Annotated in this window: 57 protein-coding genes (2 of these 57 running past the window's edge); 41 read left to right on the forward strand and 16 right to left on the reverse strand. The window is 62.2% G+C overall.

Translation table 11 applies throughout. The annotated features are described in order from the left end of the window. Positions 1–156, reverse strand: the 5' portion of a protein-coding gene (locus tag CLU93_RS18620) for a tetratricopeptide repeat protein (protein WP_099762831.1). Its footprint begins 2,307 nt before the window's first position; 156 of the gene's 2,463 nt are visible here — the first part of the coding sequence; its start codon is at positions 154–156; the stop codon falls past the left edge of the window. 81 nt (positions 157–237) lie between these two features. Next, positions 238–1,017, reverse strand: coding sequence for an AraC family transcriptional regulator (locus CLU93_RS18625; protein WP_099762832.1), 780 nt, complete (start codon positions 1,015–1,017; stop codon positions 238–240). A gap of 96 nt (positions 1,018–1,113) precedes the next feature. Between CLU93_RS18625 and CLU93_RS18630 the strand changes: the two genes are divergently transcribed. Together CLU93_RS18630 and CLU93_RS18635 are read left to right on the forward strand one after the other, a co-directional pair. Beyond that, on the forward strand, positions 1,114–2,004 hold the full coding sequence (locus CLU93_RS18630; protein WP_071076076.1) for a DMT family transporter: 891 nt from the start codon (positions 1,114–1,116) through the stop codon (positions 2,002–2,004). Between the two features lie 37 nt (positions 2,005–2,041). Next, the gene (locus CLU93_RS18635; RefSeq protein ID WP_099762833.1) at positions 2,042–2,638 is read left to right on the forward strand and encodes an O-methyltransferase; all 597 of its coding nucleotides are present in this window, start codon (positions 2,042–2,044) and stop codon (positions 2,636–2,638) included. A gap of 4 nt (positions 2,639–2,642) precedes the next feature. Here CLU93_RS18635 and CLU93_RS18640 read toward each other — a convergent pair whose 3' ends face one another. Further along, entirely contained in the window at positions 2,643–3,152 is a 510-nt protein-coding gene (locus tag CLU93_RS18640) for a GAF domain-containing protein (RefSeq protein WP_099764466.1), read from the reverse strand. A 67-nt stretch (positions 3,153–3,219) separates the two neighbouring features. Continuing rightward, on the reverse strand, positions 3,220–4,110 hold the full coding sequence (locus CLU93_RS18645) for a LysR family transcriptional regulator (RefSeq protein ID WP_257225011.1): 891 nt from the start codon (positions 4,108–4,110) through the stop codon (positions 3,220–3,222). A gap of 89 nt (positions 4,111–4,199) precedes the next feature. Here CLU93_RS18645 and CLU93_RS18650 point away from each other — a divergent pair, with 89 nt between their 5' ends. The 8 genes from CLU93_RS18650 to CLU93_RS18685 all read left to right on the forward strand — a co-directional run bounded on the left by CLU93_RS18650 (position 4,200) and on the right by CLU93_RS18685 (position 13,033). Next, positions 4,200–5,186: an aldo/keto reductase gene (locus CLU93_RS18650; RefSeq protein ID WP_099764468.1), complete on the forward strand. Its 987-nt coding sequence runs from the start codon at positions 4,200–4,202 to the stop codon at positions 5,184–5,186. A gap of 129 nt (positions 5,187–5,315) precedes the next feature. Further along, on the forward strand, positions 5,316–6,161 hold the full coding sequence (locus CLU93_RS18655) for a CheR family methyltransferase (RefSeq protein ID WP_180287881.1): 846 nt from the start codon (positions 5,316–5,318) through the stop codon (positions 6,159–6,161). 1 nt (position 6,162) lies between these two features. Continuing rightward, positions 6,163–6,771 (forward strand): chemotaxis protein CheB, encoded by a 609-nt coding sequence (locus tag CLU93_RS18660; protein WP_099762834.1) that lies wholly within the window; start codon positions 6,163–6,165, stop codon positions 6,769–6,771. 106 nt (positions 6,772–6,877) lie between these two features. Continuing rightward, complete coding sequence (locus CLU93_RS18665) at positions 6,878–8,002, forward strand: hybrid sensor histidine kinase/response regulator (protein WP_099764470.1); 1,125 nt, start codon at positions 6,878–6,880, stop codon at positions 8,000–8,002. Continuing rightward, on the forward strand, positions 7,999–11,415 hold the full coding sequence (locus CLU93_RS18670; RefSeq protein ID WP_257225013.1) for a hybrid sensor histidine kinase/response regulator: 3,417 nt from the start codon (positions 7,999–8,001) through the stop codon (positions 11,413–11,415). Before CLU93_RS18665 ends, CLU93_RS18670 begins: the two co-directional genes overlap by 4 nt. A gap of 47 nt (positions 11,416–11,462) precedes the next feature. Beyond that, on the forward strand, positions 11,463–11,861 hold the full coding sequence (locus CLU93_RS18675) for an MAPEG family protein (RefSeq protein ID WP_099762835.1): 399 nt from the start codon (positions 11,463–11,465) through the stop codon (positions 11,859–11,861). Between the two features lie 326 nt (positions 11,862–12,187). Next, positions 12,188–12,586 carry a KGG domain-containing protein gene (locus tag CLU93_RS18680; protein WP_099764472.1) on the forward strand — a complete coding sequence of 133 codons (399 nt, stop codon included), beginning with the start codon at positions 12,188–12,190 and terminating at the stop codon, positions 12,584–12,586. A 171-nt stretch (positions 12,587–12,757) separates the two neighbouring features. Next, a complete protein-coding gene (locus tag CLU93_RS18685; protein WP_099762836.1) occupies positions 12,758–13,033 on the forward strand; it encodes a hypothetical protein in 276 nt (91 codons plus the stop codon). A gap of 109 nt (positions 13,034–13,142) precedes the next feature. Here CLU93_RS18685 and CLU93_RS18690 read toward each other — a convergent pair whose 3' ends face one another. Continuing rightward, entirely contained in the window at positions 13,143–13,640 is a 498-nt protein-coding gene (locus CLU93_RS18690; protein ID WP_099762837.1) for a pyridoxamine 5'-phosphate oxidase family protein, read from the reverse strand. Positions 13,641–13,903: 263 nt separating this feature from the next. Here CLU93_RS18690 and CLU93_RS18695 point away from each other — a divergent pair, with 263 nt between their 5' ends. From CLU93_RS18695 to CLU93_RS18715, 5 genes are read left to right on the forward strand one after another with little or no spacing between them, the layout of a single operon-like run. Further along, positions 13,904–14,557, forward strand: coding sequence for a PepSY-associated TM helix domain-containing protein (locus CLU93_RS18695; protein WP_099762838.1), 654 nt, complete (start codon positions 13,904–13,906; stop codon positions 14,555–14,557). Positions 14,558–14,589: 32 nt separating this feature from the next. Continuing rightward, entirely contained in the window at positions 14,590–15,105 is a 516-nt protein-coding gene (locus tag CLU93_RS18700; protein ID WP_034783417.1) for a DUF2271 domain-containing protein, read from the forward strand. A gap of 10 nt (positions 15,106–15,115) precedes the next feature. Then, positions 15,116–15,940, forward strand: a complete 825-nt coding sequence (locus CLU93_RS18705) for a DUF4198 domain-containing protein (RefSeq protein ID WP_099762839.1) — start codon at positions 15,116–15,118, stop codon at positions 15,938–15,940. 26 nt (positions 15,941–15,966) lie between these two features. Then, complete coding sequence (locus CLU93_RS18710; protein WP_099762840.1) at positions 15,967–17,007, forward strand: FAD:protein FMN transferase; 1,041 nt, start codon at positions 15,967–15,969, stop codon at positions 17,005–17,007. A 13-nt stretch (positions 17,008–17,020) separates the two neighbouring features. Next, positions 17,021–18,385, forward strand: coding sequence for a sulfite reductase subunit alpha (locus CLU93_RS18715; RefSeq protein ID WP_099762841.1), 1,365 nt, complete (start codon positions 17,021–17,023; stop codon positions 18,383–18,385). Between the two features lie 14 nt (positions 18,386–18,399). Here the strand turns inward: CLU93_RS18715 and CLU93_RS18720 are convergent, their stop codons facing one another. From CLU93_RS18720 to CLU93_RS18745, 6 genes are all read right to left on the reverse strand, one after another. Beyond that, the gene (locus CLU93_RS18720; RefSeq protein ID WP_099762842.1) at positions 18,400–19,629 is read right to left on the reverse strand and encodes a DUF2325 domain-containing protein; all 1,230 of its coding nucleotides are present in this window, start codon (positions 19,627–19,629) and stop codon (positions 18,400–18,402) included. A gap of 40 nt (positions 19,630–19,669) precedes the next feature. Next, positions 19,670–19,996: a hypothetical protein gene (locus tag CLU93_RS18725; RefSeq protein ID WP_099762843.1), complete on the reverse strand. Its 327-nt coding sequence runs from the start codon at positions 19,994–19,996 to the stop codon at positions 19,670–19,672. 86 nt (positions 19,997–20,082) lie between these two features. Then, positions 20,083–20,280, reverse strand: a complete 198-nt coding sequence (hemP, locus tag CLU93_RS18730) for a hemin uptake protein HemP (protein ID WP_071076091.1) — start codon at positions 20,278–20,280, stop codon at positions 20,083–20,085. Positions 20,281–20,555: 275 nt separating this feature from the next. Continuing rightward, on the reverse strand, positions 20,556–21,362 hold the full coding sequence (locus CLU93_RS18735) for a Crp/Fnr family transcriptional regulator (RefSeq protein ID WP_034750901.1): 807 nt from the start codon (positions 21,360–21,362) through the stop codon (positions 20,556–20,558). 327 nt (positions 21,363–21,689) lie between these two features. Continuing rightward, positions 21,690–22,334, reverse strand: a complete 645-nt coding sequence (locus tag CLU93_RS18740) for a response regulator (protein ID WP_034750556.1) — start codon at positions 22,332–22,334, stop codon at positions 21,690–21,692. 159 nt (positions 22,335–22,493) lie between these two features. Further along, positions 22,494–22,961 (reverse strand): universal stress protein, encoded by a 468-nt coding sequence (locus CLU93_RS18745; RefSeq protein WP_071076092.1) that lies wholly within the window; start codon positions 22,959–22,961, stop codon positions 22,494–22,496. 466 nt (positions 22,962–23,427) lie between these two features. Between CLU93_RS18745 and CLU93_RS18750 the strand changes: the two genes are divergently transcribed. Further along, complete coding sequence (locus tag CLU93_RS18750; RefSeq protein ID WP_099762844.1) at positions 23,428–24,285, forward strand: protein phosphatase CheZ; 858 nt, start codon at positions 23,428–23,430, stop codon at positions 24,283–24,285. Further along, entirely contained in the window at positions 24,285–26,174 is a 1,890-nt protein-coding gene (locus tag CLU93_RS18755) for a chemotaxis protein CheA (protein ID WP_099762845.1), read from the forward strand. Before CLU93_RS18750 ends, CLU93_RS18755 begins: the two co-directional genes overlap by 1 nt. Positions 26,175–26,357: 183 nt before the next feature. Here the strand turns inward: CLU93_RS18755 and CLU93_RS18760 are convergent, their stop codons facing one another. Then, the gene (locus tag CLU93_RS18760; RefSeq protein ID WP_180287882.1) at positions 26,358–27,503 is read right to left on the reverse strand and encodes a S41 family peptidase; all 1,146 of its coding nucleotides are present in this window, start codon (positions 27,501–27,503) and stop codon (positions 26,358–26,360) included. A gap of 328 nt (positions 27,504–27,831) precedes the next feature. On the opposite strand from CLU93_RS18760, the gene leuC reads away from it, so the two are divergent. From leuC to CLU93_RS18840, 16 genes are all read left to right on the forward strand, one after another. Continuing rightward, complete coding sequence (gene leuC, locus CLU93_RS18765) at positions 27,832–29,235, forward strand: 3-isopropylmalate dehydratase large subunit (RefSeq protein WP_099762847.1); 1,404 nt, start codon at positions 27,832–27,834, stop codon at positions 29,233–29,235. Positions 29,236–29,357: 122 nt separating this feature from the next. Continuing rightward, on the forward strand, positions 29,358–29,480 hold the full coding sequence (locus CLU93_RS18770) for a lipoprotein (RefSeq protein WP_010400408.1): 123 nt from the start codon (positions 29,358–29,360) through the stop codon (positions 29,478–29,480). Between the two features lie 51 nt (positions 29,481–29,531). Continuing rightward, positions 29,532–30,179 (forward strand): 3-isopropylmalate dehydratase small subunit, encoded by a 648-nt coding sequence (leuD, locus tag CLU93_RS18775; RefSeq protein ID WP_071076096.1) that lies wholly within the window; start codon positions 29,532–29,534, stop codon positions 30,177–30,179. Between the two features lie 10 nt (positions 30,180–30,189). Then, positions 30,190–31,260, forward strand: coding sequence for a 3-isopropylmalate dehydrogenase (leuB, locus tag CLU93_RS18780; protein WP_099762848.1), 1,071 nt, complete (start codon positions 30,190–30,192; stop codon positions 31,258–31,260). A 45-nt stretch (positions 31,261–31,305) separates the two neighbouring features. After that, on the forward strand, positions 31,306–32,433 hold the full coding sequence (gene asd / locus CLU93_RS18785) for an aspartate-semialdehyde dehydrogenase (protein ID WP_096237210.1): 1,128 nt from the start codon (positions 31,306–31,308) through the stop codon (positions 32,431–32,433). 250 nt (positions 32,434–32,683) lie between these two features. After that, a complete protein-coding gene (locus tag CLU93_RS18790; RefSeq protein ID WP_441326503.1) occupies positions 32,684–35,137 on the forward strand; it encodes a FimV/HubP family polar landmark protein in 2,454 nt (817 codons plus the stop codon). A gap of 259 nt (positions 35,138–35,396) precedes the next feature. Further along, entirely contained in the window at positions 35,397–36,227 is an 831-nt protein-coding gene (truA, locus tag CLU93_RS18795; RefSeq protein WP_099762849.1) for a tRNA pseudouridine(38-40) synthase TruA, read from the forward strand. 22 nt (positions 36,228–36,249) lie between these two features. Continuing rightward, complete coding sequence (locus CLU93_RS18800; RefSeq protein ID WP_099762850.1) at positions 36,250–36,933, forward strand: phosphoribosylanthranilate isomerase; 684 nt, start codon at positions 36,250–36,252, stop codon at positions 36,931–36,933. Beyond that, positions 36,926–38,176 carry a tryptophan synthase subunit beta gene (trpB, locus tag CLU93_RS18805; protein ID WP_099762851.1) on the forward strand — a complete coding sequence of 417 codons (1,251 nt, stop codon included), beginning with the start codon at positions 36,926–36,928 and terminating at the stop codon, positions 38,174–38,176. Before CLU93_RS18800 ends, trpB begins: the two co-directional genes overlap by 8 nt. Positions 38,177–38,275: 99 nt before the next feature. Then, positions 38,276–39,073, forward strand: a complete 798-nt coding sequence (gene trpA / locus CLU93_RS18810) for a tryptophan synthase subunit alpha (protein ID WP_099762852.1) — start codon at positions 38,276–38,278, stop codon at positions 39,071–39,073. A gap of 197 nt (positions 39,074–39,270) precedes the next feature. Continuing rightward, on the forward strand, positions 39,271–40,143 hold the full coding sequence (accD, locus tag CLU93_RS18815) for an acetyl-CoA carboxylase, carboxyltransferase subunit beta (RefSeq protein WP_010400390.1): 873 nt from the start codon (positions 39,271–39,273) through the stop codon (positions 40,141–40,143). A 135-nt stretch (positions 40,144–40,278) separates the two neighbouring features. Beyond that, positions 40,279–41,577: a bifunctional tetrahydrofolate synthase/dihydrofolate synthase gene (gene folC, locus CLU93_RS18820; protein ID WP_099762853.1), complete on the forward strand. Its 1,299-nt coding sequence runs from the start codon at positions 40,279–40,281 to the stop codon at positions 41,575–41,577. A 24-nt stretch (positions 41,578–41,601) separates the two neighbouring features. Beyond that, positions 41,602–42,597 carry an SPOR domain-containing protein gene (locus CLU93_RS18825; RefSeq protein WP_099762854.1) on the forward strand — a complete coding sequence of 332 codons (996 nt, stop codon included), beginning with the start codon at positions 41,602–41,604 and terminating at the stop codon, positions 42,595–42,597. Between the two features lie 20 nt (positions 42,598–42,617). Then, a complete protein-coding gene (locus tag CLU93_RS18830; protein WP_099762855.1) occupies positions 42,618–43,106 on the forward strand; it encodes a CvpA family protein in 489 nt (162 codons plus the stop codon). A gap of 38 nt (positions 43,107–43,144) precedes the next feature. Further along, the gene (gene purF / locus CLU93_RS18835; RefSeq protein WP_099762856.1) at positions 43,145–44,668 is read left to right on the forward strand and encodes an amidophosphoribosyltransferase; all 1,524 of its coding nucleotides are present in this window, start codon (positions 43,145–43,147) and stop codon (positions 44,666–44,668) included. Between the two features lie 108 nt (positions 44,669–44,776). Further along, positions 44,777–46,018, forward strand: coding sequence for a cystathionine gamma-synthase family protein (locus tag CLU93_RS18840; protein WP_099762857.1), 1,242 nt, complete (start codon positions 44,777–44,779; stop codon positions 46,016–46,018). Positions 46,019–46,084: 66 nt separating this feature from the next. On the opposite strand, the gene lexA is transcribed toward CLU93_RS18840, so the two are convergent. Beyond that, positions 46,085–46,720 carry a transcriptional repressor LexA gene (lexA, locus tag CLU93_RS18845; RefSeq protein ID WP_035821024.1) on the reverse strand — a complete coding sequence of 212 codons (636 nt, stop codon included), beginning with the start codon at positions 46,718–46,720 and terminating at the stop codon, positions 46,085–46,087. 276 nt (positions 46,721–46,996) lie between these two features. Here lexA and rpsF point away from each other — a divergent pair, with 276 nt between their 5' ends. The 7 genes from rpsF to CLU93_RS18880 all read left to right on the forward strand — a co-directional run bounded on the left by rpsF (position 46,997) and on the right by CLU93_RS18880 (position 51,798). Then, complete coding sequence (gene rpsF / locus CLU93_RS18850; RefSeq protein WP_034750499.1) at positions 46,997–47,386, forward strand: 30S ribosomal protein S6; 390 nt, start codon at positions 46,997–46,999, stop codon at positions 47,384–47,386. A 20-nt stretch (positions 47,387–47,406) separates the two neighbouring features. Beyond that, a complete protein-coding gene (gene priB / locus CLU93_RS18855) occupies positions 47,407–47,706 on the forward strand; it encodes a primosomal replication protein N (RefSeq protein ID WP_034783455.1) in 300 nt (99 codons plus the stop codon). Positions 47,707–47,731: 25 nt separating this feature from the next. Next, positions 47,732–48,022, forward strand: coding sequence for a 30S ribosomal protein S18 (gene rpsR, locus CLU93_RS18860; RefSeq protein WP_010400024.1), 291 nt, complete (start codon positions 47,732–47,734; stop codon positions 48,020–48,022). 27 nt (positions 48,023–48,049) lie between these two features. Beyond that, the gene (gene rplI, locus CLU93_RS18865) at positions 48,050–48,505 is read left to right on the forward strand and encodes a 50S ribosomal protein L9 (RefSeq protein ID WP_034783456.1); all 456 of its coding nucleotides are present in this window, start codon (positions 48,050–48,052) and stop codon (positions 48,503–48,505) included. A gap of 135 nt (positions 48,506–48,640) precedes the next feature. After that, the gene (locus CLU93_RS18870; protein WP_071076107.1) at positions 48,641–50,026 is read left to right on the forward strand and encodes a replicative DNA helicase; all 1,386 of its coding nucleotides are present in this window, start codon (positions 48,641–48,643) and stop codon (positions 50,024–50,026) included. Between the two features lie 93 nt (positions 50,027–50,119). Further along, positions 50,120–50,746 (forward strand): DUF47 domain-containing protein, encoded by a 627-nt coding sequence (locus CLU93_RS18875; RefSeq protein WP_010400015.1) that lies wholly within the window; start codon positions 50,120–50,122, stop codon positions 50,744–50,746. Positions 50,747–50,787: 41 nt separating this feature from the next. Then, positions 50,788–51,798 (forward strand): inorganic phosphate transporter, encoded by a 1,011-nt coding sequence (locus CLU93_RS18880; protein WP_099762858.1) that lies wholly within the window; start codon positions 50,788–50,790, stop codon positions 51,796–51,798. A gap of 68 nt (positions 51,799–51,866) precedes the next feature. On the opposite strand, the gene CLU93_RS28245 is transcribed toward CLU93_RS18880, so the two are convergent. The 3 genes from CLU93_RS28245 to CLU93_RS18890 all read right to left on the reverse strand — a co-directional run bounded on the left by CLU93_RS28245 (position 51,867) and on the right by CLU93_RS18890 (position 54,496). Then, a complete protein-coding gene (locus CLU93_RS28245; RefSeq protein WP_165829518.1) occupies positions 51,867–52,037 on the reverse strand; it encodes a hypothetical protein in 171 nt (56 codons plus the stop codon). A gap of 95 nt (positions 52,038–52,132) precedes the next feature. Beyond that, positions 52,133–53,464, reverse strand: a complete 1,332-nt coding sequence (locus tag CLU93_RS18885) for an IS4 family transposase (protein ID WP_099764462.1) — start codon at positions 53,462–53,464, stop codon at positions 52,133–52,135. A 147-nt stretch (positions 53,465–53,611) separates the two neighbouring features. Next, the gene (locus CLU93_RS18890) at positions 53,612–54,496 is read right to left on the reverse strand and encodes an MBL fold metallo-hydrolase (RefSeq protein WP_099762859.1); all 885 of its coding nucleotides are present in this window, start codon (positions 54,494–54,496) and stop codon (positions 53,612–53,614) included. Positions 54,497–54,675: 179 nt separating this feature from the next. On the opposite strand from CLU93_RS18890, the gene CLU93_RS18895 reads away from it, so the two are divergent. Continuing rightward, a protein-coding gene (locus CLU93_RS18895) for an HD domain-containing phosphohydrolase (protein ID WP_099762860.1) crosses the window boundary here: on the forward strand, positions 54,676–56,298 show its 5' portion. Its footprint extends 21 nt past the window's final position; the window shows 1,623 of its 1,644 coding nt (coding positions 1–1,623); the start codon lies at positions 54,676–54,678; its stop codon lies beyond the right edge, outside the window.

Below are 56,298 nucleotides of genomic sequence, written 5' to 3' on the forward strand. Positions count from 1 at the left end.
CTTGTCCTGCACCAGCGTGCGCAGCTTGCCCAGCACGGTGGGTATGTCTTCCTTGTCGAGGCGGAGGGGCGCTGGCGCCGTCACGGCTGTCTCCGTCACCTGCGGCGCATCTTCGCTGCCTGGGGTGTCATGGGCCGTCTCGGTGCTGGGGTTCATGCGCGTCCTTTTGCTCTCTGGAAAGATGTTTGGATTTTAGCATCCTCATATGACAAAGCATGACAAAGCGGCCCCGCTTTTTCAGCGCAGGCCGCGGCGGAACTGGTCCGGCGTACCGCCGCTCTGGCGGCGAAACATGGCGATGAAGGCCGAGGCCGTGCTATAGCCCAGTTCCAGCGCGATCGCCTGCACGGTGTCGCCTTGTTCCAGCAGGGGCAGGGCCGCCAGGAAGCGCTGGCGCTGGCGCCATTCGCCGAACGGCATGCCCAGTTCGCGCTGGCAGCGGCGCGCCAGCGTGCGTTCGGTCACATGCAATTGCGCGGCCCACTCGGCCAGTGAGCGGTTACTCCCCGGCTCCGCCTGCAGGGCGGCCAGCAGCGCCGCGATGACGGGCTCGTCGCTGCCGGGCAGGTAGTTGCGGCTGCACGGCGCCAGCTGCAACTGGTCGACCAGCACTTGCGCCAGGCGCTGGTCGGCCAGGGTGGTGGGCGTGGTGACGCCCCTTTCGGCGAAGTCGCCAAGTATGGCTTTGAGCAAGGGACTCAATACCAGCGCGCATGGCTGCGCCGGCAGCCGGTCGCACAGGCTGGCGTCGATGTAGGCCGAGTGAAACACGACATCCTGGCGGATATAGCCGTCGTGCAAGGTCTCGGGCGGTATCCACACGGCGTACTGGGGCGGCGACAGGTAGCGCTGGCCCGCCACCGTGATTTCCATCACGCCCGTGGAGCAATACGTGAGCTGCCCCCAGGGATGGCTCTGGTAATCGAATTGCTGGTGCGCGTGATAATCGTCGAGGCGGAAATACACGGGGTAGGGCAGGGTGTCGGAAACGGCGGGGAAATGCTGGTTGCTGGCCATCTTGTCCTGTTCTTCGCATCGTTTGTCCGGTATGCATTATATCCATGGAATCGGACCGTGCGAAAATGGCGGTCATTGAATAGTGGAGTTACTTGCATGAAAGCCAAGCATTATCTGTTTCCCGTGATTGCCGTGCTGATCTGGGCCATCAATACCATCGTCAGCAAGATGGCTGTCGGCGTGATCGACCCGGCCGCCATCTCGTTTTACCGCTGGCTGCTGGCCGGCGTGCTGCTGGCGCTCGTGTTTGCCCGCCCCGTGTGGAAGCAGCGGTCCGTGGTGAAACCGTATCTGGGGAAACTGTTTGTGCTGGGCATGCTGGGCATGGTCATGTACCAGTGCCTGGCCTACATCGCCGCGCAGACGACGACGGCCACCAACATGGGCATTCTGGCGTCGATGATGCCGCTGCTGGCCGTGGGCCTGTCCGTCCTGGTGTTGAAAGAGGCGCCCACCGTGGGCGGCGTGTTCGGCGGCCTGGTGTCGCTGCTGGGACTCGGCTATCTGCTCAGCCATGGCGACCCGGCCGCGCTGCTCGCCCATGGCGCGGCCGTGGGCGACGCCCTGATGCTGCTGGCTTGCCTGTCGTATGCGGGTTACGGCGTGTTGCTCAAGCGCTGGAAGATTCCCATGAATAACTGGCATTCCTTGCTGATCCAGGTCTGGTGCGCCGTGCCCGTGCTGTTCGTGTACTACCTGAGCCAGTCCGCGCCACCCGTCACCAGCGCCGGCTTGCCGCTGGTGCTGTTTGCCGGCATCCCCGCCTCCATCATCGCGCCGTTTTTGTGGATGCACGGCCTGGCCAAGCTGGGTCCGAGCCGCGCGACGACCTTAATGAATCTGCTGCCCGTGTTCACGGTGATCATCGCCATGCTGTTCCTCGGTGAAACCTTGCACAGCTACGATGTGATCGGCGGCGGCGTGACCTTGCTGGGCGTGCTGATGGTGCAAACCCTGAAACGCCCGTTGAGGCGCGCGCAAGCGTAGTATTTTTGCTATGCTGGTATTTTGTAAAGGAGCCATCATGGCAAGCGCCGATACCATCGATACCCTGCTGGACGAACTGGAAGCGTTCGGTTTGGCCAATGATGCTGAACATGCCGAGCGCGCCAGCCGCATGCTCAACATCACGCGCGACACGGGCGAATTGCTGGCCGTGCTGGTGCACGCGCGCGGCGCGCGCCGGGTGCTGGAAATCGGCACCTCGAACGGCTACTCCACCCTGTGGCTGGCGCGCGCGGCGCGCTCGCTGGGCGGCAGTGTGGTGACGGTGGAAAAGGCGCAGGACAAGTTCGACATGGCGCACGCCAACTTCGTGCGCGCGCAATTGCAAGGGGTGATCGGCCAGCTGCTGGCGGACGCGGGCGACGTGCTGCGCGATGCGGCCGACGGCGCCTACGATGTCATCTTCCTCGATTCCGCGCGCCAGCAATACGCACAATGGTGGCCGCAGCTGGACCGCGCGCTGGCGGCTGGCGGCGTGCTGGTGGTCGATAACGCCAGTTCGCACTACGCGGATATGGCCGGCTTTATCGAAGCCATCCGCGCCGACAGCCGCTACACGACGTGCCTGGCCACCGTCGGCAAGGGCGAATTCATCGCCGTCAAGGCCGGCAACTAGCTATTTACTCGGCGACAATCGCCGCTTCCAGCACGCGCACCAGCGATTCGACGCCTTGCGCGTCGATATCATCGAAGCGGCCGACCAGGGGACTGTCGAGGTCGAATACACCGATGATGTGGCCGTTCGCAAACACGGGCACCACCAGTTCCGAGCGGGAATTGACGTCACAGGCGATGTGGCCAGGAAACGCGTGTACATCCTGCACGACGATGGACTTGCCTTCGACCACGGTGGTGCCGCACACGCCGCGTCCCTTTTTGATGCGGATGCAGGCCGGTTTGCCCTGGAACGGTCCCAGCACCAGTTCCTCGCCTTTCAGGAAATAAAAGCCGGCCCAGTTCAAGCCCGGCATGGTGTTGAAGACCAGCGAGCTGAAGTTGGCTGTATTGGCGATGAAGTCGCTCTCGCCCGACAGCAAGCCTTGCAGCTGCGAGCGCAGGTCCGCATACATGGCTTGCTTCGCTTCGGGGGTATCGGTGCCGTAGGCGGCGTCGCTGATGGTAAACGTCATGGTCGAGGTGGTGGTCGAAATGGGGAAGGCGTTATGGTAGCGCGTCTGGTGCATCCGCGCGCGGCCTTCACTTTGTCAGATGTTCTTGCGCCAGCTGGCGCAGCAGAGGCAGGGCAGCATGGCCGTGCTCTTCCCGCCAGGCCAGGCCGATGCCGGCCGCCAGCTCCTCGCCCTCCAGCAATGGCCGGTAGGCCACGCCATCCATGCGCAGCGCGCGGAACGAGTCGGCCAGCAGGGCCATGCCCTTGCCGGCCGCCACGTCGCCGAGCAGCACATGGTGGTCCACCGCTTCACGCAGGAAATGCGGCGCGAAGCCATGCCGGCGAAACACTTGCTGGCAATGGTCGAAGAAGGCGGGCTGGCGCGCCCTTTCGAACCAGTAGACTGATTCCATCGAAATGTCGGCCAGGCTGAGCTTGCGCTTCTTTGCCAGCCGGTGGCCGGCGGGCAGGGCCAGCATCATGGGCTGGCGCGCCAGCGGCTGCACGGCCAGTTCGAACGTGGCGCTGGGTAAGGCAAGCAGGGCCGCATCGAGCTGGCCCTTGCGCACGCTAGCCACCAGGCGCGGCGACGGTGCCGCCGTCAGTTCCAGGCGGACAATGCCCAGTTGCCCTTCCAGCGCCGCCAGCAGCGGACGGAACAGGCCGGCTGCCACGGAACTCGTCAGGCCCAGGCGCAGGCGCGCGGGCGCGCTGTCTTGCCGCAGCGACGTTTGCGCCAACTCCAGCAAATCGAGGATGTGCAGCGCCTGCGGCAGCAGGGTGCGGCCCGCCTGCGTCAGGGCCACGCCCTGCGTGTCGCGCTCGAACAATCGCGCGCCCAGCTTGTCTTCCAGCGTCTTGATGGCGCGCGACAGGGGCGGCTGGGTCATGTGCAACTGCTCCGCCGCCTGGCGGAAATTGAGGCAGCGGGCGACGGCGCAAAACAGGCTCAGGGCATGCGTATCGAGGGTTCTCATACCAGAAAGGTATCACGAAATCGCACATTCCCCCGCCAGCCGGCGCGGCGCAGACTGGCCGCTTTGACGTGAGGGAGATCAATATGCAACTGCAACAACGACGCATCGGCCATAGCGGCTTGAGCAGCTCGGCACTGGGCCTGGGCTGCATGGGCATGTCGGAATTTTATGGCGCCACGGACGAGGCGCAATCGCTGGCCACGCTGGAAGCGGCCCTGGCGGCGGGCGTGACCCTGTTCGACACGGCCGACGCCTACGGCTTTGGCCACAACGAGCAATTGCTGGGCCGTTTCCTGGCGCGCCACAGGGGCCAGGCGCTGGTCGCCACCAAGTGCGGCCTGGCGCGCGAGGCGGGCAGCTATGCGCGCCGCGTCGACAATTCCCCCGCCTACATCCGCCAGGCGTGCGTAGCATCGCTGGCGCGCCTGGGCGTGGAGGCCATCGACCTGTTCTATCTGCACCGGCTGAACCTCGATACGCCACTGGAAGAGTCGATGGGCGCGCTGGCGCAACTGCGGCAAGAAGGGAAAATTCGCGCCGTGGGCCTGTGCGAAGTGAGCGCCGCCACCTTGCGGCGCGCAGCGGTGCTCTGCCCCGTGGCCGCCGTGCAGAGCGAATACTCGCTGTGGACGCGCGAGCCGGAACAGGGCGTGCTGGCCGCCTGCCGTGAAGTGGGTGCCAGTTTCTTTGCCTACAGCCCGCTGGGGCGCGGTTTCCTGACGGGCGCCATCGCCGATGCGGCCAGTCTCGACGCGGGCGATTTCCGCCAGTTCAATCCCCGTTTCGCGGCCGACAACCTGGCGCGCAACCAGGCCATCGTCGCGCAAGTCCAGCAACTGGCGCGCGCAAAAGGCTGCACGCCGGCCCAGCTGGCGCTGGCCTGGCTGCTGGCGCAAGGCGATGACATCATCCCCATTCCCGGCACCAAGCGCATCGCGTATTTGCACGACAACCTCGGCGCGCTGGCCGTGCAGCTGGATGGGGCGGAACTGGCGGCGATGCACGCCGCCTTTCCTTTGGGCATGGCGGCGGGCGCGCGTTATACGGACGAGGGCATGAAGGGCGTGGATGCCTGAAAAAAGTGGGCCGAGCGTACGCCAGCGTACCTAACTGGCGCTTTAGCTGCGTGATAATCGCCAGTGATCTGCTAGCATTCCGGCTGGCCCCATGCACCCGCGAAGTGGTGCGGGGCCGGGGGATGCCGCATGGATAGAAGGGTGGATGTCAAATTGCTAGATGATGATATTTTCGATATCGAACTGAAGTTATTGCTTGAGGGAATACTGCTGCGCTATCAGCACGATTTCCGCGATTATTCCGTGGCGTCGCTGCGCCGGCGCATGCGCCAGGCCATGGAGCGCTTCGGCTGCGCCAGCCTGTCGCAGTTGCAGGACCGCATCTTGCACGAACCGGCCATGTTCGCGCAGATGCTGCAGTTCTTTACGGTGCAGGTGAGCGAGATGTTCCGCGATCCCGCGTATTTCCGTGCCTTGCGCGAAAAAGTCGTGCCCGTCCTGCACACCTATCCCTCCATCAAGATCTGGGTGGCCGGTTGCAGCAGCGGCGAAGAGGTGTGGTCGCTGGCCATCTTGCTGGAAGAGGAAGGCTTGCTGGAACGCAGCATGATTTATGCGACCGACATCAATGTCGAGGCGCTGGCCGCTGCCGAAGCGGGCATCTATTCGGTCGAGCGCATCGCCCAGTTCAGCGAAAACTACCAACTGGCCGGCGGCAAGCGTTCGCTGTCCGACTATTACACGGCCGCCTACAAGGGCGCCATCTTTGACCGGCGCCTGCGGCGCCAGTTCGTCTTCGCCGACCATAGCCTGGCGACGGACAGCGTGTTTTCGGAGGTGCACATGGTTTCCTGCCGTAACGTCATGATTTACTTCAATAAAGACTTGCAAGACCGCAGCCTGGGCCTGTTCCACGAAGCGCTGGTGAACCGGGGCTTCCTGGGCCTGGGCATGAAGGAAAGCCTGCATTTCAGCCGCCATTCGGCCAGCTTCAACGAGCTGAGCCCGGCTGAACGCATCTTCCAGCGGGCCTGATATGTTGCCGACCTGCGACGTGGCGCCACCGCCCGCCGGCCTGCGCCTGATCGCCATCGGCGCCTCGGCCGGCGGCGTGGAAGCGCTGGGCATCGTGCTGCGCGCCTTGCCCGCCACCTGCCGCGCCAGCGTGGTGGTGGTGCTGCACCTGGCGCCGGGCCGTTCCAGCCAGGTGCCGCAGCTGTATGCGGCGCGCTGCGCGCTGCCCTTGCGCGAAGCGCAGGACAAGGAGCCGCTGCAAGGGGGCACCGTGTATTTTGCCCCGCCCGATTACCACCTGCAAATCGAACCCGATGGCTGTTTTTCCCTGTCGCAGGAAGAACCCGTGTATTTTTCGCGCCCGTCCATCGATGTCCTGCTGGAAACGGCAGCCTACGCCTACCGGCGCGCCATGCTGGCCATCATCCTGACGGGCGCTTCGGCCGACGGCGCGGCGGGACTGGCGCGCGTGCGGCAACTGGGCGGCAGCGCCTGGGTGCAAGATCCGCAACGGGCCAGTTGTGGCATCATGCCGGCCGCCGCGCTCAAGCTGGCGGGCGCCGACCGGGTGCTCGATTTGCCGCAGATGGCTGCCAGCCTGGCCTTGCTCGGTGATGGCGAACACAAGTGAATGGGAGTGGGGCAGTGCGTGTAATATATGTGAGAATTGAAACAATGTTGATGTTCATATCGAAACACGATGGCATCTTGCCGTTGCGATGCCTGAAGATGATTCCGTGACCGCTCCTATCCATATCCTCGTCGTTGACGACATCGCGCAAAACCTGGTCGCCGCCGAAGCCGTGCTGGCGCGGCCCGGTATTGTGATCCTGAAAGCAAGTTCGGGCGCGCAAGCGCTGGAACTGCTGTTGACGCATGAAGTCGCCCTCGCCCTGATCGACGTGCAAATGCCGCAGATGGACGGTTTTGAATTGGCCGAACTGATGCGCGGCAGCGAACGCACGCGCGGCATCCCCCTGATTTTCCTCACGGCCGCGTCGCGCGAGCCCAGCTACAGCTTCCGTGGCTACGAGGCGGGCGCCGTCGATTTCCTGTACAAGCCTATCGACGTGAAAGCCTTGCAAAGCAAGGTGGCGGTGCTGGTGCAGCTGTTCCAGCAAAAGCGTGAACTGTCGGCCCAGCTCGACGAGCTCAAGCATGCGCTGCACCTCAATGAACTGTTCACGGCCGTGCTCGGCCATGACTTGCGCACGCCCCTGTCGGTGGTGATGAACGGCGCCATGCTGTTGCCGATGATGAGCGACCACCCGAAGGTGATCGTCACGGCGCAGCGCATCGAAAGCAGCGCCAAGCGCATGGCGCGCATGGTCGACCAACTGCTGGACCTGGCGCGCATCCGTTCCGGCACGATGGAGTTGCGCACCAGCACGCACGACTACCTGGCGCTGGCGCGCGCCATCGTCGAGGAATGCGAGACGGCCGGCCAGGCCCCGCTGGTCGAAGTCAGCAGTGTCGGCGAGCTGCACGTGCAATGCGATGCGGGTTTGCTGTCGCAAGTCATCTCGAATCTCTTGTGCAATGCCATCACGCATGGCGAGGCGGGCAAGCCGGTGCAACTGTCCCTCGACGGGCGCGCCGCCGACTGCATTGAGTTGCGCATCGCTAACCGTGGCGTGATTCCCGCTGCCTTGCTGCCGACCCTGTTCGAGCCGTTCCAGCAAGCGGGCGAGAAGCGCCGGACGGGGCAGGGCCTGGGACTGGGCCTGTACACGGTGAACATGTTCGTCAAGGCCCACGGCGGTACGGTAGAGATCAGTTCGACGGCCACGCAGGGCACGCTGGCGACGGTGCGCATCCCGCGCCAGTGCCAGGTGCGCGTGCAAGCGGGACTGGCCACATGAGCGGCGACATGCGCGCGCCAGCCTGGCCGTCCGGCGGCGGCAGCATGGGCGAACTGGTGCGCCAGCATGACTGGTGCGCCACTAGCCTGGGCGCACTCGAAGGCTGGCCCGCCCATTTGCGCACCAGCGTCGACATCATGCTCAATTCGCCGATGGCGATGGTGCTGATGTGGGGCCCGCAGCACGTCATGATTTACAACGACGACTACATTCCGATCGCCGGCGCGCGCCATCCGGCGGCGCTGGGCGGCACGGTACCCGCCGTCTGGCCCGAAATCTGGGACTGGAACGCGCGCATCCTCGCAGCGGGATTGCGCGGCGAGACGCAGGTGCACCGCGAGCGCTGTTTGCCGCTGTTGCGTGATGGAAAACCGACGGATGTTTGCTTCGACCTGTTTTATGCGCCCGTGCATGGCGCCGACGGCCAGGTGGACGGCGTGCTGTGCACGGCGCTGGAATTGACGGCGCGCATGGAAGAGGGGCGCCAGCTGAAGCTGGCCACGGCCGAGCTGGGCCAACTCAACACCACCTTGCAGGCCGAGAGCGAGGCCGTGCGCGCGGCCAACCGCCGCCTGGGCGAGGAGCGCGCGCTGCTGCGCGCCCTGTTCCAGCAGGCGCCCAGCTTCATGGCCCTGCTGCGCGGGCCGCAGCATGTGTTCGAGCTGGCGAATGAACATTATCTGCGCCTGGTGGGACGCCCCGAATTGGCGCTGCTGGGGGAAACCGTGGAATCGGCCTTGCCTGAAGTCAAGCAACAAGGCTTCATCGAACTGCTCGACCAGGTCTACCGCACGGGCGAACCTTACGAGGGGCGCCAGGTCAAAGTGGATTTGCAGACGGCGGATGGGCAGACGGGCCAGCGCCAGATCGATTTCGTCTACCAGCCCATCAAGGATGACGAGGGCGTGGTCACGGGCATCCTCGTCGAGGGCATCGATGTCACCGAGCGCATGGAAGGCGAGGAACGCTTGCGCCTGGCCCAGCAGGCGGGCGGTATCGGCACCTTCGAATGGTTCCCGGAGACGGGCGCGATGCTGGTGTCGCCTACCTTCCGCCGCCTGTGGGGTCTTGCCGACGAGGAGGAGGTGACGGAACGCCTGCTGGTGAGCCTGGTCGATGCGCGCGACCAGCAAAAGGTCGGACCGAGCAAGCTGGACCTGACGCCCAATCCCCTCGAATACGTGGAATACCGCATCCGCCGCCCTGCCGACGGTGCGCTGCGCTGGATTGCGCGCCAGGGCGAGGTGGTGGCCGGCCGCATGCCGGGCCAGCGCCGCTACGTGGGCGTGTCGTTCGACGTGACGGAGCGGCGCCAGATCGAGGATGAACTCAACGCCAGCCAGGAGCGCATGGCGGCCATTTTCGGCCAGGCCTCCGTGGGCTTGTCCGAGCTTGGCCTCGATGGCCGTTTCCAGAGGGTCAACGGGGCCTTGTGCCGCATGCTGGGCCGCTCGGCCGAAGAGCTGCTGAGCCTGAACATGAACGACATCATGCATCCGGCGGATGTGCCCGGCAACAGCGTACTGTTCCGGCGCCTGGTGGAAACAGGCGAGTCTTTCTCGCTGGAAAAACGCTATTTGAAGCCCGACGGCTCGCAGGTGTGGGTGTCGAGCAATGTCAGCCGTCTGGTCGATGAGCAGGGGCATACGCGTTCCCTGATCGCCGTCAAGACCGATATCACGGACCGGCGCCGCGTGGAAAAAGCGCTGCATGAATTGAACGAAACGCTGGAACACCGTGTCGAACAGGAAGTGGCTGAGCGCACCAAGGCCGAAGACGCCTTGCGCCAGGCGCAAAAGATGGAAGCCGTGGGCCAGCTGACGGGCGGCATCGCGCACGACTTCAACAACGTGCTGCAAATCATCTCCGGCAATTTGCATTTGCTGCACCACCTGACGGGCTCGGATGGCCTCATGCGCCAGCGCCTGGACACGGCGATTGCCGCCGTCGAGCGCGGCGCCAAGCTGTCGTCGCACCTGCTGGCGTTTGCGCGGCGTCAACCGTTGAAACCCGTGGTGGCCGACCTGGCCCGCGTGGTGCGCAATATGGATGCGCTGCTGCGGCGCGCCATAGGCGAAGCGATCGACATCGTGCTGGTGGGCGGCGGCGGGCTGTGGAATACCCTGGTCGACCGCAGCCAGATCGAGAACGTCATCCTGAACCTGGCCATCAATGCGCGCGACGCCATGGATGGCGCGGGCAAGCTGACCATCGAGCTGGGCAATGTCGTGCTCGACGAACAGTATGTGCACAAGCTGGTCGATGTGCCGGCGGGGCAGTATGTGATGCTGTCGGTGACGGATACGGGCCGCGGCATGAGCGGCCCCGTGCTGCAGCGTGCGTTCGAGCCGTTTTTCACCACCAAGCCGGAAGGCGCGGGCACGGGCCTGGGCCTGTCGATGGCGTATGGTTTCGTCACGCAAAGCCGCGGCCATATCCGCATCTACAGTGAGCCTGGTGTGGGCACGGGAGTCAAAATCTATTTGCCCCGTTCCCTGATGGCCGAAGCGGACGAGGAGCTGGAGTTGAGCGGTGTCGTCACGGGCGGCACGGAAACCGTACTGGTGGTGGAAGACGACGTGGGCGTGCGCACCACCGTGGTCGACATGCTCGGTGCTCTCGGCTATACGGTGCTCAAGGCGGAAGATGGCGAAAGCGCGCTGGCCGTGCTGCACAGTGGCGCGCAGATCGACTTGCTGTTTACGGACGTGATCATGCCAGGTCCCGTCAGCAGCACGGAGATGGCGCGCCAGGCGCGTGAATTGCAGCCCGATATCGCCGTGTTGTTTACCTCGGGCTACGCGCAGGATGTGATCGTGCACGAGGGCAGGCTCGACGCGGGCGTGGAATTGCTCAGCAAGCCGTACCGGCGCGAAGAGCTGGCGCGCAAGCTGCGCCATGTGCTGGCCAACCGCCAGCAGCAAATGCGCGCGCGCCAGTTTGAACGCTCCGGCGCGCCGGTGGCCGGCTCTCCGGCAAGCGGCAGCACGGCGGCCAGCGTGCTGGGAAGCGGTACGCCGGGGCTGGATCTGACTGGCCATGCGCCCGAACCGCAGGGGGATATGCCGACATCGATGAAGATACTCGTGGTGGAAGACAATCTCGATTCCCAGCTGATGGTGTGCGAGCTGGTGGGCATGCTGGGCCACACGGTCAGCGGCGTGTCCGATGGCGAGGCGGCGTGGAAATTGCTCAACGAGCAAGACTTCGATATCCTGTTTACCGATGTCAGCCTGCCCGGCATGTCCGGCATCGCGCTGGCACGCATGGTGCTGCGCGAGAAACCGGGCATGCGCATCATCTTTTCCACCGGCTATGGCAAGGAATCGATGGATGAACTGGGCTTTTCCGCCAGTGTCTTGCGCAAGCCGTATGATTTGACGGAATTACAAGCAGCACTCGACCAACCCTGACGGGCACGCGCCGGCACGGCTTGCCTATCCCATCCGCAGAGGTAAAGATGACTCCTGAACTGACCATGCTGGGCTGCACCTTGGTGCTGGCGCTGGTGCAAATCCTGCTGCCTGCGTTGTTTCGCACGCGCGAAACGGGCACGGCGTATAACGTCAGCGCGCGCGACGGCGACGGGCCGCCCGTGGGCAAGATCACGGGCCGCTTGCAGCGGGCTCAGGCGAACTTGTTTGAAACCCTGCCCCTGTTCGCCGCCGCCGTGCTGATCGCCCACGTGACGGCGCAGGAAAGCGCGCTGACCCTGTACGGCGCCGCTCTGTACCTGGCCGCCCGCGTGCTGTATCTGCCCCTGTACGCGTTTGGCGTGCCCGTCGTGCGCACACTGGTGTGGTGTGTGTCGATTGCCGGCTTGCTGATGCTGTTCTGGGCCATCCTGTTCGCTTCCTGAGTTATTCATGCCATCTGCGGCGCCTGTCCCATGGCAGTGCGCCGGATGCGCGGCCGCCTCCCCTGCGTTTCACAGCACACAAGGCGCAGTAATGATTGTCCTGCTGCCCGCTAACTGATGAGTGTTTGGTACTTTTGGTGGAAAACTGAAAGTAATTGTGCCACCAAGGGCGGGACTCATCCTACATGCGCTCTTGCCATCCTCCTATTTCTTGCGCCCCATGTGCGCACTAAGATGAGAGTTCCCTTGTCATGCGAGGGGCAAGAATTGCATGGTTTGCATTGTTTTTTGCATTGTGTCTGATTCCATCGATCAAGGAGATCATCATGGCCACATCGAGCGACAATAAACAGCAAGGTAGTAAAGCCGGCAGCAGCAGTGGTAGTAGCGGCAGCGGCGGCAACAAGCAAAGCGATACCAGCAAGCGTGGCTTCGCTTCCATGGACCCTGCCCAGCAGCGCGAAATCGCCAGCGAAGGCGGACGTGCGGCGCATGAAAAGGGCACGGCCCATGAATTCACGTCGGAAGAAGCGCGCCGCGCAGGCAGCCAAAGCCACAAGAACGATGGCAGCCGGCAAAGTGCCGCCAGCTCCAGCTCCAGCGGCTCGCGTGAGAATGCCAGCATGAACCAGGAGGGCAACCGCGACAGTGGCAACAAGCAAAGCGGTGGCTCAGGTTCAGGTTCAAGTTCAGGGTCGGGCTCGTCCGGTTCACGCAACAAGTAGGCGCAAGCCGTAGCAAGGCAAGTCTGGCCGGCGGGAATCACGCATTGCCGCCGGCCAGTCGCAAAATTTTGATGCAATGCAGCAGGCATGCACTATGATGAAATAGCGGCGCCGGCGACGGCCAAGCCGCAGTCAATCTGCAATCGACTCGCACTTACGATCAGGGGGAAGATGATGGGTAACTCCACTACGCCGCAGCCCGGCAATAGCCCGGGCGGCACGCCGTCCATGCCGTCCACGCCGGGCAACAAGCAAAGTACGGCCGAGTCGGCCGAGAACTTTGTGCTGGTCGATAGCGAGCAGGGTCTCGATATCGGCGACGATCTGTTTTCCATCGGCGAAGTACGGCGCGCCGACCGCTTGCCCCATCATCAGTCCGGTTCCGCCGGCCAGAGCCGGCAGAGCGCTGACGATGCGCCCGACACCACGGGCAGTACGGGCGTCTGAGCGGCCCGTCTTGCTTGCCTAAGCATCCCCGCAGGGTCAGCCGTCAAGCGTGTTCGCGCACGCTGGCTGGCCATGCCTGCCTGCGCGCGTGTCAATCAGTAAAGCTCTGTTACAGCTCGACCCGGCCATGTTCGCCCAGGTCTTTCGGTGGCTCGCCCATGATGGCCGCCTTGGCCATGGCATAGAATTGCATCATCTTGCTGGCGCTGCTATCCCAGTACTCGGCCGACTGTATCGTCACCTTGATCAGCGACAGCTTCGGATCGTCGAGTCCACCCGGGAACCAGGCTTTCAACAGCGGATTCCACAATTCCTCCGCCTTCGCGCGGTCCCTCAGCAACTGCGCATGGCCGCAGACGGACACATACAGGCTGTCGCCCGTGTCGACGAAGCTGACATTGACTTGCGGATTGTTCAGCAAGTCGCGCGTGTAGGCGGCCTCGTCCGAGACAAAGAACCAGATCTGCCCTTCGTTGTCGACCTGCTGTTGCGTCAGGGGCCGGCTGGAGAGAGTGCGCATGTCGTCGCTGGTGGTCAGCATGCCGAATTTGACGTCCTTGATCCTGGCCGCGATGCTGGCCAGTTGTTCGCTGGAATACGCTTGCATGGGGTGCTCCCTTGTTGGTTGTCCTGAACAACAGCATAGGCGGATGCGACAAACGGCTCTGTACGGCAGCTTACGTAGCAGGCCGGCTTTGTTTCAAAGCTGTTACAAAACGCTGGCCCGGCGGAGCGCTCCATGTATTGACTTAATAAATGATAATCATTATCATTTGTTTGAAAATATCAGCATGCACTTTGATTGAAGGATGGGAATGAAGCACACTGACTTGTCGCGCCACCTGGCCCGCTGCTTGCCGGGAGCGAGCTATGGGTAATGCGGGCGCCGCAGACAAGGCCAAGAACAACGCCAGCCGCGCCGTCTGGCTGAAGAACTTGCATCAATGGCACTGGATCAGCTCGGCGCTTTGCCTGCTGGGTATGTTTCTGTTCGCTATCACCGGCATCACCCTGAACCACGCTGGCCAGATCGAGGCCAAGCCGGCGATTACGCGCCAGCAGGCGACATTGCCGGCCCCGCTGGTCACGCAACTGGCCGCATATGCCGCCAGTCACGATGGCGCCAATGCACCCATGCCGGCCGCCGCCGAGACCTGGCTCAAGCAGCAATGGTCGCTCAATGCGGGTGGCCGTCCCGCCGAATGGAGCGTCGACGAAGTTTACCTGCCGTTGCCGAAGGCGGGCGGTGACGCCTGGGTGCGCATCGGCCTGGAAGACGGGGCTGCCGAATATGAATTGACGGACCGGGGCTGGGTATCCTGGCTCAACGATGTCCACAAGGGCCGCAACACGGGCGTGGCCTGGAGCTGGTTCATCGACATTTTTGCCGGCGCCTGCATCGTGTTTTGCCTGACGGGGCTATTGATTTTGAAGTTCCACGCGGCCAACCGGCCATTTACCTGGCCGATGGTTGGCCTCGGTATCTTGATACCTTGCGCGATCGCCTTGCTGTTTATTCACTGATCGTTTTTATTTTTCCTTTTTACAGGCACACCATGAAATTACGCTACTCCCTGGCGCTTGGCCTTCCCCTGATCGGTACGTCGGCGATGGCGGCCGACCTGGCCCTCAAGATTGAGATTCCGCAACTGAACGTGGCGGAGTACCACCGTCCCTACGTGGCGGCGTGGCTGGAAACGGCCGATCAAAAGGTCGTCGGCAACCTGACGGTGCTGTATGACGTGAAAAAGAAGGACAAGGCAGGCGAGAAATGGCTGAAGGACATGCGTCAATGGTGGCGCAAGAGCGGTCGCGACCTGGCCATGCCGGTCGACGGCGTCAGCGGCGCCACGCGTGCGCCGGGCGAACATACGCTGACTTTCCCCGGCGCCAAGGCCTTGCTCGACAAGCTGCCGGCCGGCGAATACCAGGTGGTGGTGGAAGCGGCGCGCGAAGCGGGTGGACGCGAACTGGTGCGCGTGCCGTTCCAGTGGCCGCTGAAGTCGGCCCAGTCCGTGCCTGCCAAAGGCAAGGAAGAACTCGGCAATGTCGTCGTCCAACTCAAACCATAAGGCGCACATCATGTTCAAGCAATTCAATAAACCCCTGATCGCCCTGGCGCTGGCCGGCCTGGCCATGAACGCCCACGCCCACCGCGGCTGGATGGTGCCATCGAGCACGATGGTGGAAAGCAAGGACGCCTGGGTGACGGTGGACGCGGCCGTCTCCGATGGCCTGTTCGAGATCGACCACCAGCCGCTGCGCCTGGACGCGCTGCAAGTGACCGGTCCGGATGGCGCGAAAGTGGCGCCGGCGAACACCGTCACGGGCCGCTTGCGCAGCGTCTTCGACGTGAAAATGGAAAAGCCGGGCACGTACAAGGCGGCCATCGTGTCGCAAAACGTGATGGCCAGCTACAAGCAAAATGGCGAGCAGAAACGTTTCCGTGGCAACGAGGAAACCTTCAAGAAAGACATGCCGGCCGATGCGCAAGACGTGAAAGTCACGCGCACGGCCAGCCGCCTGGAAACTTTCTTCAGCAATGGCGAAACCAGCATGGAAGTGTTCAAGCCGACGGGCGTGGGCCTGGAATTCGTGCCAGTGACCCACCCGAACGACTTGCGCGCGGGCGAGAAAGCCACCTGGCGCTTCCTGGTCGACGGCAAGCCGGCGGCGAACCAGGCCTTCAGCCTGGTGCCAGGCGGCGTGCGCTACCGTGGCGTGCTCGGTGAAATCCGCCAGAGCACCGATGCCAAGGGCGAGATCACGTTTACGGTGCCGGCAGCCGGCATGTATTACCTGAGCAGCACGTGGCCAGCGGCCGCACCGGCCGTGGCCGGCCAGCCGCCAGCCATGCCCGAGCGCCGCATGACGTACGCGGCTACCGTGGAAGTGCTGCCGCAGTAAGCGGCGGCCTCTTCACGAGCTCGCCGATGCGCCGGGTCCTGCTGCCGCAGCATATTTCCGATCAGGTCGCGCCGCCCGGCGCCGCGATCCGGGACTTGCGCGGCTTGACGATGGGCACCAGCTGGTCGGTGCGCCTGGTCGAGTCCGCCATGCCGGGACGCGCCGGCAGCGCCGACCTGCAGCAGGGCTTGCAGCAACAGCTGGACCTGGTCGTGGCGCAAATGAGCCACTGGAGCGATGCGTCCGACCTGGGCCGTTTCAACCGAGCCGAGCCGGGCAGCTGGCACAGCCTGCCCGCCGCGTTTTGCGAGGTGCTGGGCTTTGCCATGCACGTATCGCAAGCGTCCGGTGGCGCGTACGACCCGTGCGCGGGCGCCCTCGTCAATCTGTGGGGCTTCGGTCCCAGCCATCGCTACGATGAACCGGGCTTCCTGCCGCCGAAAGACGATACGCTGGCGCTGCTGCTGTCGCAGCGCCAGCGCCGCCGCCTGGAGCTGGACTTGCCGGCCCGCCGCGCGCGCCAGCCCGGTGGCTTGCAACTCGATTTTTCGGCCGTGGCCAAGGGCTATGGCGTGGACCGCCTGGCCCGCTACCTGGATAGCCAGGGCATCGGCCATTACCTGGTCGAAGTGGGCGGCGAGCTGCGCGGCGCCGGCAGCAAGCCCGACGGCCAGCCGTGGTGGGTGATGCTGGAACAGGTCGATGGTGCGGCCGATAGTGCCGATCATGCCAAGCATCCGCCGGAAATGTTGCTGGCGCTGCATGGCTTGTCCGTAGCGACCTCGGGCGACTACCGGCGTTTTTTCCAGGACGGCACGGTGCGTTTTTCCCATACGATCGATCCGCGCAGCGGCATGCCGATCGCTAATCAACTCGCTTCCGTCACTGTCGTGCATGAGCAATGCATGGCGGCCGACGCCTGGTCGACGGCCCTGACGGTGCTGGGACCAGACGCTGGCATGGTGCTGGCCGAAGAGCAGGGCCTGGCCGCGCGCTTCCTGCGGCGCGACGGCGATGGCTACCACGAAACGCTGAGCAGCCACATGCTGGCCATGCTCGACGAATGAACAGTTATTTCCCATGATTTTTACGCACGATACGACGCGGCTGGCCTTGCTGGCCACCTTGTCCCTCAGCTACGCGGGCGTATGCCTGGCGCCCTGGCTGCGCGCACGCGCCAAGCGCCGCGCGTCCGCTGCCGCCAGGGCAGCGCTGGCCAACAATCCGGCCTGGCTGGTGGCGTATGCGAGCCAGACGGGCAATGCCGAGGAACTGGCCACGCAAACGGCGCAGAGCCTGCAACTGGCCGGCATCCCCGTGCGCCTGTGCGCGCTGGCCGAACTCACGGCCATGGATCTGCAACAAGCGGAACGGGCCTTGTTCCTGGTCAGCACGTATGGCGAAGGCGATGCGCCCGACAATGCGGCCGCCTTCATGGGCCGATTGATGACGGGCGAACTGGCGCTGCCGCAATTGCATTACGCCGTGCTGGCCCTGGGCGACCGCAGCTATGGCCAGTTTTGCGGCTTCGGCCGCGCGCTCGATGCCTGGCTGGCTACGCAGGGCGCCTCGCGCCTGTTTCAACGCATCGAGGTCGACCGCAGCGCCAGCGCCGCCATCGAACAATGGTTCCAGCACCTGAGCCACCTGGCCGGCACCAGCGACGCGCCAGACTGGAGCGCCCCCGCCTTCGGCGACTGGCGTTTGACGCAAAGGCAGCTGCTCAATCCGGGCAGCGCCGGTGGCGCCATCTATCATGTGGAACTGGCGCCCGTGTCAGGCAGTTTGCCGGATTGGCAGTCGGGCGACCTGGTGCAAGTGGCCGCGCCGGCCGACCCATCGCAACCGCGCGAATATTCGATCGCCTCGATTCCGCGCGATGGCAGCGTGCATTTGCTGGTGCGCCGGCATGCGCATCCCGACGGCAGCCTGGGCCTGGCCTCGGGCTGGCTCACGGCGCAGGCGTCTGTCGGTGACGTGGTGCAACTGCGCCTGCGCCAGCACAAACGCTTTCGCCTGGAAGACAATGCCCAGCGGCCGTTGATTTTGATCGGCAACGGCAGCGGCATCGCCGGTTTGCGCGGGCATTTGAAAAGCCGCGTGCTGGCAGGGCAGCGGCGCAACTGGCTGATCTTTGGCGAGCGCAACGCGGCCCACGATTTCCATTATCGCGAAGAAATTGAAGGCTGGCACGCCAGCGGCGATTTACCGCGCCTGGACCTGGCGTTTTCACGCGACCAGGCCGAGCGCACCTACGTGCAAGACCGCCTGCGCGGCAATGCCGATGAAATCACATTGTGGCTGGAGCAGGGCGCGGCCATCTACATTTGCGGCAGCCTGGCCGGCATGGCCGGCGGCGTCGACCAGGCCCTGCAGGAGATGCTGGGCCGGCCCGCGCTCGACGCGCTGGCAGCCGAAGGGCGCTACCGGCGCGACGTGTATTAATACAGACGGGCTGCTTACGGCTGGAGCGCGGCCAGCGGCGCCGTGTCCATCTCGCCGCTCACTTCCTGCAGACCGCGCGCCAGGCTGGAAATGCTGGGGTTGTCGATGAAGACGCAGCGCTTGCCCGTGCGCTTGCAATAATCCTTGACGCGCCAGTAGGCGCTGTGGCTGATGCAGCCCGTCTGGCAAATCACCAGGTCGGCCGCCGCCAGGCTCGAATCGAGCAGGTTGGCATTGTCTTCCAGGCCGCCGTCGTGGTGGGCGAACTGCGCGCCGACCCGCTCGATCAGGGCGCGGTAGGTGGCGACATTGCCGCTGCGCCCGCCCACGCACAAGACGCTTTGATCGACCAGGCGGATCGGCATTTTCAGCTTGCCGCCCGTCGGCACTTCCAGCTTCGGCGCCGGTGGCGGCACGGCGGCGCTTGGACGTGGCTGGGCCTGCTTCAATTCCGCGATTTGCTGGCGTAATTCTTTTTCGCGCTCATCCATTTGCGCCAGGCGTTCGACCAGGCGCGTGCGCGATTCCAGTGCCGGGATGGCGGCCTGCAATTGCGCCAGCTCACAGCGCAAGCCATCGATGACGCTATCCTTGCCAATCGATTCGGCCCGCGTGCGCAGCAGCACGGCTTCCTGACGTTCCAGTTCGCCCGTCTTTTCCATCAGCATGGCCTGGCTGCGCTGTTGCAGCTTGGCCAGTTCGTGCGTCAGGCGCGCATTTTCTTCCTGCAAGGCGGTAAATTTTCCCATGTCGGCGCGCACGCAGGCGCCGGCCTGGTGCTGGATCATGTGCAAGTCGCGGCACATCTGCTCTTCCAGCTCGGCGTCGCAGCGCGGGTGCGTCAGGCCGGCCCAGAAGGCGCCCGACACGTCGCCGTTGGCGACGGCCGTGCGCCACAGTTGCGCTACCTGCTCCGTGGTCTTGGCGCCGCGAAAGCGCAGGATGACGGGAGCGTAGCGGCGTTCGAGTTCCTTTTGCAGGGCTTCGGACAGGCGGTTGCGCACCCCGCATTCCGTCACGGCGCCCACATGCACTTCGTAGTCGTCGGCCAGCACGCGTCCGCCCGTCATCTTGCTCACCAGCTTGCGCAGGTAGCCCAATGGCAAACCCACGCCGACCAGCGGACAATGGCAGGTGTGCGACAGTTCCCACAGCCGGCGGCGGCGCGAAGCGAGTGCGGCCGTTTCGGCCTCGCCGCTGGAACAATTGCTGATCACGGGCAGGGACTGGTCTTTGTCACACATGGCGATATCCTGTTGGGGAGTGAGAGGTGTTGAAGAGAAATTATTGCGGCAGGGGCGAGGCAGGGCGCCTGGCGCTCAGCAGGCGTAGCAGGCGCTCGAACCAGGTGGTCTTCGGCGGCGCAGGCCGGTGCAGCGCCACCAGGGCGGCCCATTGCTGCGACAGTTGCTGGCAGGTCGCTTGCAACACGGGACCCAGGCCGGGCGAACTGGACAGCACTTGCAGGTGGCGTTCGATGACGCCCGCCAGTTTCTCGCAGGGACTACCCGCATGGTAGTGCGACATCAGGTGCAGCACGGCCGACAGCAGCAATTCAGGCTGCTGGCCTTGCGGGGAAGGAAACATCGGGGAAGGTCGGTCGTTCGCCATCAAACACTCCTGTGCGGGTGGTTTGGCTGGCTGCGCGCACGCGGCGCGACTGGCTGGCGAGTGTGGTGACTGGCTGCCGTGCTGCTTCAGGCAGTCAGGATCAGCTTGTTCAATTGGGTGACGCGCAGGCGATAGATCTTGCCGCTGTGCTCAATTTCCACTTCGCGGCCCTGCTGCAGCAGGGCTTCGCTGGTGATGCGGCGCGCCGGCTGGGCCATGCTGACGGGAGGACGGACGTGGGCAGTAGCGGCATCCTGGATCAAGGCTGGTTTTGAGCTGTGCATGTTGGGCTTTCTTTGTCTCAGTTGAGAATGATTCGTATTTGCATTATTGTTGAATGTGGCCCGAAAAGCAAGGCTTATTTGTGCCCGATGCAGGCTTTTTTTTGACTGCCGGGGAGGGGCGTGCCGTGGGCGTGGCGCGCGGTGGCGCCAGCGGGCGGGAGAAGGGGTGGACAGCAAAAAAGACCCGGCAAGGCGGTGTGCCTTGACCGGGTCAAGCCTGTGCCAAGCTTGAAGGAATCGGCTGGCGTGAATCGGCTGGCGTGAATCGGCTGGCGTTATATCGTGGCCAGCAATTGCGCCGAGGCGGTGGCGGCCGCCGTGGTGTCGGCCTTGAGCTTGGCGGCGGCCAGCTGCTTGGCGCGCGAGCGCGAGGGCGGCAGGCGGCGCAGGGTTTTCAGGGCGTCAGGGTCCTTGATGCCGATGGTGCGCTGGTCGACCGAGATCAGGCCGATTTCATTGAAGGCAGACAGGGTGCGGCTGACCGTTTCCAGGGTCAGGCCCAGGTAGCTGCCGATTTCATGGCGCGTCATGCGCAGGTTGAACAGCTTGCTCGAGTAGCCCATCTGCGCGAAGCGGTCGGCCAGCGAGACGAGGAAGCGCGCCACGCGGGCTTCGGCGCTGAGGGCGCCGAGCATGCCGATCATGGCTTGCTCGCGCACCAGTTCGCGGCTCATCACGCCGTACATGACGTTTTCCAGTTCCAGGTGCACGCGGCCCAGCGCCGTCAGCTTCTTGAACGGCAGCAGGATCAGGTCGCAGTCGGACAGGGCCACCGCTTCCGAGGAGTAATGGCGCGAGTGGATGCCGTCGACGCCCAGCATGTCGCCCTTCATGGGAAAACTGAGTACCTGCTCATTGCCGAATTCATCGATGAGCACGGTTTTCAGGAAGCCCGAATTGACGATGTACAGGGTGTCGAACGGTTGGCCGATGGTGTGCACGCGCTGGCCCGTCTTGAATTGCACGTGCTGGAACAGCAGTTCATCGGCGGCGATGGTGCAGGCGCTGGAGATATGCAGCAGGTCGCACACCTCCTTCAGGTTCGACCATAGCCGCCCCTGGCGCTGGCGCCCCGCTTCCATCGGAGAGGAGGGGGGCAGCGATGGCGCGGCAGCGCGGGTTTCAGGCGTTTGCGTGGACAGCATGTTCATCTCCTGGTGACAGGTAGTGCAGAGTTGAATGACAAGGTGCACAGGGCGGCGGGCAAGGATGGGGCGGCGCGCGTCCAGGCGGGTAAATCTCAATGCGCTGAAGACTTGCTGTGTGATGAAATAACTTCCCAGCAACTTGATGACTGGTTTCAGTATGCCAACAACCGTATGCAATTCATATCAGCAGTGGCTGAATATGGCAGTAGGAGCTATGGCAGTTGATGTAGGATTGTTCCTACGGCGGCGCGCGCGGGCCGCTCAGGTCTTGAAGGGGGAAAGCAGGCGGTGTGCCACGGCATACTGCACCATTTCCGACAGCGAACTCATGCCCATCTTTTGCATGATGCGCGTCTTGTGCGTACTCACAGTTTTCACGCTCAGGTGCAGATTGTTGGCGATTTCCGTGATCGACTTGCCTGCCACCAGCAGGGAAAAGACTTCGAACTCGCGGTCCGACAGCTGTTTGTGCAGCAAGCTTTCATTCGGCATCATGATGTTGAGCACAAGCTGCTCTGCCACCTCGGCGCTGATGTAGGGGCGGCCCGACGCCACCTTGTGGATGGCGCCCACCAGCTGGGTGCCCGCGCTTTCCTTGGTCAGATAGCCTTGCGCGCCGGCGCGGATGGCGCGCACCGCATATTGCTCTTCCTCGTGCATGGTGAGGATCAGGATGGCCAGCTTGGGCGCCTCGCTGCGGATTTGCCGGATCAGGTCGACGCCGCTGCGGCCCGGCATCGACAGGTCGAGCAGCAACAGGTCGAAGCCACCCTGGCGCACGTGGTTGAGTACCTCAAAGCCGTCGATGGCTTCGCCCACGATGTCGATGTCCGGCGCGCCGTCAAGGATGCGCTTCAATCCTTCCCGCATGATGGTGTGGTCGTCGGCAATCACAATACGTATCATAGGCGCGCAATCTGGAAGCGTGTAAGGTGTCCTGGCCGTTTCGTGGCGGCCGGCCAGGTGTTAAGAAACGAGAAACGTTGTCATTTTAACTGAAAAGGCCGTAGTGTTGCCTTTTACCCGCGCAGCGCGATGCGGCGGCCTGCGTGGCCATGTGACCCCTTATTTTGACGGGGGTTCCTTGATCAGCCTATGCACGAGCACTGGCAATTTAGAGTGCGACAGTACTTTGTTGGTCACGCTGCCGAGCAGCAATTGCCCCCAGCCGCTGCGGCCATGCGAGCCCATGAAGATCAGGTCGCAGTGCTGCAATTGCGCCACTTCCACGATTTTCAGGGCCGGGCTGTCGGAAAAGGCCGTCAGGCCCGTCGCTTCCAGGCCCCGCTTGGCGGCCGCGTCGAGGATCGGCTGCCAGTGGTCGGCGCCCGCCTTGCGCATGGCGATGCGGTACTCCTCTTCGCTGGGATAGCTCGGTGGAATGATTTCGATGTACACCGGGTACTGGTACTCGGGCGCCACGTACACGGCAAGGATGTCGGCTTGCATCTGTTCGGCAAAGGCAACGCCGGCACAGGCCGTCAGGTTGGAGACGGTGGAGCCGTCCGTGGCGATCAGAATTTTCTTATACATGGCAGGTCCTTTGGCGGTGACTCAGCGCGTGCAACGCCCCTTATTGTAGGCGCGGCAGCAGCATGGTATTCATGTAAAGACTTGATAATTATCAATACTATTGCACCTTCAGTATAGACAACATTGGCAGAAAGATCGTGTTTTAGCCGCAACGCCAGGCATGAACACTGTTGCGCAGCCGCCCGCGAGCAGGATTTCTTGTGCGCCGCGTGCTCTTGCACGCATGCCAATGGTAGTATTTCAAAATACAACAGCAGGAACACTTATTTCCTCACGGAAAAGCTCTTGTGGGCCAGCTTTACACCAGGAAGCGCGTTTTGAGATTTACCAACAGGGCGGCGCCCTGCTACACTCGCACCATCGCAGCGGTATTGCCTCAAATCATCTTAATCGAGAAATTGTGGGTATCAGTCTGTAAAACGCACAGTTCAGGCGGAATTTTGACAAATTATGGAGAAGCAGGGATATGACCAACGCCGCTGATGATTTCGATGCATTATTCGATGAAGTATCTGCGCAAAGTGCGGCCGCTCCCAAGCCCGCGCCTGCCGCAGCGCCCGCAGCCGTGATCGCGGACGACGATTTTGACGCGCTGTTCGACTCCGTGTCGGCCAGCGCCGCCGTGCCGCCAGCCGCAGCGGAAGCGCCAGCCGCTGCCGCGCCGGAAGCGCCGCCTGCGACAGCCGCAGGCGTGCCCGGCGAAGCGGCCGATCCTGTCGACCAGTCCGACAAGCCGATGTTCGAACGCCTGGGCGGCATCGTGCGCCTGCTGCATGATTCGCTGCGCGAACTGGGCTACGACAAGGCGTTGACGGAAGCGTCGTCGCAGATCGTCGACGCACAGGACCGCCTGGAATATGTCGCCACCCTGACGGAACAGGCCGCCAACAAGGTCCTGAATACGCTCGACGAAGGCATGCCGGCGCAAGATGTGCTGTCGAAGAAAGCCAAGGACATGGACAGCCGCTGGACGGCGCTGTTTGATGGCAAGCTGAGCCTGGAAGAGTTCAAGGCCCTGGCCGGCGATTCGCGCCAGTTCGCGCAAGCTGTTGCCGAGGCAACGGAAGCGGAAAAAGCGCGCTTGCTGGAAATCATGATGGCGCAGGACTTCCAGGACATCACGGGCCAGCTGATCAAAAAAGTGGTCAACATCACCAAGACGGTGGAGCACGAGCTGGCTCAGCTGCTGCGCGACAACGCGCCGGCCGAAGTGCGCGAAAAACTGGCGCAAAAGCCGGTGCCGCTGATGCAGGGCCCATCCGTGCCGTCGGTGGCACTGGACCAGGATAATGTAGACGACCTTCTTGCGGATTTGGGATTCTAATGGACGATATGCTCAAGGATTTCGTCGTTGAGGCGATGGATCTTGCGGTTAATGTTGAAGAGCACTTATTGCGCCTCGAGCGTGATCCTGACAACAAGGAAACACTGAATGCCGTGTTTCGTTCCTTCCACACCATCAAGGGTGGCGCCGGCTTCATGGGCCTGCCTGCACTGGTGGCGGCCTGCCATCTGACGGAAAATCTGTTCGACGCCCTGCGTACGGGCGCCGCGCCGGTGACCCCGATCGCCATCGAGGCGGCGCTGCAAGCGTCCGGTTTCGTCGCCGACCAGCTGACGGAACTGGCCAACGGTGCCGCGCCGGAAGCCTTGCCGGCCATGCCGGAAGAGCTGGAACACATCCTGACGAACGCCATCGAAGGCAAGGGCATGGACGCACACGCGCCGGCCGCCGCCGTGGTGGCGGAAGTCGCCGTGGTGGTTGCCGAGGTGGTCGTGGCGGCGCCAGCCGCCGCTGTTTCCACCGTCAGCGCCGATGGCCTCGACTGGGAAGGCATGTATAACGCCGTCGTGCCGGCGGGCAGCCAGATCGCCGCCGCAGCGGCCTCCGCCGTCGCCGCTGTGCCTGCCGTCGTAGCCGCCGCGCCTGCCGCTGCTACTGCTACTGCTGCTGCCAAGCCGGCCGGCAAGGCCTGGGATGGCGCGGAACGCCGCGAAGATCGTCCGGAAGTACGCCATGCCGCTCCCGTCAAGGAAGACAGCATCCGCGTCGACGCCGTCAAGCTCGACGCGCTGCTGGAAGTGGCCGGCGAGTCGGTGCAGGCTGCCAACCAGGCTGCCGTGCTGCTTGAGCGCTTGCTGCAATTCAAATTCGAAGGCCAGGCCGCCACCCTGATGGCGACCCTGGCGGAAACCCTGGAACGCGCGTCGCGCTACTCGACGGAACTGCAGCGGGCCACCTTGGCCACGCGCATGCAGCCCGTGGGCCGATTGTTCCAGAAATTCCCGCGCCTGGTGCGCGAACTGGCGAAAGACCTGGGCAAGGATGTCGAGCTGACCATCGAGGGCGCGGAAACGGAAGTCGACCGCGTGGTGGTCGACAGCCTGTACGATCCGCTGGTGCACATGCTGCGCAATTCGCTCGACCATGGCGTCGAATCGCCGGAAGCGCGCCTGGCCGCCGGCAAGCCCGCCAAATCGTATATTTCGCTGAAAGCCTGGCAGGAAGCGAACAGTGTCATGATCGTGCTGCAGGATGATGGCAAGGGCATGGACCCGGCCTTCCTGCGCAGCAAGGCCCTGCAAAAAGGATTGATCAGCGAAAACGCGCAATTGAGCAACGACGAATGCTTCCAGCTGGTGTTCCTGCCGGGCTTCTCGACCAAGGAAGTGGCGTCCAGCGTCTCCGGGCGCGGCGTGGGCATGGATGTGGTCAGGACGGCCGTGGAAAAGAACCGCGGCGCCATCCACATCGAGTCGACGCTGGGCAAGGGCACCAAGTTCGCCATCCGCCTGCCGATCGAGCTGTCCATCGTGCCGACCATGCTGGTGTCCACCTCGGGCGCCGCGCTGGCGCTGCCGATGGCGGTGGTGCAGCGCGTCGTCGAATTGCCGGAAACCTTCATGGAAGTGGGCGGCGCGCCCGTGCTGAAAGACCAGGGCCGTCCATTGCCCGTGCGCTCGCTGGCCGGCGCCCTGGGCTACGAAGCGTGCAGCGAACGCGTGGGCATTGTTGTCGCTGCGCCACAGCCGTACATTCTCGCCGTGGCAGCCGTCGACGGTACGGCCGACCTGGTGATCAAGCCGATGACGGCCATCACCGTGGAAGGCATTACCGGTACCGCTCGCTCGGCCGAAGGCGAACTGGTGCTGGTCGTGGGCCTATCGTTCCTGATGGATGGTTGCAGGGGAAGTGTGCGCCTGGCCGCATGATTGCACCTGACAAAACCTACTGCGCGTCGGTATAGGCGGCCTGCGATGCTCACCGTACCAGAGTACGGTTGCGCTTCTTAGCCACCTCTCCCTTCCGCTCGCTACGGTTTTCTCAGGCGCCGTAAGTATCGCTGTATTCATTGGAAAGCCCACTATGCGTAGTGGGCTTTTTTCATTGTGTCATCAAGCGCCGCCGGGGCGTAAACTACCGCCTTCCAGCCAGCGCTGCACGCGCACGATTTCCTGCGCACGGCCCGCCTCATCCTTTGGTGGCGGCAGGTAGATGTCGGGCATGATGCCGCCCAGGTCCACCTGCAGCTGTGGCAAACGGGCCGAGCGCGAGGTGGCGTATTGCAGCTGGCGCACGCCGGAAGGCAGGGCGTGCAGGCGCAGGTTGGAATAGTCGAGCGCGCCTTCGCTGTTGCGGCCGATCAATTTGACGTGAAAACTTTGCCGCGCCGCCAGCAGGAATTCTTCGCAGGAGCTGGCGCAATCGCGGTCCACCAGCACGGCTACGCGCGCGGGCCGGCGCGGCTCCGGCGTGCTCACGCGGGTATAGCTGATGAGATCGCCACTTTCCTGCTGCACATATTCGCCCGGCTTGACCGTACGCATCTGTGACACGGCCTCGGCCGCAAAGTCGACGCAGGCCTGGTCGCCGGGCGAGAGCAGCGCGCAGACTTTTTCCTGGCCCTCGATATTGGCCGGCGTGGACAGCCATTCGGCGCCCAGGCTGACCATCTCGTCCGAGCTGATCCATTGCAGCAGCGGCGTATACGTGCTGTCGCTGCCGCCGCTGTTGCGGCGCACGTCGAGGATCCAGTTGGGACGCGCCGCCAGTACCGCGCGGTGCGTGTCGAGCAGGGTGGCCACGGCGGCGCGGTAGCGGTCCTGGAAGCTGGGCAGGGTCAGGAGCACAGTCGAGTCTGACAAAATCTGCAGTGCCGGCTCCTTCGACGGTGCGGCCTGGCCCGCTACGCTTGGTTTGGCCGGCGCCGGTTTGGCGATGTCTTGCGCGCTGCCCGGCTTCACGTACAAATGGCTCTTGCGCCACATGCCCAGATAGTTTCCCAGGATCGCGTCGCAAGCCTTGTCTTCGGTCGCGTGGGCGGCCGCCGTGGTGGCCGTGGCCTGCGCCAGGTCGAAATACGCCTGGCCCTTTTGCGCCAGGTGGGCGCGTGCGCCCGTATCGTTTTCCAGCAGGAAGGGGGGGATCGCGCGCAAGTCCTGTACGCAGGTTTCTCCTGGCGCGGCCGCCGCCGCATGGGCCTCGGCCAGGGGCAGGGCGGCCAGGCTCAGGGCGGCCAGCGCCAACAAGTTGAGTTTCATCGAGGTCTCCAGGTGGGGTGGGGCGTGTGCGCCGTCAATATTGTCGAAATACAATACACGAAAGGTTGAGGAAAAAATATCAATTTCTGACGGCGCCGTGACTCGTTCGGCAGCCCGCCTGCGGATGAGGCTGGCATGCCGCCAATGTGCCGATATCGGCAATTTCCAGCTCATATCCAACAATGTAGCCAAACTTTGTATCGCCAATCCCACGCTTTTACCTGTTTCGGTTCTGTGTTGCGCAATATATGGCATAATCCTTGTGGATCACCGTATGACTTGGTATCACTTGATCACTTAAACAGGCTGTGGCAACGCTGCATAAATCATGATGAAGACGCTTTACGACAAACTCTGGGAATCCCACGTTGTTCGGGCCGAAGATGATGGCACGACAATTTTGTATATCGACCGGCACCTGCTGCACGAAGTCACCAGCCCGCAAGCCTTCGATGGTCTCAGCGTGGCGGGCCGCCAGCCGTGGCGCATTTCCGCCAACCTGGCCGTGGCCGACCATAACGTGCCCACCACCAGCCGCATCGACGGCATTGCCGATCCGGTCTCGCGCCTGCAGGTGGAAACGCTGGACAAGAACGCCAAGCATTACGGCTTGACCTACTTCAACATGAACGACAAGCGCCAGGGTATCGTGCATGTGATCGGCCCTGAACAGGGCGCGACCCTGCCTGGCATGACGGTCGTCTGCGGCGACTCGCACACGTCCACGCACGGCGCCTTCGGCGCGCTGGCGCACGGCATCGGCACGTCCGAAGTGGAACACGTGCTGGCCACGCAAACCTTGCTGCAAAAGAAATCCAAATCCATGCTGGTGCAAGTCGACGGCGCCTTGCCGACCGGCGTGACGGCCAAGGACATCGTGCTGGCCATCATCGGCAAGATCGGCACGGCCGGCGGCACCGGTTACTGTATCGAGTTCGGCGGCTCGGCCATCCGCGCCCTGTCGATGGAAGGACGCATGACGGTGTGCAACATGGCCATCGAGGCGGGCGCGCGCGCCGGCATCATCGGCGTGGACGACACCACCATCAATTACGTCAAGGGCCGTCCGTTTTCGCCGGCCGGTCCGCACTGGGAGCGTGCCGTCGCCTATTGGCGCACCCTGCATTCGGACCCGGGCGCCCGTTTCGACCTGGTCGTCACCCTCAACGCGCAAGACATCGTGCCGCAAGTGACCTGGGGCACCTCGCCCGAGATGGTGGTCGGTATCGATGGTCGCGTGCCTGATCCTGACCAGGAAAAAGACAGCGTCAAGCGCGACGCGATGGAAAAGGCGCTGGTCTACATGGCCCTGAAACCGAATACCGCCATCGAAGACATCCGCATCGACAAGGTCTTCATCGGTTCCTGCACCAATTCGCGCATCGAAGACTTGCGCGCGGCGGCCGCCGTGGTGCGCGGCAAGTACCGGGCTTCGAACGTCACCCTGGCGCTGGTGGTACCCGGTTCCGGCCTCGTCAAGGACCAGGCCGAGCGCGAGGGACTCGACCGCATCTTCAAGGATGCCGGTTTCGAGTGGCGCGAGCCGGGTTGCTCCATGTGCCTGGCCATGAATGCGGACCGCCTGGAGCCGGGCGAACGCTGCGCCTCGACCTCGAACCGCAACTTCGAGGGCCGGCAAGGGCAGGGCGGACGTACCCACCTGGTGTCGCCCGCGATGGCGGCGGCGGCGGGTATCGCCGGCCACTTTGTCGACGTGCGGGCTTTGCGATGAATTAAGGGAACTGCGTGGTAACGCAGCCAAATTCCGGGGTCAGACCCGCCGGGTCTGACCCCAGCTTTCAGCTGCTGGTTTACACTAGCGCCATTCATTTCCCTGAAACAAACGAGATCATCATGAAAAAACTCTTCGCCCTCCTCATCGCCACCGTCATCTTGTCCGGCTGCAACACCGTCTCCGGCATCGGCCGCGATGTGCAGAAAGTCGGCCAGGTCGTCACTGGCGCCGGCGGAAAATAAACCGTGACGTGCCGGCGCATAGCGCCGCCCGTCCTACCGAGTAGAAACAGCATGGATAAATTTACGATTTACGAAGGCCTGGTCGCCCCGCTGGACCGCGCCAACGTCGACACCGACGCGATTATCCCGAAGCAATTCCTGAAGTCGATCCACCGCAGCGGTTTCGGCCCCAACCTGTTCGACGAATGGCGTTATCTGGACCATGGCGAACCGGGTCAGGACAATAGCCGCCGCCCGCTGAACCCCGAGTTCGTGCTCAACGAGGCGCGCTACCAGGGCGCGTCCATCTTGCTCACGCGCAAGAACTTCGGCTGCGGCTCCTCGCGCGAACACGCGCCGTGGGCGCTCGATCAGTATGGTTTCCGCGCCATCATCGCGCCTTCGTTCGCCGACATCTTCTTCAATAATTGCTACAAGAACGGCTTGCTGCCCATCGTGCTGTCGGAAAGCCAGGTCGAGCACCTGTTCAATGAAGTCAAGGCCTTCCCCGGCTACAAGCTGGTGGTGGACCTGGAACAGCAGTGCGTGCGCACCAGCAATGGTTCCGTCTCGTATCCATTCGAGATCGACGCCTTCCGCAAGTATTGCCTGATGAATGGCCTCGACGATATCGGCCTGACCCTGCGCCATGCCGACGATATCCGCGCCTTTGAAGAGCGTCATTTGACCAATCAGCCTTGGCTGGCCAACGTTATCTAAAGATCATTCCATGAAAATTGCAATCTTACCCGGCGACGGTATCGGTCCTGAAATCGTCGCGCAAGCCGTCAAGGTGTTGCATGTGCTGGGCGAATCGTTCGAGCTGGAAACGGCACCCGTGGGCGGTGCCGGCTATGCGGCCCATGGTCACCCCTTGCCGGAAGCCACCCTGGCGCTGGCGAAAGCGGCCGATGCCGTGCTGTTTGGCGCCGTCGGCGACTACCAGTACGATAATCTGGAGCGCCAGTTCCGTCCCGAGCAGGCGATCCTGGGCTTGCGCAAGAACCTGGGCCTGTTCGCCAATCTGCGTCCGGCCATTTTGTACCCGGAACTGGCGGGCGCCTCGACGCTGAAGCCGGAAGTGGTTTCCGGCCTGGACATTTTGATCATCCGCGAATTGACGGGCGACATCTATTTCGGCCAGCCGCGCGGCGTGCGCGAGTGCCCGGACGGTCCGTTCAAGGGCCAGCGCGAAGGTTTTGACACCATGCGCTATGCGGAAGGCGAAATCCGCCGCATCGCCCACGTGGCTTTCCAGGCGGCGCAAAAGCGCGACATGCGTTTGACCAGCGTGGACAAGGCGAACGTGCTGGAAACCTTCCAGTTCTGGAAAGACATCGTCATCGACGTGCACAAGGAATACCCGGATGTGGCGCTCGATCATATGTATGTCGATAACGCGGCCATGCAACTGGTGCGGGCGCCGAAGAAATTCGACGTCATGGTGACCGGCAACATGTTCGGCGACATCTTGTCGGACGCGGCCGCCATGCTGACGGGCTCGATCGGCATGCTGCCGTCCGCTTCGCTGGACGCCAACAACAAGGGTTTGTACGAGCCGTCGCACGGCTCGGCGCCCGATATCGCGGGCAAGGGCATCGCCAATCCGCTGGCGACGATTTTGTCGGCCGCCATGATGCTGCGCTATTCGCTGAACCGCGAAGAGCAGGCAAACCGCATCGAGGCTGCTGTCAAGAAAGTATTGGCGCAGGGCTTGCGCACGGCCGATATCCATGAAGCGGGCACCACCTTGGTGGGTACCGAGGCGATGGGTGATGCAGTTGTAAAAGCACTGGGATAAAATAGTCTAATGACGGCAGTCGCCGTCTCATCTTGAGGAATGGTAATGAAATTAGTTGGCTTGGTAGGTTGGCGCGGTATGGTCGGTTCGGTCCTGATGCAGCGCATGCAGGAAGAGGGCGATTTCGCCCATATCGAACCGGTATTTTTCACCACCTCGAACACGGGCGGCGCCGCGCCGGCCATGGCGAAGAATGAAACCATCCTCAAGGATGCCAACAACATCGCCGAACTGTCCAAGTGCGACATCATCATTTCCTGCCAGGGTGGCGACTACACGAGCGCCGTCTTCCCGCAGCTGCGCGCCAGCGGCTGGAATGGCTACTGGATCGATGCGGCCTCGACCTTGCGCATGGAAAAAGACGCCGTCATCGTGCTCGATCCCGTCAACTTGCACGTCATCAAGGATGCGCTGGGCAAGGGCGTCAAGAATTACATCGGTGGCAATTGCACCGTTTCCTGCATGATGATGGGCCTGGGCGGCCTGTTCCAGCACGACCTGATCGACTGGATGACGTCGATGACGTACCAGGCGGCATCGGGCGGCGGCGCGCAGCACATGCGCGAACTGCTGACGCAATTTGGCACCATCAACAGCTCCGTCAAGGCGCTGCTGGAAAACCCCGCTTCCGCCATCCTGGAAATCGACCGCCAGGTGCTGGCCACCCAGCACGGCTATTCGCCGGATGAAATCAAGCAATTCGGCGCGCCGCTGGCTGGCAACCTGATTCCGTGGATCGACAAGGATCTGGGCAACGGCCAGTCGAAGGAAGAGTGGAAAGCGGGCGCGGAAACCAACAAGATCCTGGGCCGCGGCATCGACTTTGGCACCAGGGAAATCCCTGTCGACGGCCTGTGCGTGCGCATCGGCGCCATGCGCTGCCATTCGCAAGCGCTGACCATCAAGCTGAAAAAAGACGTGCCGCTCGATGAAATCAACGACATCATCGCCAGCAACAATCAATGGGTCAAGCTGGTCCCGAACACGCGCGAAGCGTCCGTGCGCGACCTGTCGCCGGCAGCCGTCACGGGCAGCCTGACGATTCCTGTGGGCCGCGTGCGCAAGATGAGCATGGGCGGCGAATACCTGTCCGCCTTTACCGTGGGCGACCAATTGCTGTGGGGCGCGGCCGAGCCGCTGCGCCGCATGCTGCGCATTTTGCTGGACGCGTAAGGGCCACAAATTGCTGATCAAGATCAAGCCGGGGCTGTTTCCCCGGCTTTTTTTTCGTCCTGAGCCCGTCAAGGCTCAACCATGCGGAGCTTGCATAGCTCTGGGCATGATGATATGTTGATACCTCTGGAAAAGTAACAGTTTTCCCATGTCAACTAAGATGCCGCCAACTATGCCTGTACATACTCGTCCCCGGGTCGCCTCCCTTGCCATTAAAACACTCAGCAGCGCTGTCGCCTGTGCGGTGTTATTGTCACCGGCGGTATCCGCAGCCGAGCTGGGCAAGATTACCGTGCTGTCCGCTGCCGGCCAGCCGCTGCGCGCCGAGGTCGAATTGTCGGCCGTCAATCCAGGCGAGGCAAGCAGCCTGCTGGCCAAGCTGGCGCCGCCGGACGCGTATCGCCAGGCCAACGTGGAATTCAATCCGGCCCTGAACGCGTTGACGTTTGCCGTGGAAAACCGCAACGGCAAGTCCTTCATCCGTATCAGCTCGGCGCAAGCGGTGGCCGAACCGATGGTGGATTTGCTGCTGGAACTGAGCAGCAAGAGCGGGCGCCAGGTACGCGAATATGCGTTCGTGCTCGACACACCCGAAGCGCGCCAGACGCGCGGCGCGCAAGTGACGGCCCCGGCCGAACCGGGCCGGGCCGGGCGCAATGTGGAGCCGACGGCGGCGCAAGAGTCACGCAAGAAGCCGGCTGGCGAATACAAGGTCAAGGCGGGCGACACCCTGAGCCGCATCGCCAGCGAACTGAAACCATCGGGCGTGTCGCTCGACATGATGCTCGTCGCCCTGTATCGCGCCAATCCCGATGCCTTCAGGGGCGAGAACATGAACCGCATGCAGGCCGGGCGCATCCTGGCCGTACCGGGCGCGGACGCCGTGCGCGCCACCGACGCGGCCGAAGCGAAGGGCGTCGTGACGGCGCACGCCATCGATTTCGAAGCCTACCGCAACAAGCTGGCGGGGCAGGTATCGCAAAGCAAGCCGGCCAAGGCGGCGCAGCCGACGCAAAGCACGGCTGGCAAGATCGGCGCGACCAAGGTGCAGGAAAAACCGACGGCCGTGAGCGAATCGCAAGACAAGCTGAAACTGTCGAAGGCGGAGCCGGCGGCCAAGTCGGCCGGCAAGAGCGCCGTCGCCAGCGAGGAAGACAAGATCGCCAAGGCGAAGCAGGTCGATGAAGCGGCCGCGCGTGTCAAGGAGCTGGAAAAGAACGTCAGCGACCTGGAAAAGTTGATGGCGGTCAAGAGCAAGGCCATGGCCGACAAGAGCGCGCCGGCACCCGCCAAACCGGCCGAGGCCGCTGCCAGCGCGGCGGCCAGCGCCATCGCCAGCGCACCAGCCGAAGCCCTGCCTCCCCTACCGAAGGCGAAACCGGTGCCGCTGGTGAAAAAACCATCGCCGCTGGAGCCGACCATCACCGACAAGATCAATGATCACCTGGGCGCCATCGGCATCGGCCTGGCCGCATTGCTGGCCGCCGTGGCTGCGCTGGTGGTCGCGCGTCGCCGCAAGGACGCGCCGCCTGCGCCAGAGAACGTGGCGCCCGTGTTGGAACCGGAAGCGCCGGTGACGCCGCCATCGGGCCTGGCGCCGGAAGACCAGCAGTCCGAAGCGAGCAACCACCTGTTCGGTACGGGCGCCGCTGCAGCCGGCGTGGCTGCTGCAGCGGGCGCCAGCATGCTCGATGCGAATGAGACAGACCCCGTCGCCGAAGCGGACGTGTATATTGCCTACGGCCGCGATGGCCAGGCGGAAGATATCCTCAAGGAAGCCTTGCGCATCCACCCCGAGCGCCATGCGGCCCGCTTGAAGTTGCTGGAAATCTATTCGGCCCGCAGCGATGTGCGCGCGTTTGAAGACCAGGCTAGCGAGCTGTACAGCCTGACGCGTGGCCAGGGCGAAGAGTGGCCGCAGGCGGCCGCGCTGGGCCTGGCGCTCGATCCCACCAATCCCCTGTATGGCGACACGGAAGACGATGCCGTCGTCAGCCTGAGCAAGGGTGCCGGCGACGACTTGCGCGGCCAGAGCATGGACTTGCCCGACGATCTGGCTGCGCCCGCAGCGCAGGGCGAGCCGGCCAGCGTTCCCGTCCGCGATACGCGCGCCCCCCTCGATTTTGACCTCGATAGCCTCGATTTCGAGCCCGTTTCCACCAGCGACCCGATCGTCATGCCGGGGCCGGACAGCAAGCCGCAGTCCACTCCGCAAGAGGCGCAGTATGACGCCAGCATGGATTTCGGCCTCGACCTGGAGCCGCCAGCCGGCTCCGTGAATGGCCTGGGCGCCGGTTTGACGCCTTTGCCTGACCCGTTGAAAGACGTGGACCTGGCCCATTTCGACCTCGACGAGCCGGTGGCGCCTGCTGCCGCGCCGGTGGCGCCGGCCGAGCCTTCCCTCGACAGCCTGTTCGACGATGCGCAAACGCCGGCGACCTTGCCGGAAGCCATACCGCCGGCGCAAGAATTCGACCTGTCCGGCATCGACCTCGACCTCAACGATGGCAAGACGGCCAGCGTGGGCGTGGATGACCCGCTGTCGGCCATCCACATGGAAATGGATACCAAGCTGGACCTGGCGATCGCTTACCAGGAAATCGGCGACAAGGAAGGCGCGCGCGAGCTGATCGATGAGGTCATCAAAGGCGGCAGCGAAGAGCAAGTCGCCAAGGCGAATACCATGAGAGCTTTGCTGGGCTAAGCACCTGATACGACGTCCATGGCTGCGTTGCACGGTCATGGCGTTCACCTTGTACTATTCGTACTGTCTTCGACCGTGCGCCGGGCCCTGAACGCCATCTCGCTCGCTTTCAAGCACCAGATACGACGTCCATGGCGGCGTTGCACGGTCTCGCCGTACTATTCGTACTGTCTTCGACCGCGCGCCTTGCCCTGAACGCCGTCTCAGGCGCTTGTGTGGCCGGAAGGCGGGACCGCCTTTGCGCCGGTATAATGCTTCGATGCAAAATATTACGACAGCAACGCCATTCAAGCGTATCGTCCTCGGCCTGCAGTACGACGGCACGGCCTGGCATGGATACCAGAAACAGGAAGATGGGCAGACGGTGCAGGACCAGCTGGAAAACGCGCTGGAGCAGTTTGCCCGCGTGCGCCTGGCCACCACCTGCGCCGGCCGCACGGATACGGGCGTGCATGCGCTCGAGCAAGTGGTGCATTTCGATACGGAACTGAACCGCGACGTGCACTCGTGGGTGCGCGGCGTCAACGCCTTCCTGCCGAAATCGATCGCCGTGCGCTGGGCCAAGGAGCTCGAAGGCGACCCCGCCGTCAACGATTTCTTCCACGCCCGCTTCAGCGCGCGCGCGCGCACCTATCATTATGTGTTGTACAACAACGCCACCCGTTCGCCGCTGGTGGAAGGACGCGCCGGCTTCTTTTTCCGTCCGCTGGACGTGGAACTGATGCGCCAGGCCGTGCAGCCGCTGCTGGGCTGGCACGACTTCACGGCCTTTCGCGCCGCGCAATGCCAGGCCAAGTCGCCCGTCAAGCTGATGCACGACATCCGCATCGAGCGGCGCGGCGATTGCGTCATTTTTACGATTACGGCCAATGCCTTTTTGCACCACATGGTGCGCAATCTGGTCGGCTCGCTCGTCTACATCGGCACGGGGCGCGAAAAGCCGGAATGGCTCGGACATTTGCTGGAAAGTAAGGATCGCCATGCGGCCGCGCCCACCTTCATGCCGGACGGCTTGTACCTGGCGCAGATCGATTACGATCCCAAGTGGGAGTTGCCGCAAGACAGTAGCAGCGCCTTGCCCTGGTTTTGATCTGCATCAATAAAGGAATAGCATGCCACGCACACGCATCAAGATCTGCGGCCTGACCCGCGTTGAAGACATCCAGGCCGTCGTGGCGGCGGGCGCCGACGCCATCGGCTTCGTGTTTTATCCGAAAAGCCCCCGCTATGTGACGCCCGAGCAGGCGGCGGCCCTGATCGCCGCCATGCCGCCCTACGTGACGACGGTGGGCCTGTTCGTCAACGCCACCGTGGAAGAGGTGCGGGCCACCAGGGCCGTGGCGCCGTTATCTCTGCTGCAATTTCATGGCGACGAGACGCCAGAACACAGCGCTGCGCTGGCCGGCGCCGTCAATACGCCGTTTACGCAAGTGTTCCGCGTCAAACCCGACACCTCCCGTGAAGATTTGCTAGAATACGAACAGCGCTATCGCGCCGCCAGTCCCTTGTTCTCGAGCCTCTTGCTCGATACCTATGTGGATGCGTATGGCGGTGCAGGAAAGGTATTCGATTGGTCCCTCATTCCAGAAGAACTCGCGCCTCGGGTCGTTTTAAGTGGTGGCTTGAGCGTACAAAACGCGACTGACGCAGTGGTGCGCGTGCGCCCTTACGCCGTCGACATCAGCAGTGGTGTCGAAGCGTCCAAGGGCATCAAGGACGCGTCCCGTGTCCGCGCGTTTATCGCCGCGGTGCAGGATGCCGATGCCATCATTGCCAGAGGAAACCACCATGAATGACCACACCACAGCGCCCGGCGCTGCCGCCGCATTGTTCCACGCCACCGATTACCCGTTTCCTGACCTGCGCGGCCACTTCGGCCCGTACGGCGGCGCGTTTGTTGCCGAAACCCTCACGCATGCGCTGGCCGAGCTGAAAGATGCCTACGCCCGTTATAGCGTCGATCCGGAATTCCTCGAAGAGTTCCGCTACGAGCTGAAACATTTCGTCGGCCGCCCATCGCCCATCTATCACGCCAAGCGCTGGTCCGAAATGGCCGGTGGCGCGCAAATCTATTTCAAGCGCGAAGACTTGAACCACACGGGCGCGCACAAGATCAACAACGTGATCGGCCAGGCCTTGCTGGCCAGGCGCATGGGCAAGCCGCGCATCATCGCCGAGACGGGCGCGGGCCAGCACGGGGTGGCCACGGCCACCATCTGTGCCCGCTTCGGCCTCGAATGCGTGGTCTACATGGGGAGCGAAGACGTCAAGCGCCAGGCGCAGAACGTGTACCGCATGAAATTGCTGGGCGCCACCGTCGTGCCGGTCGAATCGGGCTCCAAGACCTTGAAAGATGCGCTGAACGAAGCCATGCGCGACTGGGTTACCAACATCGAAAACACCTTTTATATCATCGGCACCGTGGCCGGACCCCATCCTTACCCGATGATGGTGCGCGACTTCCAGTCCGTCATCGGCGAAGAGTGTCTGGTGCAGATGCCGGAAATGACGGGCCGCCAGCCCGACTATGTGGTCGCCTGCATCGGCGGCGGCTCGAACGCCATGGGCATCTTTTACCCGTACATCGACCAGAAGGATGTGAAACTGATCGGCGTGGAAGCGGCTGGCGAAGGATTGAATACGGGCAAGCACTCGGCTTCGCTGGCGGCCGGTTTCCCGGGCGTGCTGCATGGCAACCGCACCTATCTGCTGCAGGATGAAAACGGTCAGATCATCGAGACGCATTCCGTCTCGGCCGGCCTCGACTATCCCGGCGTGGGTCCGGAACATGCGTGGCTGAAAGACCTGGGCCGCGCGCAATACGTCTCCATCACGGATGACGAGGCGCTGCAGGCCTTCCACGACTGCTGCCATATCGAAGGCATCATCCCGGCCCTGGAATCGTCGCACGCGCTGGCCTACGCGGCCAAGCTGGCGGCCACCTTGCCGAAAGACCAGATCGTGCTGGCCAACCTGTCGGGCCGTGGCGACAAGGACATGCATACCGTGGCGGAGCGCATGGGACTCAATTTCTCCTGAGACCCCAATAACGGCTGGGGTCGGACCCTCAGGGTCCGACCCCGGTCTTTGCTCCTGGGTTGAAATTATTTCCTCTATCCATCACCACGAAAGATATCCATGTCCCGTATCGCCACCACCTTTGCCACTTTAAAATCCAACAACAAGACCGGCCTGGTCACCTTCATCACCGCCGGCGACCCCGGCCCTGACGCCACCGTGCCGCTGATGCACGCGCTCGTCGAGGGCGGCGCCGACATACTGGAACTGGGCGTGCCGTTTTCCGACCCCATGGCCGAAGGCCCCGTCATCCAGCGCGCCTGCGAACGGGCCTTGAAATTCAACGTCGGCATCCACGATGTGTTCGGCTATGTGCGCCAGTTCCGCGTAACGAACCAGACGACGCCCGTAGTACTGATGGGCTACGCGAATCCCATCGAGCGCATCGGCAGCGCCGCTTTTATTGCGGCAGCACAAGCGGCCGGCGCCGATGGCGCCATCGTCGTCGACTATCCGCCGGAAGAGTGCGAGGAGTTTGGGGCCGCCATGCGCGAAGCGGGCCTCGACCTGATCTTCCTGCTGGCGCCCACCTCGACCGAAGAGCGCATCGCGCAAGTGGCCAAGGTTGGCGGCGGCTTCAGCTATTATGTGTCGCTCAAGGGCGTCACGGGTGCCGGTAACATTGATACGGAACAGGTGGCGGAACGTCTCGCGGCGATCCGCCAGCATGTAAAATTACCTATCGGCGTGGGCTTTGGCATCCGCGATGGCGCCACGGCCAAGGCCGTTGCCAAGGTGGCCGATGCCGTCGTGATCGGCAGCCGCATCATCCAGGAGATAGAAAATGCGCCGGAAGGCGGCGCTGTGGACGCCGTGCGCAGCTTTACGGCAGGCATCCGCGCCGCCCTGGATGCCTGAGCAAGCTTGCCGTTTACGCAAGATGCGTTGACGGCAAAGTTCGACAGCCCGGCGATAAACGGCTACACTTCGGCCACTGATTTGCCTGTTATTGTGCAATAGATAAAATTTTTGGTGGCGCCCTGCGGGGCGTCGCCGTTTACCGTCTGCCGGGGGCGTCCACCGACGCTACCCCTACAAGGGCCCAAGGAGAAAATATGAGTTGGTTGGAAAAACTGCTGCCACCGCGCATTCAGCGTTCTGATGCCGCCGCACGCAAGACCATGCCGGAAGGCCTGTGGGTCAAGTGCCCGTCGTGCGAAGCCGTGCTGTACCGTACGGACCTGGAATCGAATTTGCACGTGTGCCCGAAATGCGATCACCACATGCGCATCCGCGCGCGTGAACGCCTCGACAGCCTGCTCGACGCGGGCGGCCGCTATGAAATCGGCCAGGAAATCCTGCCTGTCGACACCCTGAAGTTCAAGGACAGCAAGAAATACCCGGACCGCCTGAAGTCCGCCATGGAAGCGACGGGCGAGACGGATGCGATGGTCGTCATGGGCGGCGCCATCATGAGCTTGCCAGTTGTCGTGGCGTGCTTCGAATTCGAATTCATGGGCGGCTCCATGGGTTCCGTCGTGGGCGAGCGCTTCGTGCGCGGCGCGCAAATCGCGCTGGAACAGAAAGTGCCGTTCATTTGCATCACCGCCACCGGTGGCGCACGCATGCAGGAAGGCTTGCTGTCGCTGATGCAGATGGCGAAAACCACGGCCATGCTGACCAAGCTGTCGGAAAAGAAATTGCCATTCATCAGCGTGCTGACCGACCCGACCATGGGCGGTGTGTCCGCCTCGTTCGCCTTCATGGGTGACGTCGTGATCGCCGAGCCGAAAGCGCTGATCGGCTTTGCCGGCCCGCGCGTGATTGAAAACACCGTGCGCGAAAAACTGCCGGAAGGTTTCCAGCGCGCCGAGTTCCTCGTCACCAAGGGCGCCGTCGACATGATCGTCGACCGCCGCAAGATGCGCGAAGAAATCGCGCGTTTGCTGGCTTTGTTGCAAAACCAGGCGGTTGAAGTGTTGGCGTAACTGTATTGAATGGAATAATGTCCATTTGCACGAACCCATGAACTGCTGGGGTCGGACCCTGAGGGTCCGACCCCAGATGTTGTTTAGGGTTATCTGTTTTTCTGCCTCGCGCATCCTTATATCTAGAAGTCTCCCATGCAAAACCTCCCTACGTCATTGCCAGACTGGCTCGCCATGCTGGAAACCCGCCATTCGGAAACCCAGATCAACATGGGCCTGGATCGCGTGCAAGCCGTCAAGGCGCGCATGCAACTGGCGTTTACTTGCCCCGTGATCATGGTGGCGGGCACGAATGGCAAGGGGTCCACCTGCGCCATGCTGGAATCCGTGCTGTTGCGTGCCGGCTACAAAGTGGGGCTGTACATCAAGCCGCACTTTCTCGATTTCAATGAGCGCGCGCGTGTGCAGGGCGAGCTGGCCAGCGACGAGCAGCTCGTTGCCAGCTTCAATGCCGTCGAAGCCGTGCGCGGCGACACGCCGCTGACGTATTTCGAATTCACCACCCTGGCCATCCTGCATCTGTTGTCGCAATCGACGCTGGACGTGGCCATCCTGGAAGTGGGCCTGGGCGGGCGCCTCGATGCCGTCAACGTGATCGACGCCGATGTGGCCATCGTCACCAGCGTCGACATCGACCACACGGATTACCTGGGCGACACGCGTGAAGCGATCGGCTTTGAAAAGGCCGGCATCTTCCGTGCGGGCAAGGCGGCCATCTGCAGCGACCCCGTGCCGCCGCAGTCGCTGATCGACCATGCGGCCGCCATCGGCGCCGACCTGTGGCTGATGGGCCGTGATTTCAACTATTCGGGCGACAAGCAGCAGTGGAACTACGGCGGGCGCGAGCAGCGCCGCAATTCGCTGGCCTACCCGAGCTTGCGCGGCGCCAACCAGATCCTGAATGCGACGGCCGTGCTGGCCGCGCTGGAAGTGCTGAGGCTGAAACTGCCCGTGGGCGCGCAGGAAGTGCGCACGGGCCTGGTGACGGTGGAATTGCCGGGCCGCTTCCAGGTCTTGCCGGGCCGCCCCAGCGTGATCCTCGACGTGGCGCACAACCCGCATGCGGCCGCGGCGTTGAACCAGAACCTGGGCAATATGGGGTTTCACCCATACACCTATGCCGTGTTCGGTTCCATGCACGACAAGGATATCGATGGCGTGCTGGCCGCGATGAGCGAACACGTCGACCACTGGTGCCTGGCGGGCTTGCCTTCGCCGCGCGCGGCCACGGCTTCCGAGCTGGCGGCCAAGGTGCAGATCATGCTGGAAGATAAGCCCGACAGCAGCGAGCATACTGTGTCTATTTTCGATGATCCGGCACAAGCTTTTGCAAATGCAATGAGCCGGGCCGGTGAGAATGATAGAATTGTGGTCTTTGGCTCTTTCCTCACCGTCGCCGGCGTGATGAAGGCCCGAAAATCCTCACTTCACTGAAACGCACTCGACTGAAAATCACGCATGGGCTTGTTCTCGAAACTGTTTAAAAACAAGCAAGAATCCTCTGGCGAAGACAGCGGCTTTTATGTCCCTGGCGAAGCACAGTCGCCGACCCGCAAACGCGCCGCCAACACCTCCGGTGGCGGCGGATCGCGCCGTGGCGGCAAGGACGCGCCGGACCCGGTCTTGCCTGAAAAAAAGCGCGCCCGCCGCCGCCTGGTCGGTGCCATCGCCCTTGCCCTGGGTGTGGCTGTCGGCTTGCCGATGCTGCTCGATTCCGAGCCGAAAGCGCCTTTCAACGATATCGCCATCGACATTCCGTCGAAAGAAAAGGCCGCTGCGCCTGCGCCTGCGCCCGTACCGGCCGTCCCGGCACAGGCCGCAGCGAATGGCCTGGACCAGTCCGAGGAAATCATCGACGCACCGCTGCCGCCTGCGGCCAGGCCTACGCCGGCACCAGCAGCGGTACCGGCGCCCGTGCTGGCCGCCGTCCAGCCTGCGCCTGCCAAGCCGGCCTATGTGGAACCGAAACCCGAGCCCAAGCCGGAGCCCAAGCCGGTCAAGGTGGAGCCGAAGCCTGAGCCGAAACACGAAACCAAGCCGGAACCGAAACACGAGGTCAAGGTGGAATCGAAGCCGGAACCCAAGCATGAGGTAAAACCGGAAGCCAGGCCTGAACCGAAGCCTGCCAAGCCGGCGCAATCGGCCGACGATGCCGCGCGCGCGCTGGCGATTCTGGAAGGCAAGCCGCAAGAGAAAGCACAAGACAAGGCACACGACGCCGGCAGCGGCAAGTTTGTGGTGCAGGTGGCGGCCCTGGCGACGCAGGACAAGGTCGATGAATTGCAGGACAAGCTGCGCGAAGCGGGCATCAAGTCCTATACGCAGAAAGTCTCCAGCCCGGCGGGCGAGCGCATCCGCGTGCGCGTGGGCCCGTTCGGCAGCCGTGAGGACGCCGAAAAGACCCGCGCCAAGCTGCAGAAGCTGGGCCTGGGCGGCAGTCTGGTACCAGCGTGATGTTGCAAGGCTGAACGGACGTGACGATCTTCGATTACCTGGTGCTGTTCGTGCTGGTGACGTCCGTGCTGATCAGCATGATGCGTGGCCTGGTCAAGGAAATACTGTCATTGGTCAGCTGGATCGTGGCGTTCGTCATCGCCAACGCGTATGGCGCCACCCTGGCGAAATTCCTGCCGGAAGCCGTGCCGGGCGAAGCCGTCCGCCTGTTGCTGGCCTTCGTGGTGCTGTTCATCGGCGTGCGCATTTTGATGGGATTGCTGTCCATGACGGTCGACGCACTGGTCAAGGTGACGGGCCTGAGCCTGGCCGACCGCACCCTGGGCAGCCTGTTCGGCGTGGCGCGCGGCCTGGTGATCGTGCTGACCACCGTCATCTTGTGCGGCATGACATCCATACCGCAGCAGTCATTCTGGAAAAATGCGCTGCTCAGCCCGTTCGCGGAGCAGGGCGCGCGTGCCATCAAGCCTTATCTGCCTGCCGTGTACGCGCAGCATGTGAAATTTTGAATTTTTTTAAAATCAGTAGCACAGTTTAGGAGCACACCATGTGTGGCATCGTCGGCGTCGTTTCCCATCAACCTGTCAATCAATTGCTCTATGATGCATTGTTGCTCTTGCAACATCGCGGTCAGGACGCGGCAGGGATTGCGACCAATCACAGCAGTATGTTTTCCATGCACAAAGCCAATGGCCTCGTGCGTGACGTCTTCCGTACGCGCAACATGCGTTCGCTGCAAGGCACGACGGGCATCGGCCATTGCCGCTACCCGACGGCCGGTTCGTCGAGCGAAGAGGAAGCACAACCGTTTTATGTGAATGCGCCGTTCGGCATCACCCTGGCGCACAATGGCAACCTGACCAACTGGGAACAGTTGAAACAGGAAATGTTCAAAAATGACCGCCGTCACATCAATACCGATTCCGATTCGGAAGTGCTGCTCAACGTGCTGGCGCATGAAATCCAGGAAGCGACAACGGGCCTGAACCTGGACCCGGAAGCCATCTTCAAGGCCATCACCGTGCTGAACCGCCGCGTCAAGGGCGGCTACGCTGCCGTGGCGCAAATCGCCGGCGTGGGCTTGCTGGCCTTCCGCGACCCGCACGGCATCCGTCCGCTGTGCCTGGGCATCAATGAAACGGAGCAAGGCCCCGAATACCTGATCGCCTCCGAATCCGTGGCCCTGGAAGGCATGGGCTTCCGCTTCGTGCGCGACATCGGTCCCGGCGAAGCCGTCTTCATCGATGCCGACAAGAAATTGCACAGCGCTCAGTGCGCCGACAATGCCAGCCTGAATCCGTGCGTCTTCGAATTCGTCTACCTGGCCCGTCCCGACTCCGTCATCGACGGCGCCTCGGTGTACGCCACGCGCCTGAAAATGGGCGAATACCTGGCTGAGAAGATCCGTGCCGAATTGCCGGACGTGCATATCGACGTGGTCATGCCGATTCCCGATTCCTCGCGTCCTGCCGCCATCCAGCTGGCACTGGCGCTGAACCTGGAATACCGCGAAGGTTTCATCAAGAACCGCTACATCGGCCGTACTTTCATCATGCCGGGCCAGGCGGCGCGCAAGAAATCCGTGCGCCAGAAGCTCAATGCGATCCCGTCCGAATTCAAGGATAAAGTCGTGTTGCTGGTCGACGATTCCATCGTGCGCGGCACCACCAGCCGTGAAATCGTGCAGATGGCACGCGAAGCGGGCGCGACGAAGGTCATCTTCGCCTCGGCCGCGCCACCGGTGATCTACCCGAACGTGTACGGCATCGATATGCCGACGCGCGACGAGCTGATCGCCTATGGCCGCACGACGGAAGAAGTGTGCCGCGAAATCACGGCCGATTACCTGGTGTACCAGGATATCGGCGCGTTGAAGCAGGCGATTGCCGACGTCAATCCGGCCCTGACGAACTTCGAGGCTTCGTGCTTCGATGGCGTGTACGTGACGGGCGACGTGTCGCAGGAATACCTGGATCGCCTGGAATATGCGCGCCACCATCCGAAGGCGGCAGCGCCGGAAGATACGCCACGTTCCCAGCTGAACCTGAACCTCGCCACCACCGAAGGGTGATGTGGAGCCCGGCTATGGCCGGGCTTTTTTTTCGGGGTCAGACCCGTCGGGTCTGACCCCAGCACTTGCCTTGGGTTAAGCGGCAAATCGAACTCCGGAACTTCCACCATGACCACCAAAAAAACCTACGGCTTTACCACCACCATCCTGCATAACGACCGCCGCAAGGGTATCGAGCACGGCTCGCTGCACAAACCTGTGCACACCTCCGTCGCCTTCGGCTACAGCGACGCACGCCAGCTCGCTTCCGTGTTCCAGGGCAAGGAGCCCGGTTTCCGCTACGGCCGCCAGGGCAATCCGACGGTGTCCGCGCTGGAAGACAAGGTCAACAAGATGGAAGATGGCGTGGCCACCTTGTGTTTCGCCACCGGCATGGGCGCCATCGGCGCCGTGGTGCAGTCGCTGCTGCGCGCGGGCGACCATGTGGTGTCGTCGGCCTTTTTGTTTGGCAATACCAACAGCCTGTGGCAAACGGTGACGGGGCAGGGCATCGCCGTCTCCTTCGTCGACGCCACCGAGGTGGCCAACGTGGCGGCCGCCATCACGCCGCAAACGCGGATTGTTTTCGTGGAAACCATCGCCAATCCACGCACGCAGATCGCCGACCTGGCAAAGATCGGCGCCTTGTGCAAGGAACGCGGCATTTTGTACATCGTCGACAACACCATGACGACGCCTTACCTGTTCCGCCCGAAAGCGGTGGGCGCGGGCCTGGTGGTCAATGCGCTGACGAAATCCATCGGCGGCCACGGCAATGCGCTGGGCGGCAGCTTGACGGACACGGGCGTGTTCGACTGGACGCAGTACCCGAACATTTTCGACAATTATAAAAAGGCGGCGCCCGCGCAGTGGGGCATCGCGCAAATCCGCGCCAAGGCCTTGCGCGACTTCGGCGCATCGCTGGGCCCGGAAGCGGCGCACCATATCGCCGTCGGCGCGGAAACCATGGCCTTGCGCATGGACCGCACCTGTTCCAATGCCCTGGCGCTGGCCAGCATGCTGGCCGCCGACCCGCGCGTGGCGGCAGTGCATTACCCGGGCTTGGCGTCGCACCCGCAGCACGCGCTGGCGACGGACTTGTTCCGCAGCTATGGCTCGCTGTTCAGCTTTGAATTAAAAGATGGCATCGATTGCTTCGATTTCCTGAATCGTTTGAATCTGGCCATTCCAGCGAGCAACCTCGGTGACACGCGCACCCTGGTCATTCCCGTCGCCCACACGATCTTTTATGAGATGGGTGCCGAGCGCCGCGCCAGCATGGGCATTGCCGAGTCCTTGATCCGCGTGTCGGTGGGTATTGAGGATGAGGCCGATTTGCTCGAGGATTTCCGTAGCGCGCTGGATGTATAAAACGCCTGGACAATAAAAAAGGGCCGCAACAGTCATGCTGTTGCGGCCCTTTTTGCATGTACTTGATTAATGCCAGCTGCGCATCAGTCCCACTGCCAAACCTTCCAGTGCAAACTCATCTTCCGGCGACACGGTAATGACCTTGAAGTCGGGATTTTCCGGCAGCAGTTCGATGACGGAACCCGTCTTCTTGTAGCGCTTGACGGTGACTTCGTCGCCGATGCGGGCCACGACGATCTGGCCGTTTTTGGCGCTGTCGACCTTCTTGACGGCCAATAAGTCGCCATCCATGATGCCGGCGTCGCGCATGGACCAGCCGCGTACTTTCAGCAGGAAGTCGGGCTTGGCCGAGAACAGGGCCGGGTCCACGTTGTAGCTAGCTTCCAGGTTTTCCTGTGCCAGGATGGGCGAGCCTGCCGCCACCCGGCCGATCAGGGGCAGCGACATCAGCAGCGCTGCCGGCACCTTCGATGGCGCTGCTTCGGCTGCCGCACCGATCAGGCGGATGCCGCGCGAGGTGCCAGGCGAAATCTCGATCGCGCCCTTGCGGGCCAGGGCTTGCAAATGCTCTTCGGCCGCATTGGCCGATTTGAAACCCAGTTCATTGGCGATTTCGGCACGGGTGGGAGGAAAACCCGTGTTTTCAATCGCGTCCTTGATCAGGTTCAGGATTTGTTCTTGTCGTGCTGTCAGCTTGATCATGAGCGGTGGGTGCATACTAAAATGCTGTCTATATGAACAGTCTGTATTTTTGTACAGTATCGCCCACTATGCAAGGGGATTTCGGTTATTTGCGCGAATTTCGTGCGAAATACTGGAATGGGCAGGAAAAAACGCCTGGCCTGCCCCGTGCGCGGGCCGCTTGTTGAAGGAATGATTGAAACGTTTGCAAAAGGCGGTTATAATCTTCGGCTGACCTTCCCACACCCGTCTTGACGCCGGGGTGGGCGATTATCAATCCGACCTGAAGGAGTTTGCATGCGTCATTATGAAATAGTCTTTATCGTCCATCCGGACCAGAGCGAGCAAGTGCCCGCGATGATCGAACGTTACAAAGCCAGCGTAACCACCCGCGGCGGTTCGGTTCACCGCGTGGAAGATTGGGGCCGCCGTCAAATGGCTTACTCGATCCAAAAGCTGCCTAAAGCACACTACATCTGCCTGAACATCGAATGCGACAACGAGACCCTGGTCGAGTTGGAAACAGCATTCAAATTCAATGATGCCGTGTTGCGTCACCTGACCGTTAAAATGAAGAAAGCTGAAACAGCTCCTTCGCCGATGATGAAATCGGTACAACGCGAAGACGCGGCCAAAAGCCACCGCACCGAAGCACCAGCAGCCGCTCCTGCCGCAGCAGCAGCTTAATTCTTGACCAGGATCGTGCGCTGAACCAGCTACAAGTAACCGCCATCATTGCCGAGCGCGAAATATTGCGCTATACCCCGGCAGGGCTGCCGATTGTGAATGCAGTATTGCAACACAGTTCGCAGCAGATGGAAGCAGGGATTGCCCGTTTGACCGAGTTTGATGTTGCCGCGCTAGCCGCTGGCGAAATTTCAGGCCGGTTCAGCCAGGCAAGCTTGGGCGGGGTGTATCAGTTCACGGGTTTCCTGGCCAGGAAGAGCCGCAACAGCAAGAGTTTGGTGTTTCACATCATTGATTTTAGTGCAGTCAATTCTGACTAGCGCATTTTAGATACAGGAGCCTGACATGGCATTCGGTAAAAAGTTCGACAAAAATAAGCTCAAGCTTAAAGAAAAACGCAAACAGCAAAATCCGTTGTTCAAACGCAAGAAGTTCTGCCGCTTCACCGCAGCTCACGTTGAGCAAGTCGACTACAAAGACGTCGACACGCTGAAAGACTTCGTCCAAGAAAACGGCAAGATCATGCCAGCACGCCTGACCGGTACCAAAGCGCACTACCAGCGCCAAGTCGACACCGCAATCAAGCGCGCTCGCTTCCTCGCGCTGCTGCCATACACCGATCTGCACCACGCTTAATCGGTCAGATATTCCTGGAGAAGAACTATGCAAATCATTCTGTTAGAAAAAGTTGTTAACGTCGGTAACCTCGGCGAAGTCGTCAAAGTCAAAGACGGTTACGCACGTAACTTCCTGATCCCGCAACGCCTGGCACGTCGTGCTACGGCAACCGCTGTGGCTGAATTCGAAGTCAAGCGCGCCGAACTGGAAAAAGCTGCTGCCGCCAAACTGGCCGCATCGCAAGCCCAGGGCGAAAAACTGAGCGGCCTGACCGTTCAAGTTGCTCAAAAAGCTGGTGTTGATGGCCGTCTGTTCGGTTCCGTCACCAACTTCGACATCGCTGAAGCGCTGACCAAGCAAGGTTTTGCTGTTGAAAAAGCACAAATCCGCATGCCTACCGGCCCGCTGAAGATCGTTGGCGAGCACAACGTTTCGGTTGCTCTGCACACCGACGTGGTCGTGGAAGTTGTTATCGCTGTCGTACCAGACGCGAACGCGTAATTGTCTGCGGGCCTGGCCCGCAAGCATTGCCGCATGATGAAAAGCCGGGTTCGCCCGGCTTTTTTGTGGCCTTTTTTTCGCTCAATTTCAGCCCTTTATTTTTGCCACCACGCCGAAGCGGGTATAATTCGCGCCATGAACGCCCCCTCTGATCCGCAACTGGATTCCCTCCGTATTCCGCCGCATTCGATCGAAGCAGAACAATCCGTTATCGGTGGTCTGTTGCGCGACAATGCAGCGTATGACCGCATCGCCGACTTCATGCATGCGGAGGATTTCTATCGCTATGACCATCGCATCATCTTCGAGCAAATCGTCAAGATGATTAACGGCTCCAGGCCGGCCGATGTCATTACTGTTTTTGAAACCCTGACCCAGCTCGGCAAGGCCGATGATGTGGGCGGACTCGCTTACCTGAACGCCATGGCGCAAAATACGCCATCGGCCGCGAACATCCGGCGTTATGCCGAGATCGTGCGCGACCGCGGCGTCCTGCGCAAACTCATCACCGTCGCCGACGATATCTCCGGTACGGCCTTCAGCCCGCAAGGCAAGGAAGTCAAGCAGATGCTTGACGAGGCCGAATCGAAGATTTTCGCCATCGCCGAAGAAGGCGCGCGCGGCGCCCAGGGCTGGACCGCCATCCAGCCCCTGCTGACGCAAGTGGTCGAACGCATCGACGAGCTGTACAGCCGCGACAACCAGAGTGAAATCACGGGCGTGCCCACCGGTTTCATCGACCTCGACCGCATGACCTCCGGTCTGCAGCCGGGCGACCTGGTGATCGTGGCGGGCCGTCCGTCGATGGGCAAGACGGCGTTTTCCGTCAACATCGGCGAAAACGTGGCCATCGACAGCGGCTTGCCCGTGGCCGTGTTTTCGATGGAGATGGGCGGCGCCCAGCTGGCCATGCGTATGCTCGGTTCCGTCGGCCAGCTCGACCAGCACCGTCTGCGCACGGGCCGCCTGAACGACGAAGACTGGCCACGCCTGACGAATGCGATTCAAAAGATGAACGACGCGCAGTTGTACATCGATGAAACGCCGGCCTTGAATTCGATCGAATTGCGCGCCCGCTCGCGCCGTTTGTCGCGTCAATGCGGCAAGCTGGGCCTGATCATCGTCGATTACTTGCAGCTGATGTCGGCCAATAGCCCGGGCGATAACCGGGCCACGGAGATTTCCGAGATTTCACGGGGCTTGAAAGGCCTGGCGAAAGAACTCGGTTGTCCCGTGATCGCGTTGTCGCAGCTGAACCGCTCGCTGGAACAGCGGCCGAACAAGCGTCCCGTGATGTCGGACTTGCGCGAATCGGGCGCTATTGAACAGGATGCCGACGTGATCCTGTTCATTTACCGTGACGAGGTGTATAACCCCGACTCGCCAGACAAGGGAACGGCCGAAATCATCATCGGTAAACAACGTAACGGTCCGATCGGCAGCATCCGCCTCACCTTCATGGGGCAGTACACCAAATTTGGCAATTACAGTGGTGGCCTGGCGCTTTACCAAGGCGACTAAGACTCAGCAGCACTGATATTCCATTGGCCGCCCCCTCATACGGGGCGGCTTTCTGTAGTAAATAACACGACTCAATGCTTAACGGAGAATGACATGTTTGGACGCTTGATGCCCACTGAGGGCAAGTTTTTTGAATTGTTTAACCAGCACGCGGAACTGTGCGTCAAGGGCGCTAAAGAAATGCTCGGCCTGATGACCAATTTCGATGACCTGGAAAACCGCGTGCATGCGATCGAAAGCATCGAGAAACAGGCGGACAAAGTCACTTACGCCACCGTGGAAATGCTGCACAAGACCTTCATCACGCCGATCGACCGCGACGACATCCATCAGCTGATCACGCGCCAGGACGACATCCTCGACCTGCTGGAAGATGCGGCGCAAACCGTCTCGCTGTACGACCTGAAAGCTGTCACGCCGGAAGCCAAGCGCCTGGCCGAACTGGTGCTGGCCTGTACCGAAAAAGTGCGCGACGCCGTCGCCATGCTGCACAACATGGACAACTCGCGCAAGATCGTCGCCATCTGTGAAGAGATCGACCGCCTGGAATCGGACGCCGATCACGTGATGCGCGCCGCCATGTCCAAGCTGTTCCGCGATGAGCCGGACGTGCGCAACCTGATCAAGCTTAAAGCGATCTACGAGATTCTGGAAACCGTGACCGACCGTTGCGAAGATGTGTCCAATATTATCGAAGGCATCATCGTCGAAAACGCGTAAGCGTTGGGCTGTCCTGAACCAGAATCAGAAAAGAAACTACAATGACCATACAAATCAGCATCTACGTGCTAGGCATGTTGATCGTCCTCGCGCTGCTGTTTGACTTCATGAACGGCTTCCACGATGCCGCCAACGCGATCGCCACGGTGGTCTCGACGGGCGTATTGAAACCGCAGACCGCCGTTGCCATGGCTGCCACCTTCAACTTCGTCGCCATCTTCGTGTTCCACCAGCTGACCGTGGCCGCCACGGTGGGCAAGGGCACGATCGACCCGACGGTGATCGACCAGTATGTGATCTTCGGCGCGCTGATGGGCGCCATCTTCTGGAATTTGTTTACCTGGTACTACGGCATTCCATCGTCGTCCTCGCACGCCCTGATCGGCGGCCTGGTGGGCGCCGCTGTCGCCAAGTCCGGCACGGGCGCGCTGGTCGCGGCCGGCCTGTGGAAAACCGTCGCCTTCATCGTCATCGCACCCGTGCTGGGCTTTGTGTTCGGCTCGATCATGATGCTGATGGTGTCGTGGATCTTCGTGCGCTCGACGCCGCGCAAGGTCGACAAGTGGTTCCGCCGTTTGCAACTGGTATCGGCGGCCGCCTACAGCCTGGGCCACGGCGGCAATGATGCGCAAAAGACCATCGGCATCATCTGGATGCTGCTGATCGCCGCCGGTTACTCGAACGCGGCCGATGCCATGCCGCCGCTGTGGGTCATCATCTCGTGCTACACGGCCATCAGCTTCGGTACGCTGTTCGGCGGCTGGCGCATCGTCAAGACCATGGGCCAGAAGATCACCAAGTTGAAACCCGTCGGCGGCTTCTGCGCCGAAACGGGCGGTGCCATCACCCTGTTCGTCTCGACGGCGCTGGGCATTCCCGTGTCGACCACGCACACCATCACGGGCGCCATCGTCGGCGTCGGCTCGGCACAAAAAATGTCGGCCGTGCGCTGGGGTGTCGCGGGCAACATCGTCTGGGCCTGGATCTTCACGATTCCCGCGTCGGCGTTTGTCGCCGCAGTCGCCTGGTGGATTGGCCACCACATCATGTGATGAAGTACCGTCGCGATTGAAAAGGGAGCCTTCCAGGCTCCCTTTTTTTATCTGTCCGGTGGTCAGCATTACTGGCCGCGCGGACCCTTGTCGCCACCCTGGTGCGGTTTCAGGCCGTCGTTCTGGCGGATCGCGCCCTTGTCCTGCTCGGCCTGCTGGCGGCTCTTGTTCGCTTCATGCTGGGCTTGCTGATCTTCGCGCTGCTGCTGTTCGCGCGCTTTTTCGCTTTGCTGGGTCATGGCAGTCTCCTTGAATAAACAAGCAGTCATCATGCTGCGCTTGCGCCGGCTTCACCGTTCGCTACCCAACATACACAGGTCTTAGGGCCACCCCTTTAAAGGTGTACATTGACAGCCCCGTCTTTTAATACCCGTGCCGTTGATACGTGGCGTCTGGCAACAGCACCGGCCACGTAGCCTTTTTTCGCTGTTTTTTTCGGGCCGCGAGGGTGTTTGCGCAGCGTTTTTGGTTTGGCGTAAGCGGCAATCTGAAGCAGTAATTTGCTCAGCTCTGATGCACACATGGCGTCGTAGCGCCGCCATGCTTTGGTTGGCACAGCCATCACCATGCCGGCATAGTGCGCTCGTACCTCCACGGCCACATAAAACGGCGATAGCTCAATGCCGCTGGCAACCAAGTCATGCGCGGTGCTTACCGCGCGCTGCAAGACAGTCAGCACGTTATAGGCCAGGATCGCGGTGCCGAACGCGAACAGGGCTGCGCGCGGGTGTCCGAGAGTCTTGACTTCACTGTGCAAGACCGATTCGAGCCGCTGGAACATTGTCTCGATCCGCCAGCGCTTGCTGTATAGGCGAGCAATGGCACGTGCGCTGAAATGCTCTTTTGGTAGATTCGTCAGTAATCGGAGCATCATTTCGCCATCGTCAGTGGGCTTGTAAAGTTGCAGTTCAATACGACGTAATGCTACCTTCTGTCCTGTAGCTCCAGGGATGGCAACGCACTGTTCAAAGACGGCGCCGGTCGCGATTCTCCCTCGATATGTCAGCTCGTCGAGCGGTGCCGGATTGGGCGTACGACCGTGCTCACGCACGATGAAGGCACACCCACGGCGATCCCATTCGGACAGGATCATGCGCGTGCTGAAGTTGCGATCAGCAATCCACAGGTCGCCCGGATGCGAACGCTCTAGTAGCGGCGGCATCACGGCGCGTTCCTGCGAGTGTGCATCTTCGCAAGGCTCCATATCGACGACCAGGCCCGAATCAGGGTCATACACCACAAGGGACTGGCCAGGCAATGCGGCGCCGCGAAAGGCGCGTAAAGGCTTCAACCGCTTTTCGCTTGCAGGCAAATGGTTACCGTCCACGATTCGGGTGCGGTAACCCGGAACCAGCGGTGCATTCCCCTGCAAAAATGGCGTGATCACATCTCCAAGGCGCTCGACGCTGCCGGTGACCAGAGCCCGTACCAGGTTCGGCTCGGTATGCTTGACCTTGTCATATAAAGCTTGCACCGAAACAGGCAAATCAGGGTAAGCCTGCGCTGCAGCGTGAAGCGATGGCCGCAGCCCAACTGCGACCACGGACATCAGTTCGACTGTCGTCGAGAACAGTAGCTCCCTCTGGTATTGGGCGCCACGTTCACGCTCGAAAAGTGCATCGACCCAAGCAGGGTCGAGGGCACGTTGCAGCGCCAGCCTTGCCATTACAGTCAGCGGGCTGATTTTTGCGCAGTGCGATACCACAGCATTCATCATCATGGCAGTTTCCTCCTGTCCCAGTTAGATGATGTTTGCGACAAAGAGTGCAGGTTTTATCTCATCTGTGACGACGCACCTTTAAAGGGGTAGCTCTTAGCCCAGCTCTACGGTCATGCCCTCGGCCGCCAGGAACACCTGCAACGCCCCCAGCCGCCCGGCAAAGCGCGCCATCACATCGGCAAAAGCCGCTTCCAATTGATCGTCGCTGCGGCCCGGTTCATGGTGGGTGCAATACAGCCGTTTGGCGCCGCAGCGCAGGGCCAGTTCAAACGCGCCGTCGAAGGTGCCGTGGCCCCAGCCGCGCTTGGTTTCGTATTCGTCGCGCGTGTACGAGCAGTCCATGATCAGCGCGTCGACGCCGGCAATGGTCTGGTCGATGGCGGCCTGGCGCTGCGCGATCATGGCCTGGCAGGCCGCATAGGCGGGCGAGCCGCTGGCATGCGGATTGTCGAACGGTTCATGGTCACCGCTGAAAAACAGCGAGGCGCCGCCGGACTCGATGCGGTAGCCGAGGTTGATCACCGGGTGGTTCATTCTGGCATTCGTCACCACGGCGTCGGCCACGTCCGCGCGCTCGCCGACGGCCAGGGTGCGGTAGTCGATCTCGGCCGCCATGGCCGCTTCGCTGACGGGAAAATAATTGTTCTGCAGCTGCGTGGCCATCACGTGTTCGATGCCATTGCCGGCCGCGTCCGCCGCGCCATACAGGCGCACGCGGCTGCCGCGGATGAACAGCGGGGCGAACATGGGCAGGCCGTGGATATGGTCCCAGTGGCTGTGGGTGATCAGGATGTGGGCCGTGGCGGGTCCTGGCGGCAGTGCGCCGGCCAGGGCAAAGATGCCGCTGCCGCCATCGAGTACCAGCAGGGCGCCGCTGGCCGTGCGCACTTCAATACAGGTCGTGTTGCCGCCGTAGCGCACCGTGTGCGGGCCGGGCGAGGGGATCGAACCGCGCACGCCCCTGAAGGTGAATTTCATCGCTGCCTTGTTATAGTGTAACGATTGTTGATTCTATTCTAATTGTCGGGCAAGAAACGGCATTTTTAATAGTTGTTGCGCTTCGGAAATCTATTTTCAGTTGTTGCCTTTTTGTAATGTACAGCCGGCAGCTGGCAACGGTACACTTGCGGTTGTTGCCACTTCCCCAGTCCTCCATCATGCTCCAGCTGCACCCCGAGCAAATCGCCCAGCGGCTCGACCAGCTGACTGAACTGAGCGTCGAACTGGGCCGTGGCGCGGCGGCAGGCATGCTGCACGGCGGCGATATCACGCCCCTGCTCGAACGCATCGTGCTGGTCGCCAAGGACATGACGGGCGCCGACGGCGGCACCTTGTACCGTCCCAGCGCCGATGGGCACAGCCTGGAATTTCATATCAGTATCAACGATAGCCTGGGACTGCGCCAGGGCGCCAGCGCCGGCGTGGCCGTCGGCGTGCCGGGCGTGGCGCTGTGGCTGGAAGACGGCGCGCCCAACCTGGCATCGGTGGCGGCGTATGCCGCGCATCGCCGCGTGTCGGTCAATATCGACGATGTGTATCAGTCGGGCGAATTCAATTTCTCGGGGATGCGCGCCTTTGACGGCCATTATGGCTACCGTTCCACATCCTTCCTGACGGTGCCGATGAGCGATCATGAAGGTGAGCTGATCGGTGTGCTGCAATTGATCAATGCCCAGGATCGCGCGACCGGCGCGGTGCAGGCGTTTTCCGCCACCGACCAGCGCTTTATCGAGGCGCTGGCGGCGCAGGCGGCGGTGGCGCTGACCAATCAATTGCTGCTGCGCCAGCTGGAACAATTGCTGGAGTCGTTGGTCAACCTGATCAATATCGGCATCGATGAAAAGTCGCCGTACACGGGCCGCCATTGCCAGTTCGTGCCGCAACTGACCATGATGCTGGCCGACGCCGTGCATGCGGTCGAGACGGGGCCGATGGCCGATTTCAAGCTGAGCGAGAACGAACGCAAGCAGCTGTGGCTGGCTGGCCTCTTGCACGATTGCGGCAAGATCACCACCCCGGTGCACGTGGTCGACAAGGCCACCAAGCTGGAAACCATCCATGACCGCATCCACCTGATCGACACGCGCTTCGAAGTACTGCTGCGCGACGTGGAAATTGCCGCATTAAAAGCACAACTGGCCGCTCCCGAACGCCGGCAGGAGATCGCGCAAGCATTGCACCAGCAGCAAATGGCGATGCGCGAAGAGCGCGACTTTTTACGCCATGCCAATATCGGCGGCGAAGGCATGTCGCCGGCCGACCAGGAACGGGTGCGCACGATCGCGGCGCGGCGCTGGACCGGCCCTGACGGTGTCGAGCGCGATTTCCTTGACGCCAATGAGCTGGAGAATCTGACGATCCGTTTCGGCACCCTGACCGATGCCGAGCGCAAGATCATCAACAACCATATTGCGGTGTCGATCCGCATGCTCGAAGCATTGCCGTGGCCCAAGCATTTGCAAAAGGTGCCGGAATACGCGGGCGGCCACCATGAACGCATGGATGGCAAGGGCTATCCGCGCGGGCTGACGCGCGAGCAGATGTCGGTGCCGGCGCGGCTGATGGCGATCGCCGATATTTTCGAGGCGCTGACGGCGCGCGACCGTCCCTATAAAAAGGGCAAGTCGCTGTCCGAGTCGCTGCGCATCCTGGGCCACTTCAGCCTGAACGGGCATATCGATCCCGACCTGTTCGATGTCTTTATTCGCAGCAAGGTGTACCTGGCGTTTGCCCGGCAGCACATGCATCCCGAACAGATCGACGCCATCGACGAGGCGGCC

Origin of the sequence: Janthinobacterium sp. 35, assembly GCF_002754575.1 — a bacterium.
GTDB classification, from domain to species: domain Bacteria; phylum Pseudomonadota; class Gammaproteobacteria; order Burkholderiales; family Burkholderiaceae_D; genus Janthinobacterium; species Janthinobacterium tructae.

Bases quoted from the DNA above. Each gene is read 5' to 3' on its own strand.
- CLU93_RS18735 (WP_034750901.1), bottom strand. From the start codon at position 21,362: ATGGAAGCGGGGCGCCAGCGCCAGGGGCGGCTATGGTCGAACCTGAAG.
- rpsR (WP_010400024.1), top strand. From the start codon at position 47,732: ATGGCATTCGGTAAAAAGTTCGACAAAAATAAGCTCAAGCTTAAAGAA.
- leuB (WP_099762848.1), top strand. From the start codon at position 30,190: ATGAAAATTGCAATCTTACCCGGCGACGGTATCGGTCCTGAAATCGTC.
- CLU93_RS18715 (WP_099762841.1), top strand. From the start codon at position 17,021: ATGATTTTTACGCACGATACGACGCGGCTGGCCTTGCTGGCCACCTTG.
- CLU93_RS18720 (WP_099762842.1), bottom strand. From the start codon at position 19,629: ATGTGTGACAAAGACCAGTCCCTGCCCGTGATCAGCAATTGTTCCAGC.
- trpB (WP_099762851.1), top strand. From the start codon at position 36,926: ATGAATGACCACACCACAGCGCCCGGCGCTGCCGCCGCATTGTTCCAC.
- CLU93_RS18695 (WP_099762838.1), top strand. From the start codon at position 13,904: ATGGGTAATGCGGGCGCCGCAGACAAGGCCAAGAACAACGCCAGCCGC.
- CLU93_RS18705 (WP_099762839.1), top strand. From the start codon at position 15,116: ATGTTCAAGCAATTCAATAAACCCCTGATCGCCCTGGCGCTGGCCGGC.
- CLU93_RS18680 (WP_099764472.1), top strand. From the start codon at position 12,188: ATGGCCACATCGAGCGACAATAAACAGCAAGGTAGTAAAGCCGGCAGC.
- CLU93_RS18635 (WP_099762833.1), top strand. From the start codon at position 2,042: ATGGCAAGCGCCGATACCATCGATACCCTGCTGGACGAACTGGAAGCG.
- CLU93_RS18840 (WP_099762857.1), top strand. From the start codon at position 44,777: ATGACCACCAAAAAAACCTACGGCTTTACCACCACCATCCTGCATAAC.
- CLU93_RS18675 (WP_099762835.1), top strand. From the start codon at position 11,463: ATGACTCCTGAACTGACCATGCTGGGCTGCACCTTGGTGCTGGCGCTG.
- folC (WP_099762853.1), top strand. From the start codon at position 40,279: ATGCAAAACCTCCCTACGTCATTGCCAGACTGGCTCGCCATGCTGGAA.
- leuD (WP_071076096.1), top strand. From the start codon at position 29,532: ATGGATAAATTTACGATTTACGAAGGCCTGGTCGCCCCGCTGGACCGC.
- CLU93_RS18685 (WP_099762836.1), top strand. From the start codon at position 12,758: ATGATGGGTAACTCCACTACGCCGCAGCCCGGCAATAGCCCGGGCGGC.
- CLU93_RS18870 (WP_071076107.1), top strand. From the start codon at position 48,641: ATGAACGCCCCCTCTGATCCGCAACTGGATTCCCTCCGTATTCCGCCG.
- lexA (WP_035821024.1), bottom strand. From the start codon at position 46,720: ATGATCAAGCTGACAGCACGACAAGAACAAATCCTGAACCTGATCAAG.
- rplI (WP_034783456.1), top strand. From the start codon at position 48,050: ATGCAAATCATTCTGTTAGAAAAAGTTGTTAACGTCGGTAACCTCGGC.
- hemP (WP_071076091.1), bottom strand. From the start codon at position 20,280: ATGCACAGCTCAAAACCAGCCTTGATCCAGGATGCCGCTACTGCCCAC.
- CLU93_RS18880 (WP_099762858.1), top strand. From the start codon at position 50,788: ATGACCATACAAATCAGCATCTACGTGCTAGGCATGTTGATCGTCCTC.
- CLU93_RS18890 (WP_099762859.1), bottom strand. From the start codon at position 54,496: ATGAAATTCACCTTCAGGGGCGTGCGCGGTTCGATCCCCTCGCCCGGC.
- accD (WP_010400390.1), top strand. From the start codon at position 39,271: ATGAGTTGGTTGGAAAAACTGCTGCCACCGCGCATTCAGCGTTCTGAT.
- CLU93_RS18655 (WP_180287881.1), top strand. From the start codon at position 5,316: ATGGATAGAAGGGTGGATGTCAAATTGCTAGATGATGATATTTTCGAT.
- CLU93_RS18885 (WP_099764462.1), bottom strand. From the start codon at position 53,464: ATGGCAAGGCTGGCGCTGCAACGTGCCCTCGACCCTGCTTGGGTCGAT.
- CLU93_RS18640 (WP_099764466.1), bottom strand. From the start codon at position 3,152: ATGACGTTTACCATCAGCGACGCCGCCTACGGCACCGATACCCCCGAA.
- CLU93_RS18800 (WP_099762850.1), top strand. From the start codon at position 36,250: ATGCCACGCACACGCATCAAGATCTGCGGCCTGACCCGCGTTGAAGAC.
- CLU93_RS18630 (WP_071076076.1), top strand. From the start codon at position 1,114: ATGAAAGCCAAGCATTATCTGTTTCCCGTGATTGCCGTGCTGATCTGG.
- CLU93_RS18760 (WP_180287882.1), bottom strand. From the start codon at position 27,503: ATGAAACTCAACTTGTTGGCGCTGGCCGCCCTGAGCCTGGCCGCCCTG.
- CLU93_RS18690 (WP_099762837.1), bottom strand. From the start codon at position 13,640: ATGCAAGCGTATTCCAGCGAACAACTGGCCAGCATCGCGGCCAGGATC.
- CLU93_RS18740 (WP_034750556.1), bottom strand. From the start codon at position 22,334: ATGATACGTATTGTGATTGCCGACGACCACACCATCATGCGGGAAGGA.
- CLU93_RS18670 (WP_257225013.1), top strand. From the start codon at position 7,999: ATGAGCGGCGACATGCGCGCGCCAGCCTGGCCGTCCGGCGGCGGCAGC.
- CLU93_RS18710 (WP_099762840.1), top strand. From the start codon at position 15,967: ATGCGCCGGGTCCTGCTGCCGCAGCATATTTCCGATCAGGTCGCGCCG.
- asd (WP_096237210.1), top strand. From the start codon at position 31,306: ATGAAATTAGTTGGCTTGGTAGGTTGGCGCGGTATGGTCGGTTCGGTC.
- CLU93_RS18625 (WP_099762832.1), bottom strand. From the start codon at position 1,017: ATGGCCAGCAACCAGCATTTCCCCGCCGTTTCCGACACCCTGCCCTAC.
- CLU93_RS18750 (WP_099762844.1), top strand. From the start codon at position 23,428: ATGACCAACGCCGCTGATGATTTCGATGCATTATTCGATGAAGTATCT.
- trpA (WP_099762852.1), top strand. From the start codon at position 38,276: ATGTCCCGTATCGCCACCACCTTTGCCACTTTAAAATCCAACAACAAG.
- CLU93_RS18770 (WP_010400408.1), top strand. From the start codon at position 29,358: ATGAAAAAACTCTTCGCCCTCCTCATCGCCACCGTCATCTTGTCCGGC.
- CLU93_RS28245 (WP_165829518.1), bottom strand. From the start codon at position 52,037: ATGACCCAGCAAAGCGAAAAAGCGCGCGAACAGCAGCAGCGCGAAGAT.
- CLU93_RS18700 (WP_034783417.1), top strand. From the start codon at position 14,590: ATGAAATTACGCTACTCCCTGGCGCTTGGCCTTCCCCTGATCGGTACG.
- CLU93_RS18725 (WP_099762843.1), bottom strand. From the start codon at position 19,996: ATGGCGAACGACCGACCTTCCCCGATGTTTCCTTCCCCGCAAGGCCAG.
- CLU93_RS18825 (WP_099762854.1), top strand. From the start codon at position 41,602: ATGGGCTTGTTCTCGAAACTGTTTAAAAACAAGCAAGAATCCTCTGGC.
- CLU93_RS18660 (WP_099762834.1), top strand. From the start codon at position 6,163: ATGTTGCCGACCTGCGACGTGGCGCCACCGCCCGCCGGCCTGCGCCTG.
- CLU93_RS18745 (WP_071076092.1), bottom strand. From the start codon at position 22,961: ATGTATAAGAAAATTCTGATCGCCACGGACGGCTCCACCGTCTCCAAC.
- truA (WP_099762849.1), top strand. From the start codon at position 35,397: ATGCAAAATATTACGACAGCAACGCCATTCAAGCGTATCGTCCTCGGC.
- leuC (WP_099762847.1), top strand. From the start codon at position 27,832: ATGATGAAGACGCTTTACGACAAACTCTGGGAATCCCACGTTGTTCGG.
- rpsF (WP_034750499.1), top strand. From the start codon at position 46,997: ATGCGTCATTATGAAATAGTCTTTATCGTCCATCCGGACCAGAGCGAG.
- purF (WP_099762856.1), top strand. From the start codon at position 43,145: ATGTGTGGCATCGTCGGCGTCGTTTCCCATCAACCTGTCAATCAATTG.
- CLU93_RS18645 (WP_257225011.1), bottom strand. From the start codon at position 4,110: ATGAGAACCCTCGATACGCATGCCCTGAGCCTGTTTTGCGCCGTCGCC.
- CLU93_RS18875 (WP_010400015.1), top strand. From the start codon at position 50,120: ATGTTTGGACGCTTGATGCCCACTGAGGGCAAGTTTTTTGAATTGTTT.
- CLU93_RS18755 (WP_099762845.1), top strand. From the start codon at position 24,285: ATGGACGATATGCTCAAGGATTTCGTCGTTGAGGCGATGGATCTTGCG.